The following is a 57,521-nucleotide window of genomic DNA, read 5'->3' as shown; positions in this document are numbered from 1 at the left end:
GCGTAGTGCTGTGCGTTCTCCGGGGCGGTCTCCCCCAGATGCTCGGCGAAGTCCATCACGAACTCGCTCATCCGGTCCAGGTCATACCAGATGTGCTCGTTCTCCCAGGTCCCGTCGAACTCATGGGAGTGATGGTTCTCCCCGTCGATGAGCTGATAGACCTGGTCCTCTTTGTCGGCTGATGAGGCCAGCAGGGTGATGAATGCGTCATAGCCGCCGCCGTTGGCGATGATCACATCGGCGTTCTCCACCTTGAGCCGGTCCTGGGCGGTGGCCTCATAGGAATGCGGGTCGACCGCGGTGGACGCCACCAACGGCTCGACCTCCACGGTGTCCCCGGCGATGCCCTGCACCAGGTCGGCGTAGACATCGATGGAGGTGACCACCCGCAGACCGGTCTCACCGGATTCTGTCTGGTCATCCCCGTTTCCGCAGGCAGTGAGCACGACGACGCTCGCACATGCCGCAGCAGCCCACAGGTGTCTTTGCATGGGCACCAGAGTACAGTTGTTGCAAACTATTCTCAAAATCAGGTGTTGTCCACCGAATGCTGACGCCGGCTGTCTCTGGCCTGGGTGATGTCGTGGATCTCACCGACCAGGACCTCGAGCACGTCCTCCAGGAAGAGGATCCCCACGGTGGCTCCGGCGTCGTCGATGACCCGGGCCAGGTGCGAGCCGGAGACCTGCATGGAGGCCAGGCAGTCCTCGAGCTCATCGCGCAGGCGCATATTGCCCAGCGAGCGGACCGCGGTGACCGGGATCGGCGACTCCACCGAGGAGGCAGGCAGTGCCATCACGTCTTTCAGGTGGAGGTAGCCGGTGTAGCCGTTCGACTCCGATTCGACCACGAAACGGGAGAACCCAGTGCGGCCGACGGCCTTCTCCACCTGCTTGGGAGTCACGTCCTCAGGCACCGTGACCAGCTCCTGGACAGGGACCATGTTGTCCTCGGCGACATGATCGGTGAACTCCAGGGCTCCGGCGATGATGCCTGCCTCATCGCTGACGGTGCCTCCGCGCTTGGACTCGGCCACAATGGTCTCCAGCTCCTCCAGGGTGAAGGTGGAGATGACCTCATCACGGGGTGTGACCTTGAAGGCTCGGAGCACCAGGTTGGCGAAGGTGTTCAGCAGCCAGATGATCGGCATTGAGATCTTGTAGAGCAGCACCAGCGGCGGAGCCAGCAGCAGCACGGCGCGGTCGGCCACTGAGACGGCGAAGTTCTTGGGCACCATCTCGCCGAAGGTCACATGCAGGAAGCTGACCAGCAGCAGGGCGATGACCAGGCTAACCACAGAGCTGGCCGCGGCAGGGATCCCCATCGCCTCGAAGGGCACCGCGAGCAGGTGGTGGATGGCAGGCTCTGCCACCAGCAGCAGCAGCAGTGAGCAGACGGTGATGCCCAGCTGAGCGATGGCCAGCATCTGGCTGACATGCTCCATGGCGTAGAGCGCGGTCTTGGCCCGCTTGGAGCCGGCGTCGGCCTTCGGCTCAATTTGACTGCGCCGGGCGGAGAGCACCGCGAACTCACCGGCCACGAAGAAGGCATTGCCTGCCAGCAGGACCACCAGCCAGAACAGTCCGAAGAGATCTGAGGTCATCGTCCACCTGTCTTCTGACGCTCGGCGCGCTCTGTGGCCAACCGTTGGACACGTTCGGCGTGTGCCTCCAGGACCGCACGGCGGGCCTCCGGGTCCGGGGTGAACCTGACCCGGTCGATCCTGCGGCCGTCGATGCCCGCCACGGCCAGGCGCCCGGAGCCGAACTCCAGCTCATCTCCCAGGGCCGCGACCCGGCCGAGCTCATGGAGGATGTAGCCGGCCACGGTCTCGTAGGCAGAGTCTTCGGGGATCTCCAGCTCCAGAATCTGCGCGTTGATCTCGTCGGGGCGCATGAGCCCGGAGAAGTACCAGTCCCCGGTCGCCGACTGCAGCACTCCTGGGGTCAGGGCATCGTGCTCGTCGGCGACCTCACCGACGATCTCCTCCACCAGGTCCTCCAGGGTGACCACCCCGGCGGTGCCGCCGTATTCGTCCTCCACCAGCGCGATCTGCAGCGGCGCCTGGCGCAGCTCGGCCAGCAGGGCGTCCAGATGAATCGTCTCCGGCACCCGGGCGATGTCACTCATCAGGGTGGCGGCCACCAGCGGGGCGCGCTTTCCGCGGGGAACGGCCACGGCCTTCTTCACGTGGACCACGCCACGGACTTCGTCGATTCCACCCTCGCCCAGTACCGGGAAGCGTGAATAGCCGGTGCGCCGGGCTGTGTCGATCAGCTCCTCCAGAGAAGCCTCCGCCTCCACGGTGACCATTCGCGGCCGCGGGGCCATCACATCGGCGGCTGTCTGTTCGGAGAAGCGCAGGGTGCGGTCCAGGAAGGTCGCCGCCTGCTCATCCAGGGTGCCCAGGCTGGCCGAACGGCGCACCATGGCCGAGAGCTCCTCCGGGGTGCGGGCGCCTGAGAGCTCTTCCTTGACCTCCAGGCCGAAGCGGTTGAGCACCTTGTTGGAAAACCCGTTGAGCACGATGATCAGTGGTTTGAAGATGGCGGTGAAGACCAGCTGGGGCCGCGCCAGGGCCCGGCCGATGCGGAAAGACTCCGCCACCGCCAGGTTCTTGGGCACCAGCTCACCGATGAGCATGGTGACCAGTGTGGCCACCAGCATGGCGACGAACAGCGAGAGACCAGAGACGGCCGCTGCGGGAAGGCCGAAGCCCACCAGGACCGGTTGGAGCAGCGTGCCCAGCGCCGGTTCGACGACATAGCCGATCAGCAGGGTGTTCAGGGTGATGCCCAGCTGACAGCTGGAGAGCTGGGTGGACAACGATTTCAAGCATTTCATCAGTGGCTCTGCGCGCTTGTCGCCGTTGTCGACGGCGTGTTGAACAGTCGGCTGGTCGAGAGCCACCAGAGCGAATTCGACGGCGACGAAGAACCCGTTGCCGAGGATCAGCAGCAAGCCAATGCCAAGGAGGATCCACTCCACTTAGCGGATGCACCCCCAGTGGGAGCCGATGGGAACTGAGCGAAGAAACCAGCGCGAGCCGGGTTGTCGATACTCCATAAGGATTCACATGTTAGCGCAAAGGGCCCCAGCACTGGAACTGACCCAGGAGACTCAGATGAAGTCTCCTCATCGGCAGGGCCCGGTCAAGCTGGCGACCACCCGGTCAATGTCCCAGGTCATCGAGGGATCCGGTTCGAGGTAGGACATCAGCACTGCGGTCAGTGAAGGTGATCTCCGCCCCCACTCACAACGCCGGCATGTCCAGGCCCAAAACCCGCAGGCAGGCGACGGAAGATCCCTGCCGCCCTCGCCTTCGAGCCCGGCGAACAGCGTCGGGAGCGGGTACCCGTCATCCACATCATGGGCATAGGCCTTGGCCGTGCTCGGTGAGCATCTGGACTCATCGGTGCCTCTCTGGGGTATGTGTGAGATGGAGCGCGTTGGCGGTCCTCTCGAGGCTTTCGCTGACGTCGTCGGCGTCCCACGTGGTCTTCTCGAATCCTGGGACCGCAGTGACGATAGTGTTCTTCCAGCTCCTCTGCCATTGATCGGGAAAGCACTGTCTGAGGAGATTGAGCATGATCGGAACGGCGGTCGAGGCCCCGGGCGAGGCGCCAAGGAGCCCGGAGATGGAATGGTCCGCGCTGGTGACCACTTCCGTTCCTTGGCGCAGGACGCCGATGTTCTCCTTGTCGGGTGTGACCAGTTGCGCGCGTTGGCCGGCGACGATCAGCTCCCACTGCTCGAACGCAGCCTCAGGGTAGAACCGTTGCAGCTGGGCGAATTGCTTCTTCGGGCCGGCGGCAAGCTCTTTGATCAGGTAGCGAACCAGTGGCAGGTTCTGCAGACCGGCGGCTGCGATGACGTGAAGATTGCGCCACCGCAGGGTCGTGAAGAAGTCAGTGAGCTTGCCATGCTTGAGGAGTTTCGTGCTGAACGTCGCGTATGGGCCGAATAGCAGATGGCTTTGGCCGTCAACGATTCGCTTGTCCAGATGCGGGACTGACATCGGAGGGGCACCTATCGCTGCCTGGCCGTAGACCTTTGCATCGTGCCGGGAGGCGACCTCCGGGTCTGAACACCGGTAGAACGCGGCACCGACAGGCAGCACTGCATATCCACGGACCTCGGGTAGAGACGCGCGCTGGAGCAGTCGCAGGGCAAATCCGCCGGCGCCGACGAAGACGCGCCGTCCCCGGATCGCGAACCGCCCACGGCTGGCACCGCTCCGGCCCGATACGAGCCAGCGGCCATCCGGTTGCTGACGCAGTGAACTCACGTCGTGACCGAGCAGTACCGTCCCGCCCCGGTCGGTGATGATGCTCGTGAGGGCACGGGTCAACGCGCCGAAATCAACGTCAGTGCCATGCCGGTGACGAGTCGCGGCGATCGGCCCATCGTCGCCTCTGCCCTCCATGATCAGAGGTGCCCAGGTGGCGATCCTCGCCGGATCCTCGGAGTATTCCAGTCCGGCAAAGAACGGATCGGTGATGAGCGTCTGATAACGCTGCCGCAGATAGTCCACGCCCCGCCGGTCGAACACCACGTCCATATGCGGGCTGGTGCGGATGTACGCGCGTGGATCCAGCAGGCCGGAATCTGCCAGGTATGCCCACCATTGTCTGGTGATGTGGAATTGTCGGGCGATCTCGACGGGTTTTCTCCCGTCGGTTGGGTCAGGCATGTAGTTCAGCTCGCTCAGCCCAGAGTGACCGGTTCCGGCGTTGTTCCACGGATCGCTGCTCTCAGTCGCGAGTGAGTCCGATTTCTCCACCAGGACGATGCGCCAGTCCGGCTGGAGAAACGTGATCATCGCTCCGAGAGTCGCCGACATGATCCCACCGCCGATAAGGACGATGTCGGCCTCCTCGAACTCTCCTGCTGTTCGCCACCGCTTGCTCATGGTGTTGCCCTTTCTAGAAGCCGCATCTGGTGATCCCACCGTCGCGCACAACAGAACGTTCCGTCCAATGAACTTTCAGGTCGATATAATCCTCATATGGATGAATGGGTGACAAGCCTGGCTCCACAGCTTCGTGCACTCACGGAGGTCGCGGCTCAAGGCGGTCACATGACTGGAGCCGCTTCGGCGCTCGGGATCCCGCAATCATCGATGAGCCGACGCATCCACGCACTCGAAGAGACGCTGCATATGCCACTGCTGATTCGTGATGGCAGAACGGTGCGTCTTACTCCGTCTGCTCTGCGGCTCGCACAGCTGATCCGAGGTCCGCTCCACGACATCGAGATGTCCATCGCGCAGGTCACTGAGACTGCCGATCCGGACCACGGTACGGTCCGTTTCGGGTTCCCCCTGACCATGGGGTCAGGCGCGGTGCCCGATATGCTGGCCGAGTTCAACCTGAGGCATCCCGGCGTCCGTCTTCAACTCAAACAAGCGCACGGCTCTGCCCTCATCGAAGACCTCCGGACTGGAGAGCTCGACCTGGCGATCACGATCCCGCCACCAGCAGATCTCAAGCACACCATTCTCGCGACTCAGCAGATCAACGCAGTGCTGCCCAAAGACCACCACCTTGCCGGCCGGGCATGCATCGAGCTCGAGGAACTTCAGGACGCCCGCTTCATCGCCAATCCCACCAGCTACAACCTGCGCCAACTCACCGAACGCTGGTGCCGTCGCGCCGGCTACGAACCGAACATCGGGATCGAGATCACCGAGTTCGCCACCATTCGCGAACTGATCAGTCGTGGACTCGGCGTCGCCCTCCTGCCACACAGTCATCAGCCTGTTGAGGGGACCCTCGAGGTCCCACTTACTGGCGAAGACCACACCCGCAGAATCGCCCTGACATCGGCGACGGTCACCCAGACGGCGGTGACCCAGCGCCTTAACGACTTCATCCTCGCCCAAGGCATCAACTAACCGACAGGTTCCCTAAACCTTGGTGGGAACCGCCCCATGGCAGACGACAATGACACCTCGCTCCCAAGCCATTAGTTCCGCATGGCGCACCCACAGCCCCGGCCAGTGAGCGTCTCGCCCAGACGGCTTCTACGGAGTCTCAAAGGTCGCGGGCGAGGCAATCGGATACCTGCCCGAAGACCATGCGGTCTCTTTCGGGCCTGCCGAACCCAATAGGTGCTCATTCCCCACAGGGCGGCCTCTGCCCATCGCCGGAATATTCACTCGAGCGGATGCGGGCCTCAAGACATACAGCCACACGGCACCGAGGCTAACGCTAGGTCCATCCGGCGGGCACCGGTTTGCCCTCTTCGTAGCCGGCGGCCGACTGCACACCGGCGACCGCGCGCTGCCGGAACTCCGCCTGCGAGCGCGCCCCGGCATAGGTGAAGGAGGAGCGCACCCCGGCGGTGATGGAGTCGATGAGGTCCTCAACGCCCGGGCTGGCCGGGTCCAGGAACATGCTGGAGGTCGAGATGCCTTCTTCGAACATGCCTTTGCGCGCCCTGGCAAAGGCAGACTCCGAAGAGGTGCGGTGCTGCACCGCACGGGCCGATGCCATACCGTAGCTCTCCTTGTAGCGCCGGCCGTCGGCCGCGGTCAGCAGGTCCCCGGGGGACTCAAAGGTTCCGGCGAACCAGGATCCGACCATCACCGAGGAGGCCCCTGCGGCCAGGGCAAGAGCGATGTCCCGCGGATACCGCACTCCCCCGTCGGCCCAGACGTGAGCGCCCAGGTCTCGGGCTGCCTCAGCGCACTCCAGCACCGAAGAGAACTGAGGACGCCCGACCGCGGTCATCATCCTCGTGGTGCACATGGCCCCGGGACCCACACCGACCTTGACGATATCGGCCCCGGCCGCCACCAGCTCCCGGGTGCCTTCAGCGGTGACTACGTTCCCGGCCACCACCGGCACCACCAATGAAGTGGATTCTATGGCCGCACGCACCTCGGCCAGGGCCTCGAGCATCTTCTGCTGATGCCCGTGCGCGGTGTCGACCACCAGCACATCCACTCCACCCTCCAGCAGCGCCTCAGCCTTAGCACGGACATCGCCGTTGATGCCGACGGCCGCGCCGACCTTCAGCCGGCCAGCGGCGTCGAGGTTGGGGCGGTAGATCGTGGAGCGCAGCGCGCCGGCCCGGGTGAGGACTCCCAGCAACTCACCGGAGCCGGTGGTGACCGGGGCGTAGTCGGTGCCGGCGGCTTCCATCGCGGAGAAGGCCGGCTCCAGAGACGCGGCGGGGGCGCCGTCGTGCTCAAACAGGTCATCGGCGGTGAACTGGACCTGCGGCATCCGCATCACCGAGGCCACCGAGGAGAACCTGTCCACTCCCTCACCGTCGGCAGCGGTCACCACTCCGGCCAGCTGCCCTGCCTCGTCGAGCACACAGACAGCCCCGTGGTTGCGCTTGTCCAGCAGATGGAGCACATCGAGCACGGTGTCGGCCCCGGTGACCTTCAGCGGAGTTTCCAGCACCGGGTGACGGTCCTTGACCCAGGCGGTGACCTCCCGGATGATCTCGGTGGGCACATCCTGGGGCAGGATGCCGAGCCCGCCTCGGCGGGCCAGAGTCTCCACCATCCGGCGGCCGGTCACTGCTGTCATATTGGCAGCCACCAGAGGGGTGGAGCTGCCGGTGCCGTCATCGGTGGAAAGGTCCACGTCGAAGCGAGAAGACGCCTCTGAGCGGGACGGAATGAGAAACACGTCCGCGTAGGTCAGGTCATAGCCGGGGTCACTGATCAGATGCATCATGGACACGATACCGCGAACGGTGGCAACTCGTACCAGAAAGTCACTATGCTGGAGTGGAGAATGATCCACTGACGCACAATGCCGTGCCCGGCAATCAGATCACAATGGAAGAGGCGTATCCACAGTGCCAGAGCTAACGTCCAGCCGTCTTGCGGAGGAATTTCCCGGCAACGAATGGCTGGTCGCCGACATATATGACAAGTTCCGCAATAATCCGGACTCAGTGGACCGAAAGTGGGCGGATATCTTCCGCCGCCTGGAGTCAGAGTCCACCAACGGCGCAGCGGAGAAGGCCCAGAAGGCCGAGCAGTCCGGTTCCGGCGCCAAGCAGGCGCCCCGGCGCAACGTAGACTCTGAGCCCTCTGCGGCCAACCAGAAGCCTCCCAAGGAGGAGACCACGCCGGCCACCGCCAAGCCTGCCGAGCCGGAAGCCTCCCAGAAGCCTCGCAGCGAGCAGTCGGCGAAACCTGCGGACAAGCCGCAGGCCCCGCGCCAGCCCGCGACCCGGAAAGCCGACCCGACCCGCCCGATCCCCTCCGAGCCGAGCGCGCCGGAAGCTTCCGATGACAAAGCGGAGAAGAAGGACGAGCACACCCCGCTGAAAGGCATCGCCAAGGCGATCGCCTCCAATATGGACGCCTCGCTGGAGGTGCCCACCGCCACCACAGTGCGCGCTGTCCCGGCCAAGCTGCTGATCGACAATCGCACAGTGATCAACAATCACCTCAAGCGCACCCGTGGCGGGAAGGTCTCGTTCACCCACCTGGTGGGCTTCGCCATGCTCAAGGCGCTGGGCGAACACCCCTCGATGAACGTCACCTATGACGTCATCGACGGCAAGCCCACCGCAATCCAGCCGGCACACGTGAATTTCGGACTGGCCATCGATATGCCGCGACCCGACGGCACCCGGGCGCTGATCGTGCCCAATGTCAAGGGCGCGGAGGAGCTGAGCTTCACCGAGTGGTGGTCCGCCTATGACGATCTGGTTAAGAAGGCCCGCAACAACAAGCTCACCCCCGGCGACTACGCCGGTACCACGGTCAGCCTGACCAACCCTGGAGGAATCGGCACCGTACACTCAGTGCCACGGCTGTCCAAGGGGCAGGCTGTGATCGTCGGCGTCGGAGCCTTGGAGTACCCAGCGGAGTTCCAGGGCGCCTCGGAGAAGACGCTGAACAACCTGGCGGTCTCGAAGATCATCACCCTGACCTCCACCTACGACCACCGGGTCATCCAGGGGGCCGGTTCTGGGGAGTTCCTCAAGACCATCCACGAGCTGCTGCTGGGCAGGGATGAGTTCTATGAGGAGATCTTCGAAGCCCTGCGCATCCCCTACCGGCCCATCCACTGGTCGGCGGATATCCAGGTCAACCCCGAGGAGCAGGTCAACAAGGTCGCCCGTATCCAGCAGCTGATCCACGCCTACCGGGTGCGCGGTCATCTGATGGCCTCGGTGGATCCGCTGGAGTACAAGATGCGCTCCCACCCGGACCTGGACATCGAGAACCACGGCCTCACCCTCTGGGACTTGGAACGTGAATGGCCCACCGGCGGGTTCGGCGGCCAGCAGAGTCTGCCGCTGCGCTCCATCCTGGGGGTGCTGCGCGACACCTACTGCCGCAACACCGGCATCGAATACATGCACCTGCAGTCGCCGGAGGAGCGTGACTGGTTCCAGGATGAGATCGAACACCCCTACACAAAGCCCGACCGGGATGAGCAGTTCCGGATCCTTGGCCGGCTCAACTCGGCCGAGGCCTTCGAGACCTTCCTGCAGACCAAGTTCGTCGGCCAGAAGCGGTTCTCCCTTGAGGGCGGCGAATCGCTGATCCCGCTTCTGGACACCGTCCTGTCCGGGGCCGCCGACGAAGGCCTCGACGAGGTCGCCATCGGCATGGCGCACCGTGGACGGCTCAATGTGCTGACCAACATCGCCGGTAAGACCTACGCCCAGGTCTTCCGCGAGTTCGAAGGGCGCGACGCCGGCACCGGCTCCGGCGACGTGAAATATCACCTGGGCACCCGCGGCTCCTTCACCTCGGACAAGGGCAACACCACCCGGGTCTACCTGGCGGCCAACCCCTCCCACCTGGAGGCGGTCAACCCGGTGCTCGAAGGCGTGGTCCGGGCCATGCAGGACCGGCTCGACCAGGGCGCGGACAACGTCAACAGCTTTTCGGTGATGCCGCTGCTGATCCACGGCGATGCAGCATTCGCCGGGCAGGGAGTGGTGGCCGAGACCTTCAACATGTCTCAGCTGCGCGGCTACCGCACCGGCGGCACCGTGCACGTGGTGGTCAACAACCAGGTCGGGTTCACCACCTCCCCCACCGCTGCCCGCTCCATGACCTACTGCACCGATATGGCCAAAGCCATCCAGGCCCCGGTGTTCCACGTCAACGCCGATGACCCGGAGTCCGTGGCCAGAGTGGGCCAGCTGGCCTTCCGCTACCGGCAGCGGTTCAACAAGGATGTCGTCATCGACCTGGTCTGCTACCGCCGCCGCGGCCACAACGAGGGCGATGACCCCTCGATGACCCAGCCGAAGATGTACAACCTGGTGGAGGCCAAGCGCACCACCCGCCGCCTGTACACTGAGGCGCTGGTCGGACGCGGTGACATCACTCAGGAGGAGGCCGACCAGGCACTGGCCGACTACCGGCAGCGCCTGGAGCGGGTCTTCACCGAGACCCACGCCGCCCAGACTCAGCCGGTCTCCACCGTCGAATCCGGCGGCGGCGCCGCCAGTGGCGACGTCGCTCCGACCGCCTCCGAAGAAGAGGACGAGACACCGGAGCGCTCCCCCGAGGATACGGCGATCACCGAGGACGCCCTGGCCCATATCGGGGAGGTGCACACCAACATCCCCGAAAGCTTCACCCCTCACCCGAAGTTGAAGTCGCTGCTGGAGAAGCGGGCCAAGATGTCCCGCGAGGGCGGCATCGACTGGGGCTTCGCCGAGATCGTGGCTTTCGGCTCCCTGCTCATGGAGGGCACAGAGGTGCGTCTTGCTGGGCAGGACTCACGCCGCGGCACATTCGTGCAGCGCCACGCGGTGTTCCACGACCGGGCCAACGGCGACGAGTGGTACCCGCTGAAGAATCTCACCGATGAACAGGGCAGGTTCTTCATCTACGACTCGCTGCTCTCGGAGTATGCGGCCATCGGTTTCGAGTACGGCTACTCGGTGGAGAACCCGAACTCCCTGGTGCTCTGGGAGGCCCAGTTCGGCGACTTCGTCAACGGTGGCCAGATCATCATCGACGAATTCATCTCCACCGCTGAGCAGAAGTGGGGCCAGCGCTCCTCCCTGGTCATGCTGCTGCCCCACGGCTATGAGGGACAGGGGCCTGACCACTCCTCGGGGCGGCCCGAGCGATTCCTGCAGCTCTGCGCTGAGGACAATATGACTGTGGTCATGCCCTCCACCGGTGCCAGCTACTTCCATCTGCTGCGCCGCCAGGCCGTGGCCAGACCGCGCCGTCCGCTCATCGTCTTCAGCCCCAAGCAGCTGCTGCGCCTCAAGGCGGCGGCCAACAGAGTGGAGGACTTCACCCAAGGCACCTTCCAGGAGGTGATCCCCGACGCCGAGGTGGATCCCGCCAAGGTCAAGCGGGTGCTGGTGGTCTCCGGCAGGCTGTACTACGATCTGCTGGCCACTCGCTCCAAGCATGATGACCAGACCACGGCCATCGTGCGTCTGGAGCAGCTCTACCCCATGCCGGTGGAGGCCCTGCAGGAGGAACTCGACAAGTACGGCAACGCCGAAAAGTTCCTCTACACCCAGGACGAGCCGGAGAACCAGGGGCCCTGGCCGTTCTTCGGGCTGAACTTCGCCCCGCTGCTGAACCAGGACATCTCTCTGGTGGCACGCCCGGCCTCCGCGGCGACCTCGGTGGGACAGGCCAAGCGCCACGCCAAGGAACTTGAGACTCTGCTCTCCGAAGCCTTCCCGCACCTGGACCTGTGACAGTGATGGAGGAGGGTCAGGCGCATACCCGGCGGATCCGGGTGGTGGCGCTCGGCGATGAGCTGCTCACCTCCGCCGCAGACCCGCGTGCCCTGGGGTGGTTGGGCCGGGTGCTGTCCAAAACGCCCGTGGAAGAGCTGGACCTGGAGACCTATGTGCTTGCCGTTCCCGGCGAGGGTGTGGAGGCACTGTCCAAACGCTGGGAGGCTGAGGCCGCTCTGCGGTTCGGCCCGGTCGCCGGGGAGGACGCTGTGGAGCGCCATCTGCTGGTCGCGCTCAACGATCATGACCTCCGCTCCACCTCTTCAGCCCGCGCCCGGCTGAACCTCGCCAATATCCTGGACCGAGCCTCTCAACAGGGCATCAGGTGCTTTGTGGTGGGGCCCCCACCCGGACCGGACCCTGAGCACAATCGGCGGATCTCCGAGCTCAACCGGGCCTATCAGGACGTCGCCGAACGGCGCAGCCACCCTTTTGTGGACATCTTCACTCCGTTGGTGGACCACGCCCAGTGGCGCGAGGACCTCACCGGCAATCAGGGGCGTCCCGGCCAGGCCGGCTTCGGCCTCATCGCCTGGCTGGTGCTGCACCGCGGCTGGCACCGGTGGCTGGGTATCCAGCAGTGAGAGCGCCTATGCGAAAGCCCCGCCAGAATCACCTGGCGGGGCTTTCCTGATGGCTTCTTGCGCTCTAGGCGTTGGGCCGCTTACCGTGATTGGCGTTGTTCTTGCGGCGTGCCTTGCGCTTGCGTCCACGCTTACCCATAGTGAACTCCTTTCGTCGACAACCAGGCCAAGTTTACCGGATACAGCTCAGTGCCGCGCTTCGATCTTGATCTGGCTGATTCGCTCGATGATGGTCAGCTTCAGCGCCTCCGGGGCCTGCTCGGCGCAGGAGCGCCTCACCGCTGAGCGGATGACGCACTCGAGATCGTAGTCAGAGGCGCATTCTGGGCATGCGTCCAAGTGGCTCTGGACCTCGGAGATGTCATTCCGGGAGAGCACGCCGTCGAGATACGCATAGATCCGCTCCAGCCGCTGAGCGGCCTCAGCGGTGGTCTCACAGTCCTTGCAGTTCTCGGTGCCCATCAGCCTTGACTCCCTTCGCCCCGGTTGAATCCGCGTTCCCGGGCATAGTCACTGAGCAGACCGCGCAGCAGCTTCCGGCCGCGGTGCAGGCGCGACATCACCGTCCCGATCGGGATGTTGAGAATCTCTGCGATCTCCTTATAGGCGAAGCCCTCGACATCGGAGAAGTACACCGCGAGCCGGAACTCCTCAGGAATCTGCTGCAGGGCCTGCTTGACGTCATTGTCCGGCAGGTGGTCCAGAGCCTCCGCCTCGGCGGAACGCAGTCCCGAGCTGGTGTGCTCGGCGGCCTGGGCCATCTGCCAGTCCTCCACCGTGTCGGTGTTGGCCTGCTGCGGCTGGCGCTGGCGCTTCCGGTAGATGTTGATATAGGTATTGGTCAGAATCCGGTACAGCCACGCCTTGAGATTGGTGCCGGGCTTGTACTGGTGGAATGCCGAGTAGGCCTTGGTGTAGGCCTCCTGGACCAAGTCCTCAGCGTCCTGCGGATTGCGGGTCATCCGCATCGCGGCCGAGTACAGCTGGTCCACGTACTGCATAGCATCGCGTTCGAACCGGGTCCGCCGCGCGGCCTCGGTCTCCTCATTCAGGTCAACACTCATCACGTCTGAGTCTACGCCCACCCCCGGATACCGGGTGGGACGGTCCAATACTGCCGTCGTCATGATCAGAAGAACGACGGCGAACGCCCCCACATTCCTGCCCTCTTGATAGATTGGTGGAGGACAACGTTTTTCAGCCGCGGAATTCCCGGCGCAAGGAGGAATGAAGCATGACCCTGATCCGCAAGATCGCCCGACCGCTGCTGGGTGCCAGCTTCATCTACGGCGGCGTGAACAGCCTGCGCCACCCCGAGGAGGCAGCTGAGGAGCTCTCACCGGCCCTGAAAGATATCGCCAGCTACTTTCCGCAGGCTGAGGCCGTGGCGGCCAAGCCCAGGCTCACCGCCCAGGTTCTCGGCGGGGTCCAGGTTGCCGCAGGTGCGGCACTGGCCATCGGGAAGTTTCCCCGCCTTGCCGCACTCACTCTGTGCGGAGTGCACAAGGTCAATTCCTACGCGGAGTTCCGCTCCGCTCCGCTGGAGGCGGAGGGCGATGAGGTCTCCCAGCGCAAGACGCTGCTGAAGAACCTCTCCATCGCCGGAGGCCTGAGCCTGGCGGTGGTGGATCTGGCTGGTAAGCCCTCCCTGTCCTGGCGTGCCGAGCACATCTCCAAGCAGGCCAAGAAGAAGGGCACCAAGTTCGGAGAAAAGACCGTCAAATGGGCCGAAGACCTTGGTGATGATGCCTCCAGCACCCTCAGGGCATGGGAGCGCGACGCCAAGAAGAGCTTCAAGAAGGCGGAGAAGCAGGCCAAGAAGGCCGTCAAGGCTGCTGCCGCTGAGGCCGAGAAGGCCAAGGGCAAAGTCTCCTGACTGTTCCAGAGACTGCGGTGACCCCGGGTGGTGGATGGAATGCTCCGCACCCGGGGTCTGCTGTGCGCGGGGTGGTGCACGTCCCGGCCTCGAAGTCATTGACCAACCGCTATCTGCTGCTTGCGGCATTGGCCGAAGGTCCCAGCGTCGTCGTCAACCCCCTTGACTCCCGGGACTCTCAGCTGATGCTCACAGCGCTGGAGACCCTGGGCGCTGAGGTCGAACGCCTTCAGGACTTCTCCGGCAGCGGCGAGCATGCCCTGAGGATCACCCCGCCGAACCTCGCCGGGACAGCACCTGTCTCCATTGACTGCGGTCTAGCCGGAACAGTGATGCGTTTCCTTCCCGCTGTGGCTGCGCTGACTGGACGCACCGTGCGCTTCGACGGTGACCCCGAGGCCAGAGTCCGGCCCATGGGCGCAGTACTGAACGGACTGCGGGCGCTCGGGGTGCAGATCAGCCAGGAGGGCGCCCCGGGTTTTCTGCCCTTCACCCTCCAGTCCTCCGCGGCGGTCCAGGGCGGCGAGGTCACCATTGACGCCTCGGCCTCCAGCCAGTTCGTCTCCGGACTGCTGCTTGCCGCTGCCGGCATGCCACAGGGACTGACCCTGCACCATTCAGGCACGCAGGTGCCCTCCCTGGAGCATGTGGAGATGACGTTGCAGGTCCTGGAGGAACTCGGCGTACAGGTGAGCTCACCGGCTCCCTACACCTGGCGGGTCGAGCCCGGCCCGATCGCCGCCTTCACCGCCCGGGTGGAGCCGGATCTCTCCAATGCGGGCCCCTTCCTCTGTGCCGCAGCAGTCACCGGCGGGGAGGTCGCCATGCCGGGCTGGCCCCTTCGCTCCACCCAGATCGGACGCCGCTGGCCCCAACTGCTGTCCGACTTCGGCTGCCAAGTGAATCTCTCGGCCACCACCGAGTCCACAGCGACGCTGAAAGTGCGGGGTCCTCAGCGCCTGAGCACTCCCGGGGTGGTGGACGGGACCGCTGAGCTGACCCCCACGGTGGCCGCCCTGGCAGCGCTGTGCTCCGGTGAGACGAAGTTCACCTCCGTGGGACACCTGCGCGGTCATGAGACGGACCGGATTTCGGCCCTGGTGGCCGAGATCCGCAGGCTCGGCGGCCAGGCCCGGGAGACCGACGACGGTTTCCGCGTGCTGTCCCCCATTACCCGCGGGGCACAGGTGCGCAGCTATGCCGACCACAGGATGGCGACCTTCGGCGCGGTGCTGGGCCTGGCACAGTCTGGTGTCGCGGTGGAGGATATCAGCTGCACGGCTAAGACGATGCCCGATTTCCCCGAGCGTTGGGCCGGGCTGGTGGACCCATGAGCAAATGGGACTCCTGGGACGAATCCCGGGTGCGCATCAGGCCCAACAAAAAGGGATCACGGCCGCGGACCAAGGAGACTCCTGATTATTCGGAGGCCCAGCTGGCGCGTGTGGTGCAGGTGGACCGCGGCCGCTACACCTGCTTCCTGGATGAGGATGGCGCGGTGGTCACCGCCATGCGGGCCAAAGCACTGCGGCGGATCCCGGTGGCACCCGGGGATGTGGTCAGGCTGGTCGGTGACACCTCCGGAGCCCAAGGCACCCTGGCCCGGCTGGTGCTGGTCGAGGAGCGGGCCACGCTGCTGCGCCGCTCCGCCGATGACACCGACGATGCCGAGCGGGTGGTGGTCGCCAATGCCGACCAGCTGCTGATCGTGGTGGCCTCGGCTGATCCCGAGCCCCGCACCGGCTTCATCGACCGTGCCCTAGTCGCTGCCTTCGACGCAGGCATCGAGCCGATCCTGCTGATCACCAAGGCTGACCTCGCCGGAAACCCGGCTGATCCTGCAGGTCTAGTTTCGCATTACCGGGAACTGGATCTGACCACCGTCATTTCCGGCCGCCAAGACGCACAGACCCTTTCGGCTGCAGCGGTGGCGCAGCTGCGCGAGCTGCTGAGCGGACATGTCACGGCACTGATCGGCCACTCGGGGGTGGGCAAGTCCACTATGGTCAATGCGCTCACCGGTGCCGACCGTGCCACCGGCGGGGTCAACGCTGTCACCGGGCGGGGACGGCACACCTCATCGTCGGCTGTGGCGCTGCGGATGGAACCTCAGGGATGGGTCATCGATACCCCGGGGGTGCGCAGCTTCGGGCTGGCACATGTGCACCCCGATGATGTCCTCGCCGCCTTCGAGGATCTGGTGGACGGCTCAGCCGAGTGCGAGCCGGGTTGCCTGCATGAGTCGCCTGAGGGCGGGTGCGCGCTGGACGCCTACGTGGCGGCGGGACATGCCGGATCCCACGGCGCCGCCAGGTTGACATCACTGCGCAGCCTGCTGAAGTCACTCAGCGGCGGCGAGGATGAGCGTCAGGAGAAGTCACTGGGCGTAGGCTGATCGCATGAGCCTTGCCTCCAGCCCCTATACCGAAGATCTGCGCTTGGCGCATATGATCGCCGATGCGGTCGATGCCAAGACCATGGCCCATTTCACCCGTATGGACTTCGAGGTGGAGACCAAGCCGGACCTCACCCCGGTGACCGTAGCCGACCGGGAGGCGGAGGAGCTGATTCGCTCGCAGCTTTCCCGTGCCAGGGGGCGAGACGCCGTCTACGGCGAGGAGTTCGGCGAATCAGGCTCGGGTCCGCGCCGCTGGGTGCTGGATCCCATCGACGGCACCAAGAACTTCATCCGCGGAGTCCCGGTCTGGGCCACCCTGATCGCACTGATCGACCACGGGGAGCCGGTGGTCGGCCTGGTCTCCGCCCCTGCCCTGGGCCGGCGGTGGTGGGCGGCCAAGGACGGCGGCGCCTACACCGGCAAGTCACTCTCAGCAGCCAAACAGCTGAACGTCTCCAAGGTCTCCTCACTCACCGATGCCAGCTTCTCCTATTCATCGTTGGGCGGCTGGCGGGAGATCGGTCGCATCGACCAATTCCTCACACTGACCCAAGAGGTCTGGCGCACCCGCGCCTACGGCGACTTCTGGTCCTACTGCATGGTGGCTGAGGGCAGCGTGGACATCGCGGCTGAGCCGGAGTTGGAACTCTACGATATGGCCGCCCTGGTGCCGATCGTCACCGAAGCTGGGGGCATATTCACCTCCCTGGACAATGACCCCGGATGCACAGGCCCCAACGGCCTGGCCACCAATGGCCTGCTCCACAGGACCGCGCTGAACGCCCTGCAGCCGGTGGTGAACGAGCCCACATTGGACTTTTAGCCACACCTAATACTAATCTGTAGTCATGCCTAAACATCGTCTGGCAGCAATGATGCTGCCCTTCCCGCTTCTGCTGGCAGCCTGCTCCCCCACCGGAGAAGATCCCGACGACGCCAACAGCCTGCCCCTGGTGGTCACCACCTTCTCCATCCTGGCCGATATCACTGAAGAGATCGGCGGCGAGCGCATCGAGGTCCGCTCCATCACTCCGGTCGGCGCGGAGGTCCACGAGTACGACCCCACGCCCTCAGATGTCCAGGCCGCCGCCGATGCTGATCTGGTCATCGAGAACGGCTTGTGGCTGGAGGCATGGTTCGGGCAGTTCATCGCCCATTCCGAGGCCCCTACGGCCATCGCCTCCGAGGGGATCGACGCCCGGCCCATCACCCGTCTTCCCAATCACCCCGACGACCCCGGCGAAGCAGAGGATCTTCCTCTCGATCCGCACGGCTGGATCTCCCCGGTCCAGTCCCAGACCTATGTGGACAATATCGAGGCGGCCCTGGCCGAGCTCTCCCCCGACGACGCCGAGTACTTCGCACAGAACGCGGACGCCTACCGGACCGAACTGGAACAGATTGCCGAAAGCGCCAAGGAACGCGCGGCCGAACACTCTGCCGCGATCCTGGTCACCTGCGAAGGCGCCTTCGGGTACCTCGCCGATGATCTCGGACTCGATGAGCACTACCTCTGGCCGCTCAATGCCGAAAGTGAGGGCACACCCCAACAGGCTGAGGCGCAGATCCGGTTCGTCGAAGAGCACGGCGTGGAGACGATCTTCTGTGAGTCCACCGTCAACGATTCCGCCCAGCGTCAGGTGGCAGAGACCACCGGCGCCGAACTGGCCGGGCCGCTCTACGTTGACTCGCTGACCGACTCCGACGGCCCTGCGCCCACCCACCTGGAGCTGCTGGAGCACACCATCGACACCATCCTCGGCGCCCATGAGTGACCGAAGCGACACCGTCGTCGTCGACTCCCTCACCGCCGGGTATCCCGGCGTCACCGCACTCGAGGACGTCAGCCTGAGCCTGGAACCCGGCCGGGTCACCGCGCTGCTGGGGGCCAACGGCTCCGGGAAATCCACTCTGTTCTCCGCGCTGCTGGGTCTGGCCCCTGTGGCCAGCGGCAGGGTGCGGCTGTTCGGGCGCCCCCCAGCCGAGGCGCGGCGTCGAAATCAGGTCAGTTTCGTCCCGCAGCATGAGCAGATCGACTCCACCTTTCCGATCACCGTGGAACAGGTGGTGATGATGGGCCGGTACCCGCATACCGGGTTCCTCCGCATTCCCCGCGCCAAGGACCGCAGCGCCGTCGACCAGGCGCTGGAGCAGACCCAGCTGACCGAGTACCGCAGGCGGGCCATCGGAGAGCTCTCAGGGGGCCAGCGCAAGCGGACCTTCGTGGCCCGCGCCCTGGCACAGGGCGCCCCTCTGATGCTGCTGGATGAGCCCTTCGCCGGAGTTGACCGCAGCAGTGAGGCACTGATCACCACGGTGCTCCATAACTTGCGCAGCCAAGGCAGCACCGTGCTGATCTCCACCCATCACCTGGAGGGCGTGCAGCAGCTGGCCGATCAGGTCATTCTGCTGCACCGGCGCGTGTTGGCCTCAGGACCCCCTACCGAGGTGCTCACCGAGGAAAACCTCGCCAGTGCCTTCGAAGCACAGCTGGGAGGCACGAATGCTTGACCTGATCCTCACCCCGCTGCAGTACCCGTTCATGCAGAACGCCTTGGCGGTGGCCGTGATCTCCGCCGCGGTCTGTGGGATGCTCTCGGCCTGGCTGGTGCTGATGGGATGGTCCCTGATGGGCGAGGCGGTGGCCAACTCCATCCTGCCCGGCGTGGTGCTGGCCTTCGTCCTGGGCATCCCTCTGGGCTTTGGCGCCTTTGTGTTCGGCATGGCCGCGGTGGCGCTCATCGGGGCGCTGGGCCAGACCACCACGCTGAAGCGCGACACGACCATCGGAGTGGTCTTCACCTCGCTGTTCGCACTGGGACTGGTCCTGATGTCCACGGTCACCACCCAGACCCATCTGCAGCACATCCTCTTCGGCAACGTCCTGGGCACCTCCCGGGCTGACCTGTACCAGGTGGCCGCACTCGGGACGCTGACTGCGGCAGTGCTGTTCATCAAGCGCCGCGACTTCACCCTGGTGGCCTTCGACCGCATCTACGCCCGGGCCATCGGGCTGCCGGTCGGGGTGCTCACCACGGTGCTGCTGATGCTGCTGGCGCTGACCACGATCACTGCGCTGCAGACCCTCGGGGTGATCCTTGTGGTGGCGATTCTGGTGATTCCCGGGGCCACGGCGTTTATGCTGGTGCGCAGTTTCGGAACGATGCTGGCCGTCTCGGCCGCGGTGGGTGGGCTGTCCGCAGTGCTCGGGGTCTACACCAGTTACTGGCTGGATGTGTCCACCGGTGGATCCATCGTGCTGGCCGCCTCGGCCCAATTCATCCTGGCCTACCTCTTCTCCCCCCGGCGGGGACTGCTGCCGCAGCTGTGGCAACGGGCGCGAGCTCAGGCACAATAGGTATATGCCACGCACTTCAGCCCAAGGCCGTTCGACCCTCCCTTCGACCGGAGGGGCAGCTGGGGCGACCACCTCCATCGAGGACTACGCCAAGACCATCTACGGTCTGGCTGAATGGGAGGGCGCCGATGTCACCGCCAGTGCCCTGGCCAAGACGCTGGGAGTCTCCAATCCGTCGGTCTCACTGATGATCCGCAAGATGGCGGAGCAGGGCCTGGTGGAGCACCGGCCCTATGCTCCGGTCAGGCTGACGGAGGAGGGACGCCGGCTGGCCCTGGCCATGGTGCGCCGGCATCGGCTGATCGAGACCTGGCTGGTCCGGGATCTCGGATACTCCTGGGATGAGGTGCATGATGAGGCCGAGCGGCTGGAGCATGCGGTGTCTGAGACCTTCATCGCTCGGCTGGACGCCAAGCTGGGGCACCCCAGCACCGATCCTCACGGCGATCCGATACCCGCACAGGACCTGAGCCTGAACTATCCGGACACCACGTTGCTGTGCCAGGCCCCCGCCCAGGCCGAGGTCCGGGTGGAGCAGGTCGATGACGCTGTCCCCAGCGCGCTGCGGGTGCTAGCCGAGCAGCGCGTGCCGATCGGCGCGATGGTCACTGTGGTGGCCTCAGCAGACGGAAACGTGGTGATCAGCGGACCGGACCGCCAGGCCACGGTTCCCATTGAGCACGAGGTGGCCCACGCTGTGCGCGTCAGCGTCCGTACGGACTGACTGAGGGTCTATTCTGTACCCCGTGCCCACCACCGAAGAGTATGCGGCTTCGCCGCAGAGGAACGACGACGCCGGGCCTTCGCTCCCTGCCCTGATCATCTGGGTCGCCGCCGCCGGTGCCTGCGGCGCTGTGCTGCGCCTGCTGCTGGTGGTGGTCTCCGAGGAGCAGTACATGCGGTTCCCGTGGGCGACCCTGGTGGTGAATCTCTCCGGTTCGGCAGCACTCGGGGTGCTGATCGGGGTTTCTCATGCCTGGTCGAGGCTCCCCCGGTGGGCGGTTCCGGTGCTGGGCACAGGCTTCCTGGGCTCCTTCACCACGTTTTCGGCAGTCATCCTGGCCGGGGCGGCTGCCCAGCAGCGTGACCTCTTTGCCCAGATGGCGTCCTCGCTGGTGATACCTCCCGAACTCTGGGAGGTCGGGGCCTACCTGGTGATCTCCATGCTGTTCTGCACAGCGGCGGCCGCTGCGGGGATCACCGTGGGCCGAGCGGTGTTCGGGGGTGCGTCCCGTGATGACGCTTGAGCTGACAGCAGGGGTGGTTGCTGCAGTGGCCGTGGGCGGAGCGGCGGGTGCTGTCATCCGGTTTGTCCTGGACCGCTGTCTGCGGGCGGGGATTCTCTATGCCAACACGTTGGGCTGTCTGCTGCTGGGCGTGCTGATCGGCGCCGGCGGCGCAGGGGAAGCGATCTGGCAGCCTTGGGCGGCGGGATTGTTGACCATGGGGCTGGTGGGAGCGTTAAGCACCTTCGCCACCGTCGCACTGCGTGCCGCGCAGCTGTGGCTTGGCGGGTCCCGCTGGAAGGCCGTGGGCCTGTGGTCTGTCCACGCCGGCTGCGGTATCGCGGCCGCGGCGGCGGGGCTGGCGCTGGGCTGGAGCCTGGCCGGGAATGTTGCCGGGGCCGTGGTGGTTGATATATTCTAAGTGGTCCGCCTTCGTGGCGGGTGACGAGTTTGATAACTCCATACGGGGACGATCGGTTTCGACGATCTGAGGTGATCGTGGGGAAGCGTGTCGTGGACGCCAAGTGACCACGTTAATACCCCTTGCGCAACCCAATAAGTGCCGAATCTAAGCGCACTGACTTCGCCCTCGCTGCCTGAAATACAGCGACCGCGAGTCTGTCAGCCTGAGTACGCCATCGGCTCAGTGACTGGCATCAGCTAGATGGCCACTGGAGAGTCCTTCTCGCCGCAGGGAGGATTCTCAACAATTAATGCGGCTGGGTCTGTCAGGTGCTTGTCCGTGAGACACCTGGGACCGAGTAACACGCCAAGCGGACTACACACGTAGAAGTCCACGAAAGTCCAGATCGGACGCGGGTTCAATTCCCGCCGTCTCCACCCTATGGGGCTTATGCCAAAAAATGGCCCAATCTGGACCATTTTCGTTGAGCTGTATGAGCCTCCCACAGAAGGCGTCGCCCATCCGGGCGGCGCCTTTCTTGGTTCCTGGAGACGTACCCGGATGGTGCTTCCCCCAGGTGTCGATAGCCTTCTCACGGGTACGCTCCAATCTCTCTCCTGCCTTGCCCGATCTGTAAATGGTCTGCATAGTCAGCAGATCACCGAATGGCTCATCGAGTTCGTGCCCGGTGACCTCATCTCGGTTTATGAAGATCCTGGTGAAGACCGCCTGGTTGAGCCTGCGCCGAATCTCGTCGTCGGCCTGCACATAGAGCGTGTGGGCATCCTGGAGCAGGTCCAGGCTGACATCAACGAACTCCGCCACATTGGTCAAAGTATCGACCACGTTGGACAGTTCTTCCTGGAGACGGCCTTTGTCTCGTTCGATCTCATGCAGCTTGGCTTTGACCTTCAGCTTCGGCATATCACCATCGGCCAACATGTCTATCAGGCGGCTCTCTTGCTCCTCGAGCTGAACGAGCCGCTTTTCTAGCTGGGAGTGCCTTTCTCGTTGACTGACTTCATCCTCTAGCAGCGCCTTCTCCAGCACTTCGCGCATGCTGTTGGCAAAGCCCTGGTCGACTTGCACCGTGCGGTAATGCTCAGCGACAGCCGCTTCTACGCGCAAAACATTGGAGTACTTGGCACTGCAACGGAAGGGCTCGCGCTTGGTCTCCGGGCAGAAGAAGTACAGGTACTCATCCCCGTGGCGGTTCCTTGCTCGCTGGATAACTAATCTCTGGACTCGTTTCTCACGGTGCCAGCACTCGCCACAATGAACACTTCCCTTGAGGTAGTGCTGGATGACCCGCCGTCGCTCTCGTGAATAACCACGCGCACGCATCAGTTCCTGAGTCTTGTCCCACCGCTGCTGGTCGATCAGCGGCTCATGTCTTCCCGGATACAACTCCTCTCGGTACTTCACGTATCCGCGATAGAACGGGTTCTGGAGTATCCTCTGGAGCGTACTGACATTGATTGGGCCAGCTGGACGTGTCGGCGTTGGGCGTGTGGTCAACCCACGATGAGTAATCTCATCCAGTACATCCCGGAGTGTGGCATCAGGATCACCATAGAGCTCAAACGCCAGGCGGATTAATGGGGCACGCTCTTCATCCACCGTCACGTCACGCACCTCACGGCCGTCCACCCGCTGCAGCGTATTGATGTAGCCGATGGGAGCTCGACCCAGGGCTCCTCCGCTCTGCGCTTTCTGGCCCATTTTGTATGAGATGTCCGCTCCGTCTTCTGCGCTGCGGTACTCATTGAATGCTGCCAGCAAGCCGTGCATAAGCTGACCAACCGGAGTCTCATCAATGGACTCGGTGGCCGAGATGAGCTTGACGTGCCGCTGTTTGAGTTCGGCAGCGACCACGGCGTCGTCCAGACGGTTGCGGCTGAATCGGCTGAGCTTGTAGACGATGACGGCATCGACGTCTTTGACCTCGCGGATCCGTTCAAGCATCTTCTGGAACTCAACCCGCTTGGTGATTTCTCTGGCTGACCGACCCGGCTCGATGTATTCGTCCACGATGGTCAGGCCGTGCTTCTCCGCTGCCCGGTAACACTCCTGGCGCTGAGCGGGCACGGAGATGCCCTCTGGGCCGAAGTCTTGGCGCATCTGCTTGGGTGTGGAGACCCGCAGGTAGGCCACAGCCCGCTTGCCCTTGGGAATACCGTCAGGGTACTGCGGCTCCTGCCCATTGCCGGAATAGATACCGTCCAGCTCTAGCTGGTCGGGATGTATTGGTATGGAATCAAGCTCGGTCATAGCAACTCCTCCTGGTGGGTGATCAGGTTGTACGGGAACGAGAGGTGCTTGAGTTTCTCAGCTTGGCGATGGCGGCTGATATCGGCCAGAATCTGCCCATGGTGAGCGATGCGGTCACTGACCGCAGGCTCGTCGAAGATGTGGGTCTTTTTGACGGCAACCGCTGCCAGAAACTGCCGTCGTGTGGCACTGTGCAGCGACGTGATAACAGGGGTCGCTACACAATCAAAAGTGTCTTTTGTCAAGCTCATAAGCCTGAGGTCACAGGTTCGATCCCTGTCGGTGCTACCAGGTTTTATTTCGCTTCTGACCCCCGTTATGCGGGGGTCTTTTGCGTCCTTGACGACTTCAGCTTCTTGTGGCGTCGCCCGGTCTTGTGGGTAGTTTTGACGGTAACCGCTGCCCAGCACCTCTATGTCGGGCTTCTGTGTGCCAATGAGATCACCGATTCTCTCCAACGCTGCGCGGCGGATATGGAGGTTCGCGTGGGTGTAGATCTGCTGGGTTGTCGCGATGTTGGAGTGCCCGAGGATCAGCTGCGTTTCACGCTCCGGTACACCCATAGAGGCCAGAAGTGTCGCAGCCGTGTGGCGAGCATGGTGAATCTTGATTGCAGGCAGCCCCGCTCGCTCGATATCCCGATACCAGGATCGGCGGAGGTTCGATGCCTCCACCGGTGTTCCGCTCTGTGTCTGAACGACGGTGTCATCCGTACTGTGAGGCGGACTGCCGGGAACAAACTCTGGTATCTCCACCTCCCGCACAGCCGCGTAGTCCGTGAGGACTGTTCGTACGACGTCGATCATCGGCAGCACGCGTCGGCCGGACTCGGTTTTGACCTCTGATGCCTCAAACTGCCGGTTCCGGTGATGTACCTGTTGGCGGACGTGGATCTCGCCGTTGTCGAAGTCGATGTCGCGCCAACGCAGACCGAGGACTTCACCCTCCCGCATGCCGTAGACCAGCAGGAGTACGTACGCCGCATGGAGCCTGGCTTTTCTCGATGATTCGAGGAAGTGCTTTGCCTGCCCTGCTGTCCAGGGCTGAATCGGTGCGCGCCGGTAGGACGGCACCTCCACCGCCATCGCGACATTGCGGAAGACGAGTTCCCGGCGCATCGCATGGGTGAGCGCAGATGAGAGCACCTGGCGTGATTTGCCGATGGTGCGGGTACCGATGCCATCTCGCATCATCTGGTCAATGGCCGACTGGACTGTCAGAACGGAGAGCGTCTCCAACTTCTTCCGACCCAGCCTTGGCTTGAGGTGCAGTTCGATGATGTCCCGATAATTATTCAAAGTCGAAGATCGCACGCGCTGGGGCATAATCTCTCGCAGCCAGAGATCCAGCCAATCGCCGACTGTGAAGTGACGGTCACTGCGTGGAATGTTCCGGCGCGCCTGCCGCAGCGCCTCCTGGAGTTTCGCGGCCACCTGCTCACGGGACTTTGCGACGAAGCGGATACGCTTACGACCGCCGTTGATGACCGGGACGAATGCACTGGCTTCCCAGCGTCCGTCTTTTCGATGGTAGATGCTGCCCTCACCGTTGGCTCGTCGTTTAGCCATGGTGTGCCTCCTGAGCTGATGAAGGCGAGGCGACACCGCGAAGTGACTGGACGTAGTCCTCCAGGTCCTCCTGGGCAATTAGCCTGCGGGCTCCGATCTTCACTGACCGGATTTCCTGTTCTCGGATGAGCTTGGCTATTGTCCACTGGCTGAGGTGCAGAAGATGAGCAACTTCTGCGACAGTGTAGAGCCTCGGCTCATCTGGTGGGTTGTACTTCTGGGGGTGCATGGTAGTTCTCCTTTGCGCCGCTAGATGACTTCCTCCATATCGGCAGTGTCAGTATCTAGTGATTATTTACCTATTACTATTTTACCTCCGTTGGCCTTGGATTGGGAGTCCAATGTGCGCCTGACCTGGGGTTTTATCCAGCCGAGCGCGAACGGCCCAGATCCTGAGGACCAGCAGTCAAGAAGAGGTAGATCTGCCCGTCTGCGTAGTGGATGACCTCGTAGTAGCTCTCCACGCGTTCCCAGAGCTCATCGATGTCGTGGTCGTAGTCCTCCAGATCATCGGTGCCGATGACGGACTGTATGGCTTCCCGTTTGGATGGGAAGCAACCGTGGTAACGGCGGACGAAGCCCGTGGCCATTTCATCGACCACATCTTCAGGGGCGATGGAGTCCAGGTATGCCTGGAAGGCGTTCCCCTTCTCTGAGATGACGCCCCCGAGCAGGTACCGGGTGGTGTGGAGATAGTCATCCAGGGCATCGTCTGGGCGCTCGTGGTCGTAGTGTTCGCTAGCGTCCTGGTTACGCTCCATGGTGGTGCTCCTGGGTCGTGTCTTCTGCTGAGAATCTCAGTTTCGCGAATGCATGCACTCGGCCATCCAGGGGCACCAGGTCGGTGACGGCCATCAGGTCGGCCTTGACCGCCTCCCAATTGATGACTATCCAATTTTCGGGGAGCCGAAGTTCGTCAGTGAGATTTCTCAGGTGACCTTCGATGCGGTCGGCCTGTAGCCGTTTCTCCACAAAGTGCTCGACATCTTCGAAGGAGCCTTCGTAGGTCGCGAGGTATTCGTCTTCCCAGTCCGCAGGATCGTCGCTGGATTCGCGGTGAAGAATCCAGGCGATCATCGGGGTGCCGTAGCGACGGTGTAACTCGCGAACGTGGTGGTTCTTCTGCGGGTAGATGCCATGAAGAAACGCTTCGGGAAGTCGGCTGGAATCGACGAGCTCGGCACGGTCCTTCTCGGTGAGGTGTTGATTGCAGTTGAGTTTTTCATACATGTTCTTGGTTCCTCCCTTCGAGGTCATTTACTGAATTGATGCAGCCAGCCGTCGAGCTCGACGATGTCCCAGGCTTCGGTGATGAGTTTGATGACGACCTTGTAGTCCCAAGTGAAGAAGCCTGGTGGGATGGCTTCAGTTCGTATGAGTTTGTCGATTTCTTCTTGCCAGCCCAGGGCTCGGATGTGTGACTGGGCCAGCTCTTCGTAGGTATTGAAGCTGCCCAGGTAGCAGGAGTGGAACTGCTGCGCGAGACTATGGCCGCCACCGCTGAGGTCGATGTCCTCCAGGTTCAGGAACGCGGCGAAGGGTGTGCCGTACCTGCTGTGAAGCTTCGCGATGTCGTTCTGGATTTGGGAGTTGTAGGTCGACTGGGTGTGGTGTTCGACGATTTCTGAGGTGCGGGACCCATCTAAGAGTTCCTGGACATCGCCGTTCCCCAGCTCGGGGTTGAATTGTTCGAGCCGCAGGAGGGCGTCGGTGTCGATGCTTGCGTCGAACTGCTCTTGCTCGGTGTGTGGGCCGGGGTCTGCGCCTTCCATCTAGGCCATCTCTCCGAGTGGGTTGGATGAGGTGAGGACGCTTTCGCGGCGCTGGAGGGTGACGATGCGCTCGAGGTAGTCCCAGAGTGCGGATATCCATGGGATGTAGTCGTTGGCGTTGAACCGGCATTCCAGTTCTGCCAGGGCGCATTCGGCATCCAGGTGTCCGGTCTGGGCGAAGTGCCACAAGGCACTGTCAGCCTTGAGTCGCATGGTTTGGCAGATCTTCCGGGCGATGGCGTGGTCTACGCCTCCGGTGCGCACAGCGGCGTCTATCGCATGATCTCTCTGGGGGTCGAGAGGTTGTTCTGGTTTATCTTCGGCTGTTGGTGGTTCCAGCGTTGGTGCGGGAGTTTTCATCTGTGGTCCTCCTTTCGAGGATTAGTTATTGCATTGGGCACATGAGGGCTCCCTGGTCAGGGGATCTAGGCGGCTTGGAGCTATGGCGGTCGCGATGGAGCTGGACCTGTCATGTCCTACCGTCCTTCGGCCGCTTAATCGAGTCGGAGAACGAGGAAGCCTCGATTACGCTCATGAAGCCAGCTGGAAGCGCCTCGTGGGTAGCGATAGCAGACTGAAGAGCCTCGGTTCGGGCCTTATCGGGAGCTAGCCAGGTGACTGCGGGATGAACACCCCAGCGCCGCCCTTCAACACCTGCATGCAGGTGCTGGAGGTAGACCTGGATCTTTCGGCGGATTTTGGTCAGGTCTTCGGTGCCCTTATCGACTTCCAGGAACTGGTATTCCTCCCAGTCACCGACCCTGTAGGCGAAGAACAGATCGGGTTTCAGCGTGACTGGTTGCCCGTGAGGGCCGAGAAAGTCACGCCAGCACTCAGGCTCCAGTTGCAGATACTTCTGATCGATTTCGCCACCGCGGTGTAGTTCGCGGAGGGTGACCGCGACTTCAGAGACCGCGTGCTGGTGCGCCATGAAAGCAGTACTGGGCGCGAGGTATTGTTTTCGTTTGGTCCGTCCGGTGCGGTGGCGCTGCAGTGTGTCTCCGGCGTAGCTCAGATGCCAGACGTAGCCGCTGGAACCTGCCCGGACCCCACCGATGCACCGGTCATGCCGGTCCACCAGACCGTGACTTTTCAGGCGGTCTAGGACGCGTATGCAAGCCTTGGTAGCAGCAGTCTGGGTGGCGTGACCATCTGGCCAAACAGGAAAATGCAATCGCTGGATGTGCCTGGTGGTCAGCATCTTGTGAGCTTCGAGGTCTGCGATGATGCGCAAATCTCTATCTGAGAGTCGACCCATCAGATCAATGGTTCGTTGTGACATGAACGAAAGTCCCTTCTAGTTACACGTAGATATTTCTGGTTGCCCCGGAGAGCTCTGGCACAGCTTGGGAGATCGGTCGACCACTGGTGAGCGGTATGGTGGCCGGGGACGACTCACCTGTCCAAACAGGGGTAAGAGTCGTTTGCTGCAGTGGGCGAAGATGCCTATGGTTCCGGGGAACTGGCTGCCCTGACCCCAACGCGAAGTCTCTGTCGATGACCCGTCCGATGACCCCATCTGGCAAGGAGGTCAGATGGGGTCATCGGTGGTTTTCTTCCCGCCGAATCCGACCTCCCCGCTGCTCTCGGGCCCTTTGACGAGTGGTTCTTCTGCTCCGTCAGAGTTCGGCGGGGGGTCTTCTTCGCGCAGATGGGTAGCACGGGAAGAAGCCAGCACGATGCTGGGGGCGTGCTCGGGCGGAACAGGTGGCAGGGTCTGAATCAGCGCCCAAGGTGTTGAGACCCCACCGACGCTGAGTCGGGTATAGGCCTGGAACCGGTCCAAGGCCATCCAGTCCTCTGCCTCAAGCTCCGGTGCAAGCTTGGCGACTGCTTGAGCCTCGGCATAGTCTTCTGCCTTCCAGACCACCATCGACCGAGCGTTGGTTTTCAACGCCGCCTGGATGTCCTTCGGCGCTTGGGAGAAGGCCTGCATGGCAAGCACCCAGCCAACGCCGTAGCTGCGGGATCGCTGCAACGCGTCGGCGAGGTTCAATGGCAGGCTCATCAGCCGGTCAGCCTCATCAATGTAAACCACGGCTGGAGGCCGTTTACCGGCGGGCAATGCGCCGCGTTCCTGCACCGCCATCCAGATTTCATTAATGACTAGGGCGGAGATCGCCGCAACGGTCAGCTCACCGGCGGTGGCGGGGTTGGTGGAGAGCAGGACGATCCGCCCATCCCGGAAGACATCGCGTAGCGCCGACCCACTGTGCCGTTGCCCAAGGATTCGCGCTGCTGCGGGTTTCAGCAAAGCGCGTAGCTTATTGCTGGGTGCGGCAATAACGTTGGCTGCCTGACCCGGGCTCAGACTCTCGTACCAGGCCCAGAAGGAGACCAGCGCCGGATCCTCCTGGATGACAGGCTGGCGAATGAGACGCCTGCGCCACGTGTGGTCAAGCCACAGGCGCTGGATATCTGGAATCGTGTGCGGGTGCTCCGGGGTACCAGTCCTGCTCAAGGTTCTGGCTGAACAGAGGAGCAGGTCTGCGGTCCGGGGTCCCCAGCCGTCTGAGAAGATTCGGGCAAACACGGCGAGCACGTTGTCGGCGACGACGTCGGGGTCTCTCCCGGTGGCATCCAGTGGATTGAACCCCAACGGCTCGGGGTCTGAGGGGTCTATTTCGTAGACGTCCTTCCACCGGCTCCTGGGGATGCAGGCACGGATTCTGGCGCTAGCTCCGTCACCCTTGGGGTCCGCGTAGACCACTGCTCGACCCGCTCGGATGTCTTCAATGGCCAGGCGTTCCATGGTGGAGGATTTCCCAGCACCGGTGGGCGCAATCAAGGCCATATGCCTCATGGCACCACCGTCGTCGGCAGCTAGGCCGACGGGGCGCTGATCACCGGAGAATAGCGAGCTGGCGAACACGCGCTCCTTGCCGTTGACTCTGAAGTCCAGCCGCGTCATCTTCGGATGCGCCGGTGGCATACCCGGCAGCGCGGTGTCGCTGCGGGGATCTGCGACAGGTAGACCACTCAGCCCAGCCAGCTCCGAGACCGACAGTCGCCAGGGACGCCTGATCTGGGCGTGGTGAAACCACTTCGGGTTCTCCACTCGCAGCGAGACATCCACACCTGGAGCTTCCATCACTGCCAGGGCGGAGATCACGCTGGTGGCCAGGCGCTCTCGACGTTCTGGTGTCGCTGCGGTGACTCCCACCCGAATATTGGCCTCGAGGCCGTAGTCGGCTCGGCGGTCTGCGATGCGCTTGCGCACCTCATGGGGAGCCTGCCCGACCCCGTGGCCGAGTACTCCCAGGAGGCTCTGTGGTCGCGGATCCGGGAGCTTGCCCGGCGTGCTGGCAGGGTGCAGACCGCGCCCAAGGACCACTTGGAATGTGAGCCGCTCACCAGGTTCTAGCCGGGTTTGTAGCGCCTCGTAGAGGGCGAAGGTGGTTGCCTCAGCTCGGTCAGCGTTCAGGGGCAAGCTGGCGGGCTTGAGCACCATCCGGGCAGCACTGGTCGGCTTCTGCCGGACAACATCTGCTGCGGAGTGGATCACCACTCCAGGCAGCAGGTCTGCCAGCAGGCGGCGCACTTTGGCGGTGTTCTGTGGGGTGGTGCCGAGCAAGTGCTCGGGTGCTGTCTCACCAGTACGGGAAGCCTCCAGCAGAATGCGACCAGGTTGACTCTCGGCGGCAAACTGCCGCAGCACCTGCACCAGTTTGTCGCTGGGGATCGTGCGCGGGAAGATCATCCGGGACAGCACCAGAGCGCTGGCATCCCTCATCGTCGGAGTCAGCCGGGCCGGGTCCTTCGGTGAGGCAGTCATGACGACGCCTCACCGTCGTTATCTGCTCGGTCACTGACGGTACCGTTACCGAGCAGGTAGTCCCGGGGATCTGACGCGGTGCCCGAGATGTTGCGGTAGTGAGCCAGCAGCGCACTGGCTAGAAGCTCCGAATCCGAGCGTTTCGGGCGCTGGCTGGTCACATAGATGGGTGACTGATCAGCCGGTCGCCCACGAGAGCGTGTTCGTTGAACTGTGTGTTTTCGCTGGGGACTCATAGGACGGTCCTCCAGGCCACAGAAGACGGCTCAAGCGCTATCTGTGGTGTGAGACGTTCGCAGTGGAACGCTATATGAAATTTTTCATAGTTTTTCATTTTTGTCAATAGCAAGATTCGTTTATATGCCGTCGTAACAGAGGTAAAAAATACACCCATGACTACCACCTCCCACGGCGTGCATTGTGTGCCCGGATCAGCCAATAGATTCCGCCACAGATGACTGCTGCGCCGATGATCCACGGGGCCAAGGCGATGGCGATTTCCACCGCCCAGGCCAGAGCCACCAGGCCCAGAAGGATGAGCAGGCAGGCGGTGAAGAATTTCTTGGCCATGGATCCGTCCTCTTTCTTGGTGTTCTTGGTGTCGGGTTCTAGCCAGGTCATGAGGAGGTGTCTCCGACTCTCCTGAGTTCCCCGCCCCGAGTGAGCATCTGACCGTGGACGTAGCCGTGCCCCTCTGGCTTGATGACGTAGCTGGGCTGGTATTCATAGCCACTGCGAATGACTCCATCTGGCCACTGTGGGTCACCGGAACTCGGGTTGTAGGCACGGTCGGAATATTCAGGTACAGGAAATCCGGGCACATAAACATCCGAGCCGCCGGGAGCTTCCCATCCCCAGCTGTCGAATCCAGGAAAGCGACGTCGGGCAAACATTTCCAAGAATGGGCCCTTCGCTAAGCGTTGAATCGCTATTAAACTTTCTTCTGGTTTGCGGCTGTGATTCTGTACCGGCCATCTCTCTACGGTGCGCTGAGAATGAAAGAGCGTAGGTGCTTTGCCGCGTGCGAAGTACAGCAAATCCTCATGGCTGTTACGCAGATGAGGTCCGGTACTCATGCGTGGGCTCTTGTCCCAGACGACTCCCCCTCGATCATGCTTCAGACCCCATGCCTGCATGGCGATGTCCTCTGCCATGCGGCGGGTAGCGCGGTAACACCAGATGAAGACGTAGCCATCCTCATCCAGTAGATCCGGGATAGGCAGCTCCGCGATTTTCTCGGGCGAAAGAAGGTCGTAGTGAGCGCCGGCCCCTATACCACCGCCTCCACGCTGCTGAGTGGACCACGGCGGATCTAAGACGATGGTCTTGTACTTCTTCTTGGGGAACTTAGAGACATCCAAGTTCTTGTGGGCTGCATCGATAGCGGCCCGTGAGAGGTGTGCTGACATGGGGACTCCTTTTCATGCTGCGCCTATCCCCGGGCATAGAGGCCCAAGGGAGAATCGGCGCTTAGTGGTGATATTCAGAGGTTGCCGCAGATGCCAGGACCGCGAGGCGAAGGCTCGGGCTGGTCGGCCGCCTCCTGATTAATAGCGGCAATATTCTATTTTTCAAGTGTCCGTTCGCCTTTTCTGTCAGCGAAAAGACACCACCGGAACAGTGGCCAGATGACCTGTCCAGCTATGATGTGGAATTGTCAACGTTCGGTCAGGACCACGTCAGAGACATCCACCGGCTCGGCGTTGGGTCGATTCGCCGTCAGTGCAGCGCTCAGGCTGCGGGCCACTGCGCCGGGCTTGGCATCGGTGGCAATGTAGTAGGTAGCATCCACGGCCTCCTGCACTTGCCGTGAGGGCGGTTGGCCGAGGCAGACGGCGTGTACTTCGCCGGGGAACTCACCCAGCCGCTGGTAGAGGCCGTCGAGGTCTGGGTCGGTCAGCAGGAAGTCGGAGAAGACGATCAGCTGTGGCCAGTATCCCGATTCCGTGCCCCGCTGGGCATCTTGTTCCAGTGAGCCCAGTACCGGTCCGAGGCTGGATGAGCCTCGCACATCTGGTGGTACCCGCAGGTTGCCGTAGACCTGGGCCATGTGGCCCCTGTCCTTCATGAACCCGGGACTGGTGACGTACCGGCTGGGTACATCGAAGTGACGCACCTGAATCCGCGTTCGGCTTCGGCTGCGCCCGCGTGTCCGGGTTTGTAGATTCCGGATGGCAGCGGCCGCCTCATCGAACCTCTGCCCAATCGGGTCGCCTCCACCTTGGGCGGCGCAGATGCTGGCAGAGTTGTCGAATACCATCTGGATCAGGTGCGGAATATCCGGTTCACCTCCGGGGTGCCCGAGGTCGTAGTCAAGCTCCGCCTCCACTGGAGACGAAGTCACCGTGGCAAGGATGGGAGCCGGGCCGAACACCCGAGAGGGCTGTAGGCGGGATTGGGCAAGCCGTGTCATTTCCGGACGCCTCCCCGACGCTCCGCACTCCCGGAAACCTTGCCAGTGGGCCTGGCCGCACCGGTCGGGTGTGTGGCCCGCTGTCGGCCCAATGGCTCCCGGCCCGGACCGTGCCCGGCGGTGGCGGGATTGCGGGCAAGCAGCCGGTACTTCGCCCCCTCTACCACCAGCCGGGCGGCCTCACCCTGGTGGGCATGCTCCTCCCGGATAGAGGCAGCACGCGCGTGATTCGTCGTCTCGGAAGATACTGCTCGCGAGGCGGCGTAGCGGCGCAGGCGCTTGGTCTCCCGCGAGTAATCGGCCTCGTAGATGGCCAGGGTATCGGCGACGTCATCCCCGAACATCCAGCCCGAGATGACCGAGGCCGCCGCCAGCATCAGCGCCAGAGCGGCGAACAGTAATCCAGCAGTCCCTCCGTCAACCACACTTCTCAGTCCGTAGACGGCCACGGCCAGGCAGACGAACCCGAACCCGGCTAAGCCCACCACGCCGGTGAGCGTCTTCTGCCCCGTAGTCGGTGCGGTGAACAGTTCTCGGTAATTGTGCAGCGACTCTGGCAGCTCGCCCTCGGCGTAGATGGCTGCCCGGCGCTGACGCCGCCACTGCACAGCGAGTGACTTTCCGACCATTCCCAGGATGACCGCGCTAACTCCGGCCACCCCACCGATGGCGTAGGAGTTCAGGGGCGTCTCGCCGAGCATGAGGGCGGCACCAGAGACAGCAGCCACCTCCCCGCAGGCCAGCGCCGCCATCCGCGCGCCGTAGAAGTACTTGCCCTTGGGTGAACGGGTGCGGAAAGGCTGCAGGGCCTTCTGCGTGTCCATGTGTGCCTCACGTGCCTGGTCTGCGACCTGCTGCTGGCCAGCGGCAACGTGGCGGTCAGTGTCGGCGGGGAGCAGCAGGCCGGCGGCGTCGACCTCGGAGTCCCGGGCGGCTTCGGCGGCTTCGGCGGAGAAGGACTCCGTCTGCTCGGCAGCGCGCCGATCCCACTCTTCCTCCCGGTAGGTCGTAGCCACTGTGTCGGGCCGGGGCACCATTTCAGCACTCTCGGACAGCGGGATGCCGGTGTTGTCGGCATCTTCGCGAAGCTGGGCAGCAAGGTCATCGCGGCCTCGAGGCGAGGACAACGAGCCGGGATCACTGACGAGATGGTGCGGCCGGGGCTTCCTGTTGGGCATGAGGCCGTTCATGGAGATCACCGCAGTCCCTGATGCTCGGTAACGACCAGTACTTCGTCAGCGCCGGTTCGCTCGCCCATGAGCTGGTAGAAGGCCGTCAAAGCCTCAATGTGCGCGGTGGACGGGTTCTCACCGCTGGCCACCTGGCCGATGCCGACGATCCGCAGATTGGCACCCGAGAGATCAGGGACGTCGATGTTGTCCGCCAACTCGAGAGCCTCTTCGACGGTGGCCTCAGCAGGCACTCTGCCGGATCCCTGGGTGTTGAGCCCGTCGGTGACCAGCACGATGTTGGCCTCCGCCTCCGGGCTGGCGGCGCGGGCCTGGGCGAGGAACTCCTGGCCACCGCGGAACTGGGCCACCACGTCGGTGGAGACATCCAGCTCCTCTGCCACCTGCGGATACGCCGCGTCGATGGCCTCCATGGAGGTCTCCACCAGCTCTGGCACCGCGTTACGCAGGTGCGAGTTACGGGTCGCTCCCACCCTGGTGATGGTCTCCTCCAAGATGGGAGCCGTGTCTGCAGCCCCGGCTGAGAACGCCACCAGCGAGAACCGGCCACCGCAAGCGGCGGTGTAAGTCAGGTACTCTTCGACGACCGTGCGAGGCGTGCCGGCCAGATTGGCGGATCGGGCGCTGCCAGATTCATCGATGCGGAGCTGAGTGTAGACGGGGTTCTCGTCGGCAGGACAGGCCTGGGCGACCTCCCGGAGTTCATGGAACTGCTCCGGAGAGACCGCTGAGTCCCCGCAGGCGCTGAGGAACGTGATTCCTGCGGTGATGGTCGCCGCCAGGTAGACCGGGCGGCGTAGATTGGTATGCGTCGTCATGATGTCCTTCTTCTGATTCGCGTTGGATGTAAGGGACTTGCGTAATGGCGATGGCCTCGCCGGGAGCGGCAACTCCCGGCGAGGCACCACTGTGGATTACAGGTTCTTGTAGGCCTCGAGCTCCATCTGCTCGGCCTTCTCCAGAAGCTCAACGGCTTGTTCTGCCTTATTGAGCATGTGCGTCCTGGTCAGCCGCATGGTCTCGATATCCATAACGTGCTCGCCGGTCCGGTCGGGCTTGAACAGATACGCTTCACAGACGACCTGCTCGATGGCGTAGACAGCGTTTCCGAGCAGCTCGTGCAGCTCAGTGGCGTTACTCGGGCGGTCGGGGGTTGAACGGCTCGTATGCAAGCTCGTGGTCATGATTCTTCTCCTGTGTTTGATAGTGATGACGGATTGGAAGGTCCGGTGCCGCCCCTGAGCGGGGCGGCACCGACGGATAGTAATCAGTGGTGAATGGCGGTCTTTTCGATGCGATCGAAAACCTCTCGAGTGTGATCAAGGATGCCCAAGAAGTCGCCAGTGTTGAGATGGACATCCTCATGGCGGTCCAGTTCATCGCGGACGTAGTGCAGCGCATTCTGTGCCGCAGCCTCAACATCCAGTAGGTACTGGCCGACCCGGCTGCTGAGCTGCCTGGAACGATGGAGCCGGTCATTCGTTGTGGCCGGTGTGTTGTTCTTCGGTGGGACCCCGGCGATGGGGCTGATGGGGATGGTCATGACTTCTCCTGGTTCTCAATGGTGGTGAAGTGGTGTTCAGTGATGAGCTGCCTCTGCCGCTCCAACAGTTCCTCAACGACATCGATCCGGCTGAGGAGCTTGGTGGCGTCAATGCGCGACTGCTCTTTCTTTCTCAAGAAAGTGCGCATCGCAGAGGTGTCGAATCCGATGCTGGTGATGGTCGCTCTCAGCACGTTCAGAAGCGTCGTAGTGAGTTCTTCTGTTTGTTCTTAGGTGGTCGTCAAACCTCCTGCCATATGTTGTGGTTTCGGGTGTATGCGACCAGATAGGCCGTCAGCGCCGTCGGTGGCTCACCGGCAGCCATCCAGACCTCATCGAAGTGGGTCCAAATGTCTTGGGGTGCATCACCGAGGGGTCTCTCAAATAGCCCTCGGCGATACAGGTCTTCATGTCCTCTATGACTTGGGGCCACTGGCCCTCATACACGGCCTGCTTGAAGATGCCCACGGCAACGAGGATGTCCTTCTGCTCGACGGCGGTCTGAACCTGGTGTGAATAGTCAGTTCTCATATCGGCGCCAGGGGCCTCAGGCCGGGATTGATCTACGTGTCCTGGTGTCCCGATCATGCCGGCGTTGAGCCAGCGACCCTTCGAATGCGCTAGAGCGGATCCGTCTAGACCCACTGTTACGTTGGTGGGATGTCATGGTGAACCTCTTTCTACGACTCGATACGGGATGAGTTTGGGAGACGAAGCCGTGGCATCGGCCCTCGGTGCGCCAACACCGAGGGCCACACGACTAGTCAGAAAACTGAAGAAGTGAGTGGACTGTTGGGGGCGGAGCCCGAAGGCTCCGCCCCCAACAGTCGTTGAGGTACTCACTCGTGGAACCGGCGCTCGAGATCCGCGATGGTTTGGATCTCTGTGATGTGGCGACTGAACTCCTGCATAAGTCGCATCACGCCTGTGACCGGCTTGAGCAATTCGTCTAGATCCGTCTCGATACCGGAACGTTGCTGAATCTCAAGAAACAGCTTGCGTCCAGCGACTGAAGCGACGATGGCCTCGCTAATGGACTTGTTGAGTCCATAGGCGAGCTGGTCGTTACTGAGCTGATCCAGACCCATGTCAACGGCCATCAACTCCTGTTCCAGGGATTCATGCCTGCGCTCCATCTCTGCTTCCTCTCTTCAGTTCTCAATCTGCTGCTCGGAGTGCCACCCCTACTGAGGTGAAAAATACTCCGATGCATTCGACAGTAAAGCGTGATGAATCGCTCTGACCAGCAGGTTTGGGAAGCTAAGATGGAATACGGATTGGAATCCTGGAATGGAGAATGGAACTTTCCAGGTGAGCGCGGCAAAGCGAGCATCAACTCTTCTGGCGATCTTTGTGGCATGAAAATGCCCCGCAGATGAAGTGCGAGCTACGACCGCGGACTTCTGTCATTGCGGGAGCATCTTCACTTCAGCCTTGCGGGGCTGTCCTGTTAGTACTGAACTACGTAATTCGCCACCTTCTCTGCCAACTCCTGTGGTGAGTATCCGTCGAAATGACCACCGGTCAAATAGCTATGGAGCTGACTACGTAACTCTGGAAGGGCCGCTTCGGAGTCCCCGGGTGCCACCTCCCAGAAAATGTGCTCAAGTTCGGCATGTCCACGCCCCAACAGCTCGAAGTCGAGAATGTAGCTGTAGACCTCTGTGCGGATGTAAGGGTTCTCATCCGCGGCCAAAAGAACCAAAAGATCAATTACCCACTGCGGATCCCTTGGATATATCTCATATCTCAAAGTCTCCCAGAGGGCCGAGGGCCACTCGCTAGTACTTCTGTTCATACTTATGCCAAGGAAGTGGTTGCTTGCGAGGATAAGGCCCACCAAGAATTCTGCATCCTTGATTGCCAGACCCTCGAGAAGTTGCTCGATCTTCTTGCGGTGACCGGTCCACGGCCCACGGCGCTGATAGTCAATCATGTGCTGTCCTTTCTGCGAGGAGGTGTGGGTAGAACCGCAACTCAACACAGAATGTGAAGAGGGCGGCGTCCCGGAGCCATCAGCTCAAGGACGCCACCCTCCACGGGGGACTTATCGTTATTTATAACAGAAACTCTATGATAAGTAAATGACATTTTTTATTTCTGAGGGGGCTAACATATTTCTCCGGAATCCTCTGTCCGTTAGGTAGCCTGTAAGGCATGATCAGAGACGCCTCAGAGCTTTCTGCCGACAAGCAAGAGTGGGTTCGTGTTCTCCGGCGCTTCATCCAAGAAAGTGAGCACTCCGAGGACATCTTCGAACGACTGAAGATCGCCATCACTGATACTTTCGGTGAAACTGAATTTGACGCTGAATCTTGGAAGTACATTCTCAACCGGTCCTGGATCTACAACCGCCAACTGGATAAGCAATTGGGACTCGGGGAGGACGAACGCGACGTGCGCCAGGGGCGCAGAGAGGCAGCGCGCGCCTACTTACTCGTCAAAAAAAGTCCGCGAGATCCCGATAGCAGCGTCGAGCCGACCGGCAAAGACCGGGTCATCGTCTTCCCCGAAGGACGAGTCGCGTGGAAGCTGCGAGCCCGGCAAGCATGGGCGTGGGTGAACTACTGCAAGCACGCCAAAACAAACACCGTCACTACCTTCGGCACCGCCCAGAAAAATGGACTACTCAATAGACCTGATTTTGCAACGCAGCTAGTTGAGGATATTTTCAGGTTCTTAGAACATCAGGAAACTGACCCTGATGGAGCCTCAGAAAGCTCCGACACGACAGTCGGTCGGGGTTTCAGCGAAGACTTCGGCACAGAACGTAAACCGTCCCAGATCTTAGCAGAAGGCTTGCATGAGTCTTCTGAAAACAGCTTGGAGGCCCCCGCGGTTGTCCCAAACTCAGGGCCTGCGGCGAGCGACGTTCAAAGACTTCTGGCTTACTCCCGATCATACGTCGGTGTCCTCGAGCAGAATGTTCTCGGCGGCCACGACCGGAACCTGCGTGAGGACAACCCGGCTGATGCCTACATTGTCAGGGACATCGAAGCCGACCTGCTGGCAAAGATACGCTCCGGGGACGTTCATCATGTGCTCATTGATGGCGAAGCCGGGCACGGGAAGTCAAGCCTGCTATGGCATATCAGCTCAATACTGGAAAGCGGAGGCCACCCCGCTTTGGTCGTGTCCGCCACATGGCTTCTAGCGGCGGGCGATCAGCCGCCGCTTCTGAGCCCTGAAGACATCGTCGAGGCTCTGAGCGCGCTAAGCAATGGACCCAGAACACCTATCCTGCTATTCGACACAGCAGATGTTCTGCTACACACCCAGAACCTGATCATGCAGACACAAGACTTGATCAGAAAGGTCATCGGCATTGGCGCTCAGATCATTGCCACCGTGCGGCCAAGGGAAAAATCGCGGCTGAGAGAACTCTTCTCGACCCACATCACCCTGACTCATTATTCCGACGGTGAGATGGAGAAAGCCGTTCTTGCGCTGATGAGGCGTAACCTCCCTCAGCTTGAACCCAGTCTTGGAATAGAACTGATCCGGCAGGCGCATACCCGAGGGTTGCCGATGCTTGACATCTTGAGGTCACCACTTCTCTCCGGCATCTTATTCGAGCTGAGCAACGGAGACCTTCCGGGCCTGGACTTAGACGTGACCGGCTTGTACCAGCGCTACTGGAACCACCGGGTCAGAGACGACATGCGCAACAACAGCCTTCCCTCACATGCCCAAGACCTGAGACCTATCGCGGGCTATCTTGGATTAGCGATGCTGATCGAAGCCATCCCTGAACTCGACCGGGACGTAGCAGAGAACCTCATCGAAGAGATCAAGGATCCTCAGAAGCTGCCACACGGCACCCCCGGGCAGCTCAGTACTCTCAGCTCTCGAGGAGTGGTGGTCCTGACCGATTCCCGCTACCGTTTTCCGCATCAGACGCTCTTCGAGTTCGCAGCCGCACAGGGACTGAGAAGTCGCGGCGGAGCCAAAGAGATCCGACGGCTGACCAAAATCATGATCGACGAGCGTCCCCACGACTTATTCACAGGTGCGGTGCTGGAGCAGTTGCTCATCCTCTCGGCGAAAGAGCGCCACCTCCAGCCAGTGGTCGGGCAGGCGATCGCAGCGCTGCTGGCTTCAGACAATCACGGTCTGCGCACGGTCGCAGTCATCGGATGGGTCCACCTGCCAGGTGCAGACATTGACAGTGACCGGTTCATCACCGGACTCGACGAAGACTCGGTAAATCGCCTGGTCAATCACCTGCCGCAAGTCCAACACAGGGACCCCTGGTATGTCACAGACCTACTGCGTAAGACATGGCGATATCACCGCGAGACCAACCATAGGAAAATAATCGAGTGTATTCACCGTTTTTCTCTCCGCTTCCCAGCCCAGATAGTAGAACTATGCCGAGACGAGGAAATTGTTGGATATACGATGACCTATCAGAGGCGATCGCTGCATAAACCCCGCTATCTCATCGACCTCATTCTTGCACTCACCGATGAGGACCCAGCCTACGTCAAACGTCAGATCATGACGCTTATGAAGATACTTCCGCAAATATCCGATTGCGCGAAACTCTACGAGCTGATGACGACTCTCCCATCACTGATCCAAGACGCAGAATTCTCAACAGCCCTTGAGCGCACGGGCACCGAGATTGAACACCGATTCTCCAGAAGCAGTCACACTGAGCTACGACTCTCAGCCGCAAGATTCTTCCATGCACACATTGCCCACGCCTTCGCCGAAGACCCAGTTAATTCATGGTATGAATACGCCCAGAAAACCCTCAACCTCGTAGGACCCAGATACCCGAACTTCCCGTTGGGCGTGCGTCTTTTCAGCATCGTCATCTACTGTAGTCAACAGACCGACACCGCCTACCTCAGGCGTCTTCTCACCCCATTATTCAACGCAGAACCGATCAATGGTCCGCTCTACATTGATGGGCCATTCCTCAGGCCCATCCTATGCTTCGATGCACAGGCCGCCCTCGTAGTTCATCAGTTCTTGGAAGAAAAGCTCCGAAACGGACTACCAACAAGCCAGAACACAGAGGTAACCGGCGCGCAATCCTGGGCTATGACCGCTCGCACTACCTTGTCCCATCCTGATATTCCCGCCCATCTCAATTCTCGTATCCATACCCAGATCCCCGGCTATGAGCCAAGCTGGTGGACTCACCCGCACTACCTTATGTCTCTACTGCCATCGGCGGCGCGGGGCGGTAACACTGACGCCAAAAGGGCACTACGCTCCCTGGTGCAGAAACCCGAAAGCCTAGACCCCTCCAAGAGGCGAGCACTACTCAAAGCCGCAGCTTTACATCATGAGTTGGACGAAGAGGTAGCAGAAGCCACCGTGAGCCTGATGATCCAGGCACAAGCCCTCGGTTCCCTAAAGACTCTGTCCAATAGCTATTCGGGAAGGGTGGCCATCTGTCGGCATCTGGATACTATTTTGGACCTAATCAGTCGTCGCATCTACAACACGTCCAGCTCAGAGACCGCCATCGATCTCTGGCAGACACTGCTGTCCTCAGGCATCGTCACCTGCACGAATAAACAAGTTACCGACGCTCTGAGCGTGGTCCGAAGCCCAAAGGCCAAATCTGCGCTAGTGCGCATACTCCCTGAAGCTGTCACGGGAGACACTGCGGCTATGACTTCTGCCCTGGCCCAACTCGTTAAAGAAGTTCCACAACTTCTCCCGGACGCCACTGAGCCCACAGTCACGCAGAACAGCCATGTAGTCAACGAACTCATCGATAGCGCGCGCATTTCCTACCGGGGAATCTTAGCAATGCGGGCAGACCCAACCGACTGGGACGTCTTCTTCAGCCTGGTAAAAACCCCAAGAAAAGCAGGAAGCACGGCACATCAATTCGATACCAATCGATATATCGATGTGAGAGTTTACCTGGCAAGTCTTCTGACCAACAAAGAAACTCCGCGTACAGAAGTGCTGCAACACCTGGTCGTCGCTGCATCGTTCCTCGCGTCCGACGCATTCACCCCACAACAGCAAAAGTCAGCGTCGAAGTACCTTTCACCCCCCGCAAAAACCCTATTGAACTACCTCTCACCCACCGAGAGTTTCCACGCGCTCAAGAACCTCAACAGCTTCCCGTCAGTGCTAGCAGAAACGCTGATATCCCACCAGATCACAGGCAGCGGAGCACCAGACGTCGAACGGCTGCTGGCCAATGGCGAACTTAAAGACAACCTGGTGAGATTCGCAACCAAGCGCTTACGCACACGCCGAGAGGCCGGATTCCATCCGTTGACTGAACTGCGGGAACCACCCCAGTAGCCACTCCGTGGACTCACGTCGGGAAAACACGTATCCGCGCAGCGTAGAGCATTGGCCGGAATGAAAAACGGGAGCCTGTACCCCGGCGGAGAACCATCAGGTTCTCAACACCGGGGCAGGCTCCCAGGGGGGTGTCGCTGGCCGTCAGCGTGTGGACCTGGCCGGCGACTTCTTGGAGGTGGCGGCACGGGTCGAAGCTGTCGCGGATGCTCCCCCACTCACAGACGTCCCTGACGCTTTGTTCCCGTCCGCAGCAGCCGGTTTTCCGCCACGTGCAGTTCCAGGCTTTGCGGGAGTGGGCGTCACGCCTATATCACCGAGGACAGCTGCAATAGCTTTGCGCTTCTCCTCGGCTTCTCGCTCGATTCGCTTACGCTCCACTTCAGCAGAGCTGTTAAGCCGGTTCTGCACTCCCGCAGCTCGCTTCTTCAGCTCCGGGTCATCCTTTGCTCTGGTGACCCAATCAGCCAACGCGATACGCGACTCTTCTGTAGCGCTGCGGCCGTTGATCTCGGCCAGCACCTCCAGCTGGGCGCGCACCTCATCGGACTGTCGGATGGTGAACGGGCGAACAACCTCGCCGCTGGTGTGGATGGATACTTGCTCGCTCATGGCGAGACCTCCTTGGTTGTGTGCGACGGAGGACTCCGAATGAGTCCTCTGAACCTAACGCCGCAGTGAACCAACGAGGCCACGTGTCGGGATGCAACTGCTGCGAGACCTTGGGGCAACACGCAAATCACCGACCCGTGTAAATGGTTATACGCAGATGTTGCAGGATTTTCAATCGTCTCTTCGCTGATGTTGTTAAAACGACTCGATCACGACCGGGGTTAAATCAAAACAGTATTGACTTATTTGTGAGTTGTAAGATAATCATAAACATAGTGTTGAAAGACGAATCACAGCAATCGCGGCCCAAGTACAGTCGCCTTAAGCGACCACTCAGAATGACTCGAAGAGTGGTTTTTGCACAGCTTGCTTTCTTGGCTTTCGGCGCACCCGCTGTACTTCTCTCTCTCATTGCAGCAGAAATAGTGATCGGGTTCAGCATCACCCAGCGCTTGAATCCTGTAGCACGGGTAGTGAACTGGCCAAGCGAGTACATACTCAACTCGTGTAATTACGTATCAGCTGAGGAAGGCGGGTACCTAAAGGGTGCTCCTCCTAACGATAGCCCGTACTGGGATGGCGCAGAACACAAATGCCGCGCACGCGGAGATGGGCACTTACTGCGACCCTGATGGACTTGGGTCTCCTGATGGTCTCCCAACGAAGTGAGCCGGCTCATCTTGGGCGCGCATGGGCTTTCTGATGCGGATTACGCGGACCGTCGCCGTTTACCAACCAGCATTGCTGTTCCAGCACCTATAAGCGCCAGAGCAACCAAAAGCGATACGGCCATAGCAGTGCCCGTGACCGGCAGTCCGCCATCTGCATCATCACTGTCATTTTCGTCCTCTGCTCTGGGTGAGGCTGTGGACGGTGTATCCTCGCTAGGAACAGTTTCGGTCGGCAAGCGCAGAGAGGGATGGCTAACCTCCGCTGTAGGTGCGGCTTCGGCTGTTTCGCTGACGCGTGGCGGAACTGTCGTAGTTGCTTCTTCTACTGAGCTCGACGTGGAAACTGATTCAGTTGCACTTGGAGCCGGGCTTGAAGTACTCGCATCGGAGGGTGTCGGAGTTTCCTCCGGGGTTGATGCTGTGGTTTCGCTAGGCTCCGGGACTGGTGGGGTCTTTATGCTGACATACGTCCAGCCAAGCAAACTTCCGGAATCTACGTCATAGGCGGCAAGTTGATGCTCGCCAATTTCGACATCAGCCCCAAGTGTTGCCGTGATTGAACCGTCTACAACTTGATAGTCACCCAGGTGCTGCGGTTCAGCGAAGAGCCACAGACCCACTTCGGAACTAAGTGACGAGTCTACGAAGTGCACGGTGAAGTCTTCTCCCGGCGTCAAGGAACCAACATCCAAGAGGATCTCACCCTCTAATTCCTCAACCAAGTCCTCCTCGCTAGGCTCAAAGTGTGTGGGGTCCTCTGTGACAGTGGGCTCTTCAGCTGGCGTAGGGGCCTCACTTGGTGAGGGCTCCGAGGTTTCGATAGGAGCAGGACTGCCCGTGTCGCTATCCGAAGGAGAAGGAATAGGTGAGGCAGAAGGCGACTCTGTTGGTGTGGGCTCCACGGTGCCACTCTGTGTAGGTGAGGGTTCAGGAGTTGGACTCGTCGTAGGCGATGGGCTGGGAGATGCTGTCGGAGTGGGGACATGCTCTGTTTCAACCATGGCCTCAGCAATTCCAACAAGCTCCGGATTTAGACCGTTTTCCACAGCCTGACCCACTAGTTCATCCAGAGTCTCAACCATGATTTCGTCCGATAGGTCAATTGCATAGACGTCAAATTCCAGGGCGGAAACGACATCCTCATGCGAAGAAGACCATAGGGTTATGTTCAGGACGTGATCACCTGGAGCGAGACCGGAAGCGTCGAAGTTCACGGCCACTTGGGTGGCTCCGAAGCCATCAAGCGACACGGGAATCTCGCCTAAAGTGTCACCTTCTGAGCTTGCCACGTTCAAAACGAACTCTTCAGCATGTTCACTCCGGCTCTGCACATCGACTAGGACCTGTTGCTCCTCAGTATGTGCCGCGAAGAAAGCTGGCCCCTCAGCTTCGATGTCTCCCACGCCGTCGAAACTGGTAACTGGTTCAGCTGGAGGTTCTGGAGCATTTTCCGAGCGTGGGGCACCGAATCCGCCAATTCCACCACCGTTGTAAATCAGGTTCTCCCAGTCGTTGAACGGGTGGTGCCGAGAGAAATCGAGCGGGAACGGAGAATATGCCGGACGAGGAAGTTGGTAAATCCTGTTCATGACACTACGATAATTTTCGTCCTCATGATACTCGCCGTGACCCTCTCCAGGACCGCCATGTCCTAACCCCAGGTTGTGTCCAAGCTCATGCATGAATGTGCCGGCCTCGGCCCGGCGTGCATCGGTATAAGTCGATGTCGATCCTCGGAAGAAGCTACCGTTCATCATCACGTCAGCGCCTGGAGCACCACGCGCTTCCCCACTGTGGGTTCCGCCTGCGATTTGGTTTACATACACGAAGTAATGAAACGAGTCGCGCCGGACGTCGTCGAAATGATCATCCATAATGTCGTAGAACTCATGCCATGCAGTCTCGCTCTTCCAAGGCACCGCATTCCCCCCGGTGCGCCATCCGCCTTGATCACTCCATACAAAGGGAGATGAAAGTGACGGCGAGTATGGTCCCGCATCTATATGAAGGTTTATTCCCACACCCGCTGTCCCATCAGGGCGCGTATATGGCGCTACGGCGAAGGCATCCACAACGTCTTGGAGTGCGTCAGGGTTCGGAGTACGAGAAATCCGAGGCTCTAGACACCACAGCTCCTGGGGTATTCCATGATCCCAACCTTGGAGCTCTGGGCGCTCGCTCACCACATTGTCAATGGCATCAGCCAGACAGGCCCCTGCCGGTCGTTCCATCCAGTCAACTTCCACGAAGATATCCGGACGATTGGGATCAGCACCCATTTCATGCAGTGGAAGATCCGCAGTGCCATCACCGGAGTAGTCAATCCCGTTTCGCTCCCACTCATCAGGCAGCGAGTCACCGTCCGAGTCGGTCAACAGGTCAACGGTCTGATGACAGCCGCCGCTGTAGATCCACCGAAAATTGTCGACCAGTGCGGCCGAGTCATAGATGGAGTCGCCGATGTCCTGAACGCTGAGAATGACCGCAACCTGTTCCGCTGACTCATCTTGCGCGATCGGGGTGACAGCCACCAGTGGCTCTGTTGCCCCATTCATGCCAGTGCCACCGGAGGTTTCGGTAAGACCCAGGACAGTGTTGATGGATATATAGTTACCCTCGTCGTCGTAAGCGAAGTTGTGAGGGGCAATCACTTGATTGTCCTCCATGTAGAACTCGCTCTCGAACGGTTCAGCGCTGATGAGCTCGGCTGTGAAAATGTCGTTGAAACTAGAACCGACGTAGTCAGGGTATTCCTCGGAAAGAAACTGAAAGTCAAACGCTAGGCACTGAGCTGCTTCTGGTGGGTCCAGGAGCAAGGTCACGGCAGTCAGGTCGTTTCCGTCAGCCCCCGTTGGCGCGCCATCCAGTTCCGTAGAGAGGAAATCTTCTGGTTCACCGCCAATTACCTCGCCTGCAATGCCAGTCGACAAAATGAGATACTCGGACCCCGCATGAGGGAAGATCCCAAACGGGGTACTGCTCGTTACGATCGCATCAGGGTGTGCATTGACCCGTACGTCGTCCAACCCCTCAAGGTTTAATGCTTGCTTGATCTCACTGTCAGAGACACTGACTGCTCCTGAGCCCTCGGTAGAACTGTCCTCGTCCTCTTCGTAGGCCCCTTGCGCTGTCGCGGGGACAAGGCCCAACGTCAGACAGGCAACGGCGGCAGACATAGTGGTAAGCAGACGGGTGGCCCGAGCCATAGGATCCCCTTCAAGATGTGAGCAAGCAGCGCTGTCGAAAGTGCTTCGTGACAGCTTCCTTTAGCACGCGTGATCCGAATATCCGATTCACTATAGGACAGGGGCACCCATCAAAACGCTCGTTTCTGCACAATCCGGAAAATCCGAACAATTTCCGAACCCATGTCGAAACCCGGAACTCGAGCTTGCCAATCGTTACAGGACCTCACCTCGACGCGACTAACCACTTGTCGTCGCGTTTCGCCATCACCGCCGCAGCCCAAGACAATGGAGGTGTATTCCCTCAACAGATCCGAACCGAGGACTCACCCTCGTCATAGCGACCCGTAGACCAACCAGATGGTGGAGTCCCTCCCTGGGTGCAGGACACTCGTCGTACCCGAACACACACTGTCATAGTAGCGAGAGGCGCCTCCGATGAGCCACAAACATGGATCAATCACCCGTTGCCGTCCGCAAGAGTCGGCGCGCGGGTAACTCTCTTCGTAGTCGGCAGCGGCCTCAGCCAAGAAGACGTTGCCTCTGCCGCAGGGTTTGCGCAGTACACCTTCCAGAAATTCGAGAAGGGCGAGTCCAAACCGGGCACAGCCGCCAATCCCTCACTTCTCAATGTGCTGGCCATCGCCCAGGCTCTGGACACCAGCATCGAGGATCTCCTGCCGAATGGCGGGCCAAATCCGCTCCAGGGCAGGCATTAGATCACGGTCGAGTTCAAGCAGAAGACCGAGGAATAGAAAGAGCCCGCCACACGGGGAGCTGCAAGTCGCGGTATGCAACGAGCTCTTTCGTAGACCGTATAAACTAGGAAAATTGGGTTCCATCGCCTCGAAAGCATATTAGCCTTCGTGAACTTCTTGTCGCACAGGCATCCAGCTTACTACGGTCAGGTCTCCCGGACGGACGACTCGTATATCTAAAAGTGTTTTAGAGCCCTATGCGGGATTCTTCATAAAGCCGGCTTTAATGAGTTCTACGTCCGAAAACATAGGCTTGGTTGGGAACGCTACCTCAACAGGATTCGCCCCGTCCTTATCGTACATCTTGTAGATTGCAACTTCGCCTACTCGCCGCACGAAAACACTTTTATTCTCTAAAGCTGGGTTAGCAAAGATCTCCTTGTTCTCTCGGTTTTGCGGGGTCTCATGCTGTTCTGTGAGTTTTTTCATTAATTTTCTCCTATTAAGGAATAATATATCACGAATGACCTAATTCGTATACTCGGGACAGCGCATCTGCCACCAACCAGCCGACAGCCACGTCTCGCTTCTCATCAAAAGCATTGACCTCTTCTGAATCAAGACAAAGAAAAGCTCGAATAGGTATTCGCGCCGAGCCTTTTCCCTTTGTTGGCATTCTAGGGCGAGGGGTAACTGGCCAAACAATCACTGATTCGTATTTTGGGTTCACGCTGGTTGTGTTGTAGTCAGGGTAGGTTGACCGACTGCCCGTAAACCACACCTTCTTCTCTCCGCGGTAAAGTTGGCGGAAGTCTGTGTTCTCGTCAATGAGGTGGGGCTGAGGAAATGAACGATCAATGACTTCATTTGTGCGATACGCATCTGTAACGAAGGGAGGTTCGACGCCCTCGCTCCCCACCTGTTTGACGCAGACCCTTACTTCTATTCCAAGCAAATTCACATAGGCATCCCGTATCCCGTCGCAAGCTTGTTTGATAAAGGACAAGATCTCTGTCGTCGTGTCCTGATTGCCAAGCGAGGCAATCTCTTCATTCAGTCTTCGGACTGCGGCAAGCGTGAAGTCAATCGCCTGCCTTTCAGATACGGCCTTCTCCACTTGTGCCTTGAGGGACTCAGTCTCTGTCGTGAAATTGCGAAACAGCCGATCGAAGTGGTGAGCCATCAGCCATGTGAGGAATCCAAAGAGAACAAACAGCATTCCAAAAACGAGTGCAAGCCATGCCCCCGATAAGCTACTTCCCAGGAGAACAATCAGCGTTACCGTAACACCAGTGACCGCTGTAAGTGCACCAACGACATAGATCACCCATCGGACTGCCACAGAGAGATGATCGAGTCGGCTAGCAACCGGACTCGATGGCGGCAAGGCCCCGTTCAATGATTCCTCCAAGTAGTCGCAATACTGGGTACATCCAATGTTGTCATTCACCACTGCTTCAATACGGCAACACCACGCGAACACGCTCGTGACGCATGCATGGAAGTTTAGTCGGGACGGGCGATATCTCAACCCTCCCCCTGGTTCCACCGCTGGTGACGCTGCGCCGTAAAGGCCTCGACTACGCGCCGCCAGGCACTAAACCCACCCCTGGCCAATGTATACGGGGTGCGCACAGCTCACCCGAAACCAACCACCTACATCAGAGGTGAATCATGAGCTAGGCGCTACCAGTCTCAAGCTTACGAGTCCGACCATTGTAGTCTTCCAGCGTTTCTTCGTGGTGCCTGACTTGGTGTTTCCAGGCTGCACCTTCAAGCTCGCCTGTAGAGTCGCGGTCAAGAATCTCGTCCAAACGGTTGTGCACCTGATCCATAGCTTTGCTGAGCCGCTCCGCTGATCGCTCTTCATTAGCCTCAATCTCCCCCAGCAAGCGAATCTCCAAGAGGTTCATGCGCTTGTCCATAGACTCGAACCGCTGATCCATAGTCTTATAGCATTGACCGATCGAGCCGAAACGCTCATGCATATCGTCAGCCTGAATTTCCATCTCACCCAGTAGTTTAGAAAATATTATATCTTTTAATGTATATATTTTTTATAAGTCATCTTGCAAACCATTGTAAGCACACTCCTGAAAGATATTAAATATACTCTTTCAGTAAGAAGTAGCTGTCAACGACCTGAGCGTTTGAGGTGGCGACTGAGCACGCCTAATATCCCAGCAGGAGTTATCTCGTATTGAAATCATGATAAGGACTAGCGTCAAAGCCTGATCGGTCCCACGCCTAGTCCTTGAGCGGCGTATTAGCAGCATCCTTGAAGATGAGGCGCAAGCTCTTCCGCTCCTCGTACGGCTGCTCATACCAATCGTCGCGTTCCTTCAACCATTCTAGCACCCATAGCTCTGCTTCGTCGTCCATCAGGCGTCGGCATCGGCGCAGGTACTCCGGCGTTCGAGGCTCGCGGAGCGTTGAAGTACCACTGACCCGTGCGAGTAGCCGATGCTCATCAAGCAATAGCGTCCTCAGCAACCCGTTATCCTTCTGGACGATTGTGTATGCGCGTCTAAGCGGGTCATCAGACATCTGCTCCCGCCAGACTGTCACTGTATTCACTTGTATCCCCCATATATTAATTTATATACATCTAGAATAACTCGGATGGCGCGAAGAGTCGATAATGATTATGACGTTGCATTTGAATCACTTTATTTCAGCTAGTCATCACACTGGGTCCACGGGAATTGCCGCAGCTCCCAGCCGTCAATGACACGGCTCATCATGTGCGTCGCCACCAGCTCCGGTGTCGTGAGGAACGTCTAGTCGGCGGGTTCTCCGCACGTACACAGTGCGCTTGGCCTAAGGTTCAGGTCTTGGATAGATGCCTCTCACGGCGAAAGCACACGGCTCAGGCACACCAAGGCCCCTATTGCCGCTGTGTGATCGTTTCTGATTTTTCCGTTCGGGCCCGGAACTCGCCCCAGCGGAGCCTACTTAGACTAATCTGGAACCCGACACTCTTTCTTATGGCTCGCGTCGACAGAGAGGAACTGCGGGATGGCATCAAGCAACTCAATCATGCTTGAGGAACAAGGCAATATTTCCGTAACTAAATGCACCGTCGAGCCACTTCTGGACCTCATAGGCTTGAATATTTGCAGAAAATACTCATCGTCGCACTCTACAGGATATATTACTTATGTGCTCACTTAAAAAGTCTTAATACCTTACAATATAATGCGTACATATTATTGCTAATTTAATTTTATCTAAACGTCGCGAACAGCGCGAACAAGGAGAAGCACTCACCATGAAAACCCAATCAGAATCACTACCATCAATCGAGAACGAGACGCAAGAGCGCCTTACTGGCTTGCGTAAAATCATTGCCATCGGGTCGCTCGCACCGTTTGCCTTGAGCGCTTGTGGCGACAATACCGAAGCAAAAGGGCCGGAGCCTACTGTCGTGCAAGAGACAGTTGACGAGACAGAGCCAGAAGATACTGATACCGTAGAGACAGAAGCACCTACAGAAGAGGTTGTTGAGTATGACGAGGATGAACTAGAGTGGCGTGCTACAGCATTCGACAAGGAAGCAGCAGTAGAATTCATCGACTATCTAGGAGGGGATCTTGAGGAGTGCGATGACCCTGAGGCTGCAACTGAGCCATGTATCGGTGAGCCGATATTTACAACCGAGGGTTCAGAGATATATGCCGTCGAGGGCGCGAACGAACAGGCACTCGAGTGGATACAGAACCGATACCCACAGGAGACCATCGTAACAGTGCAGCATGTAGACTATCATGGCTATAATGATTCTATTACCATCAACACTGGACGAGTCCCACAAGACTAAAATTTCGCTGAGTACTCGCGAAGTTACAAAAAACTCCATACGCACAACAGACCTCCGAGCAATAGAGGTCTGTTTTTTATTTTAGCTCATATTGGGATGTATTGCAGGTGAGTCGGCCGCTTTAAACGTATTCACTGAAAAGTCATATACCCTGATGGAAAACAGTGAAGAGTCGTGGCACAGCTCGCGATCTCTTAATGTTTATTATTTTCGGAATTTTATAGATTCCACTGCATCAGAAACTTCGGGCGAAGACCCGGGGCTTTTCGGCTTAAGGACCACTTTACAAGGTCGCTCAAAGTCCCGATATGTCCCGGGGGGTTGTTGCGAAAAGTGTGGTCGTCACTGCTGTCCCTCAACCCAGTCCACCAGCTCGTGGAGCCAGTACCGCACCGAGCCGCCTACCTTCCTATGTGGAGGGCCCTCACCGCGTACCCTCCAGTTGCGCGGTGTTTTGGGTCCCAACGTCCAACACTGCGGAGGCGGAGTCCTCACGGAGCATCTTTACGGGGAGTTCTGATTCAGTCTTCTCACTCATTCTCTCTCGGTGTCCTGCATACGCAGTAGTGAGTGCTTCGCAGTGAGTGCGTGTCCGTGTCTGGGCCTGAATGTAGGCTGAATGCATGGAGAAGGCGCGCAGCTTTGAAGAGATCTACCGGCAGGCCGATAGGTTCGTGTTGGACTGGAAGGAGGCCGCAGGCGACGAGCGGCAGGAAGCCCAGATGTTCGTCCGCGATCTGCTGACCATCTACGGGCTCACCCACTCCCGCGCGGCTCTCTACGAGCGGCGGGCCAAGCGCACCTCCACCGGCAGACAGGGCTACATCGATGCCCTGGTTCCCGGCATCCTCGCCATAGAGATGAAGTCCGATGGCGAAGACCTCGCCAAGGCCGAAACCCAAGCCCTGGACTACCTCAACGACCTTCCCGACGCCGAGTTCCCGGACTGGGTGCTCACCAGCGACTTCAAGACCTTCCGACTGCTGAACCTGAAGGACGGCTCCGAGACCGAGGCCGCCAAATGGACCATCGAGGACTTTCGCGACCACGCCGATAAACTCGCGTTCCTGGCCGGATACGGCCAACGCGTCCTCTCCTTCGAGGAACGCGAAGCCGCCTCCATCAAAGCCGCCCAGCTCATGGCCTCCCTCTACGAAGGCTTGGCTGAGTCCGGTTACGACGAGCACGCCTCTTCGGTGTTCATGGTGCGTTGCCTGTTCATGCTCTACGCCGATGACACCGCACTGTGGGGAGAGCGCGACCTCTTCCTGGAGTTCCTGGAGAACCGCACCGAGGAATCCGGCAATGACCTGGGGCCGATGCTCGCCCAGCTCTTCCAGATGCTGAAGACCCCACCGGAGCGGCGGCCGAAGAACCTCACTGGTTTGCTGGCCCGCTTCCCTTACGTCAATGGCGGACTCTTTGAAGAAGACGTCTCCATTCCTTTCTTCGACGCGGATATGCGCCGTCGGCTCATTGAGGCCTGTTACTTCAACTGGAGCGCGATCAGTCCGGCAATCTTCGGCTCACTGTTCCAGGCGGTGAAGGACAAGGCCGCCCGCCGGTCGCTGGGTGCGCACTACACCACCGAGCGCAATATCCTGCGGGTCATCAAGCCGATGTTCCTTGATGAACTCACCGCTGAGTTCGAGACCAAGAAGGACTCTGTGCGGGGACTGCGCAACCTGCGTGAACGGCTCGGGAAGATGCAGTTCTTCGACCCCGCCTGTGGATGCGGAAACTTCCTGATCATCGCCTACCGAGAGATGCGCGCCCTGGAGCTGCGCATCATCGAACGCATCCAAGAGATGGAAGCCGGACGGAAGTCCGTGTCGGCCTTGGATGAGGGGCTGTTCTTCATGGGCGAGCAGGTCAGTGTGCGGGTGCGGAACTTCCACGGGATTGAGATTGAGGACTGGCCCGCACGTATTGCCGCCACTGCCCTGCATTTGGTGGAGCACCAGGCCAACCAGGAGATGCAGGCCCGCCTCGGCGCAGCCCCTGAACTCCTACCCCTGGACAAGGTTGAGACCATCCACACTGGCAACGCCCTGCGCATGGACTGGACCGAGGTCGAACCCAGCGAGAACGTCCACATTCTCGGCAACCCGCCCTTCCTTGGCGACAACACCCGAGAGGCCGACCAGCTCGAAGACCTCAAGGATGTCTGGGGTCGGGATTACACCGTCTCACGCATGGACTATGTCACCGGATGGTACAAGAAAGCAACGGACTACTTCGGTGCCCGCAACGGGACCTGGAGCTTCGTCTCCACTAACTCCATTGTCCAGGGAGACCAGCCAGCACGTCTGTTCAAGCCGATCTTCGCGGCTGGGTGGCAGATCAAGTTCGCCCACCGCACCTTTGCTTGGACCTCGGAAGCGCCAGGGGCAGCCGCCGTGCACTGCACCATCATCGGATTCACACGCCACCCCCGAGAGCGTCGCCTGTTCACCTACGAGGAACTGCGGGGAGAACCTTCTGAGGAGACGGCGACCAACATCAACGCTTACCTCGTTGATGGGCCGGATGTTTTGGTGGAGAAGGCCTCCAAGCCGATCTCTCCACACATCGAGAAAACTGCCTACGGCTCCAAGCCTACTGACGACGGCAATCTCATCATCGAACCCGAAAACTATGACGAGGTCGCCGCAGACCCCATCGCGGCGAAGTACCTTCATCCCTACGTCGGCGCGCGGGAGCTGATCCACAACGAGGACCGCTGGTGCCTCTGGCTCGATGGCCTCGACCCCAAGGACTTAGCGAAGTCTCCCATCCTGAAAACGCGAGTCGAAGCCGTCCGAGACTTCCGCGCGGCCTCCAAAGCCGCCTCCACCCGTGAGTTCGCCCGCTACCCCCATCTCTTCCGGCAACGTGCGAAACAGGAAACGCCCTATGTATGCGTGCCCAGACACGTCTCGGAGACGAGGCACTACTTCACCGTGGCGCTCTACGAACCAGAGGTCATCGCCAGTGACGCTAACTTCACCATTCCGGACCCCACCGGGTTCCAGTTCGCCCTCATGTCCTCCTCGATGTTCATCACGTGGCAGAAGACCGTCGGCGGACGCATCAAGTCTGACCTGCGGTTCGGGTCCACACTCTCTTGGTACACCTTCCCGCTCCCCGAAGTCCCCGACGACCTCCGCGAGAAGATCATCGCCGCCGGACAGGGCGTGCTCGAGGCTCGGGAGCGGCACTCCGACCGCTCGCTCGCCAACCACTACAACCCCCTGGCGATGGACCCCGCCCTGATCAAGGCGCACGACAGGCTGGACGCCGTCGTCGACCGTGCTTTCGGCGCCAACCGAACCTGCCAGTCTGAGAAGGAACGTCAGGAAATCCTCTTTGCCCGCTACGCCGAGATGACCGCCGAAAACTAAGGAGCCGTACTGTGCCTGTCTCGATCTACGCTTACCGCACTCTGATTTGGGTCCACCGCCAGAACCGGGACGACGTACCTGCCTCGATCATTCCCGAGGACGTCCTACCCACCGAAGAGCGGCTGGGGGCACGTGATGAAATGAACAGCTGCGGGTGGCTAGCCCAAGCCGATGAAGCTCTCGCAGGGGGCCCGGACTTCACTCTGTCCAACAACGGAAAACGGCGTGCCCGGAGGTGGAAAGGCGATTACACTCTCCGAAGTGCTCAATACACGATTCTGCACGCAATTCCTACTGAGCCGAACACCGCCCTGACAAGCGCTGAAGACGCATTCTGGCCCCAGTACCAGGACCCGGTTACCGGCGAATCCCCCTCAACGGATCTCATCGAACAAGCCGCCGAAATGCTCTACCAGGACCAGCTTGTCACAGGTTCTCGTACTTCGGGACCTGCTCCATTCTACCTCGAACTGACGCAAAATGGCCGCGCAGTAAGGCGAGAGCACTACGTGCCCAGCCTCAGCGCCCCGGAGTTAAGCCCCGCAGCAGGAGCATCTACGACGAATCAGTTCAACGCCAATATCAGCGGTGGAACCTTCGGGGCCGCCCAGTTCGGACAGAACAACCAGGCCACTGTCGGCGATGTGCACTCCGAACTCAACCAGCAGTTCCAAACCCTGCGAGAGCTCGCGAACTCTCAGACTGCCGGCGATGATCGCCAAGAAGTGCTGGAACAGATTAATCAGCTTGAAGCCGCAGCTCGGCAGGGCTCTGAAACGTTCGAGACCATGAAGAACAGCTTGCTCAGCGGGTTCGCGTCGAAACTTGGGGACCGCGCCGTTTCGGTCCTGCTGGCGATTCCGCCGCTCCTTGCTCAGCTCAATGGATGAACCGTTCCGCCACACTGCCCGGCGGTTCCGAGCGTAGGGCTATTCACAAGATCAAGCGGCCGCTATGACGGCCTCGCGGAACCTGCTCAGAACCCGCTCGCGCTTCCCAATTCGCTGGACCGGGTGGGCCCCTTATGTCGGACCTGCCGACGTCCAGGCGAACGCTACCGCTTGCCCCGGATTCAAGCGGCTCGCGATGTGAGCTCCTAGAGGAGCTGGACTATCCGTTCGAGGATTGTGAGGGCACCGAATCTAGTGAGGTCTACTATTCAGCGGGTCTGAATGTATATTCTGGAGGAGAACTAGCTAATTCGAAAGATGCTATTATTGAGCGCCTTAGAGTTTCCGCCAATAGGTGTCATGGGCGTCGGGCTGGTCGGGTGCCCCACCGGTGAGTTAGCCAGGCTTGTGAAATCAGTCGGCGGATGATGATCACGCAATTGGCCAGGCACATCAACGCGTCGATCACCCGCAGACGGCGTTCAGTGCAAATAGCGAGTTTGCGAAATCCGCGGTTATGCCAGGAGTTGGTGCGCTCCACTGCCCAACGGGCACCTGCCTGCAGCGGCTGGCCCTTGGTGCTGATCACCCCGACATAGCCGAGATCGGTCAGCAGGGCCTGGTTTTCTTGGAGTCATATCCGGCATCCAGGTGCACAGTAATGCGGTCGGGAAGATGCCCAGCGAAGCGGTCCAGCTTCGCCAAGGTCGGTGCCAGCAGCGGAGAATCATGAGCACTGGCCGCCGCGGTGACACACCCCAGAGGGATCCCGGCAGAGTCGGTGAGTAGGGAGCGTTTGGTTCCTTGTTTGCCGCGGTCTACCGGGGATCTCCCGGCGGCTTCGCCACCGCAAGGAGCCTTGGTGATGCACCCATCGACCACGATGTTTTCGAAGTCGAGTCCGATGATCTTGTCATAGGCCTCTAAGCAGATCTGTTCCAGGATGCCGAACACTCCGGCGGTGATCCACTCGTCCCGGCGGCGCCGGATCGTGGTGGCAGAACAACTCGCATCTGCGATGCGTTCATAGGCAGCACCAAGCACCAGGGACTGGATGAGTTTGTCGAAGACGACACGGTCTGGGATCCGGGGCCGGTGACAGCCCAGCGGGTGAGTGTCTTCAATGGGCGGCAGTACGGTGTGGAACTGTTCCCAGAAGGGTTCGGTGATAGATGATGGCAATGCAGGCACGGGCGCTGCCGGGGAAGAGAAGAGCTTTGGTTGACACCCTCTGATCTACCCGGGCCCGTGCCTGCCCTACCTGATCAACACGCTGCTGGCGTCCCTACCGGCGGAAACTCTAAGACAATCTATTAGGTTAGATGTTCCTAAGGTTGTTGAACTTCATCTTGAAAAGATAACATTGGTCGTCATGCTTTCACAATCGGTCGCTCCGACTTTGACTAAGTATATTTACTCACCTTATCAATTCATATATAATCGTAACCATCATGGTTGCGATCATATTATTACAAGGTAGCGGGTGGTGCCGCGGCTAGACGAACAGACCGATAGCCGCGAAGACAGCCGTATTGCGGACAATTACAAGCGTCACGATGGTCGCTATGACGCAGGTGAACTTAGTGACGCCGAGAATACCGATGCCGGTGCGGGTCAGCAGGAGACAAACGACGCCTCGGCGTAGACTGCTTCTCATCAGCAGCCAGGACGGACGTCAGTGCCCGCAGAATACTCGCCGCGCTGACCCCGAACCTCTCAGCCAGCTCTTTGCGCGGCACACCATCGAAAGCAAGTCAGCGAACATCAGCTTTGGCCTGATCGCTCAGACCACCTCGCCCGTCCCTCGCCTGGATGCCATGACGATTCAACACTTGTCGCACCGTGGCTCTGCGGACGTTGACCTTCCGGGAGATCGAGGTGATCGACGTTCCGG

52 protein-coding genes, 1 tRNA gene, 1 other RNA gene and 3 pseudogenes (1 of these 57 running past the window's edge) are annotated in these 57,521 nt (G+C 60.4%); 22 read left to right on the top strand and 35 right to left on the bottom strand.

Features of this window, described 5'->3' with window-relative positions; genetic code table 11:
* The 3 genes in view from DVO78_RS03215 to DVO78_RS03205 are tightly spaced (at most 38 nt apart) and all read right to left on the bottom strand, a layout consistent with a single transcriptional unit that may run on beyond the window.
* Positions 1-491, bottom strand: the 5' portion of a protein-coding gene (locus DVO78_RS03215) for a metal ABC transporter solute-binding protein, Zn/Mn family (protein ID WP_120003377.1). Its footprint begins 415 nt before the window's first position; 491 of the gene's 906 nt are visible here — the first part of the coding sequence; its start codon is at positions 489-491; the stop codon falls past the left edge of the window.
* A gap of 38 nt (positions 492-529) precedes the next feature.
* Entirely contained in the window at positions 530-1,603 is a 1,074-nt protein-coding gene (locus DVO78_RS03210; protein WP_120003376.1) for a hemolysin family protein, read from the bottom strand.
* Positions 1,600-2,988 (bottom strand): hemolysin family protein, encoded by a 1,389-nt coding sequence (locus DVO78_RS03205; RefSeq protein ID WP_120003375.1) that lies wholly within the window; start codon positions 2,986-2,988, stop codon positions 1,600-1,602. Before DVO78_RS03205 ends, DVO78_RS03210 begins: the two co-directional genes overlap by 4 nt.
* Positions 2,989-3,076: 88 nt before the next feature.
* On the opposite strand from DVO78_RS03205, the gene DVO78_RS18125 reads away from it, so the two are divergent.
* Complete coding sequence (locus DVO78_RS18125; RefSeq protein ID WP_274380730.1) at positions 3,077-3,211, top strand: hypothetical protein; 135 nt, start codon at positions 3,077-3,079, stop codon at positions 3,209-3,211.
* 198 nt (positions 3,212-3,409) lie between these two features.
* Here DVO78_RS18125 and DVO78_RS03195 read toward each other — a convergent pair whose 3' ends face one another.
* Positions 3,410-4,912, bottom strand: coding sequence for a malate:quinone oxidoreductase (locus tag DVO78_RS03195; protein WP_120003373.1), 1,503 nt, complete (start codon positions 4,910-4,912; stop codon positions 3,410-3,412).
* 96 nt (positions 4,913-5,008) lie between these two features.
* Here DVO78_RS03195 and DVO78_RS03190 point away from each other — a divergent pair, with 96 nt between their 5' ends.
* Positions 5,009-5,896 carry a LysR family transcriptional regulator gene (locus DVO78_RS03190; RefSeq protein WP_120003372.1) on the top strand — a complete coding sequence of 296 codons (888 nt, stop codon included), beginning with the start codon at positions 5,009-5,011 and terminating at the stop codon, positions 5,894-5,896.
* 316 nt (positions 5,897-6,212) lie between these two features.
* Here the strand turns inward: DVO78_RS03190 and guaB1 are convergent, their stop codons facing one another.
* Positions 6,213-7,691 carry a GMP reductase gene (guaB1, locus tag DVO78_RS03185; protein WP_120003388.1) on the bottom strand — a complete coding sequence of 493 codons (1,479 nt, stop codon included), beginning with the start codon at positions 7,689-7,691 and terminating at the stop codon, positions 6,213-6,215.
* A gap of 127 nt (positions 7,692-7,818) precedes the next feature.
* Here guaB1 and DVO78_RS03180 point away from each other — a divergent pair, with 127 nt between their 5' ends.
* Both DVO78_RS03180 and DVO78_RS03175 read left to right on the top strand, forming a co-directional pair.
* The gene (locus tag DVO78_RS03180; protein WP_120003371.1) at positions 7,819-11,667 is read left to right on the top strand and encodes a multifunctional oxoglutarate decarboxylase/oxoglutarate dehydrogenase thiamine pyrophosphate-binding subunit/dihydrolipoyllysine-residue succinyltransferase subunit; all 3,849 of its coding nucleotides are present in this window, start codon (positions 7,819-7,821) and stop codon (positions 11,665-11,667) included.
* Positions 11,668-11,672: 5 nt separating this feature from the next.
* Entirely contained in the window at positions 11,673-12,293 is a 621-nt protein-coding gene (locus DVO78_RS03175; RefSeq protein WP_120003387.1) for a GDSL-type esterase/lipase family protein, read from the top strand.
* A gap of 64 nt (positions 12,294-12,357) precedes the next feature.
* Here DVO78_RS03175 and DVO78_RS18305 read toward each other — a convergent pair whose 3' ends face one another.
* From DVO78_RS18305 to DVO78_RS03165, 3 genes are read right to left on the bottom strand one after another with little or no spacing between them, the layout of a single operon-like run.
* Positions 12,358-12,432, bottom strand: coding sequence for a 50S ribosomal protein bL37 (locus tag DVO78_RS18305; RefSeq protein ID WP_420799048.1), 75 nt, complete (start codon positions 12,430-12,432; stop codon positions 12,358-12,360).
* A 47-nt stretch (positions 12,433-12,479) separates the two neighbouring features.
* Positions 12,480-12,755: a mycothiol system anti-sigma-R factor gene (gene rsrA, locus DVO78_RS03170; RefSeq protein ID WP_120003370.1), complete on the bottom strand. Its 276-nt coding sequence runs from the start codon at positions 12,753-12,755 to the stop codon at positions 12,480-12,482.
* Positions 12,755-13,357 (bottom strand): sigma-70 family RNA polymerase sigma factor, encoded by a 603-nt coding sequence (locus tag DVO78_RS03165; RefSeq protein WP_120003386.1) that lies wholly within the window; start codon positions 13,355-13,357, stop codon positions 12,755-12,757. Before DVO78_RS03165 ends, rsrA begins: the two co-directional genes overlap by 1 nt.
* Positions 13,358-13,527: 170 nt before the next feature.
* Between DVO78_RS03165 and DVO78_RS03160 the strand changes: the two genes are divergently transcribed.
* The 12 genes from DVO78_RS03160 to DVO78_RS03105 all read left to right on the top strand — a co-directional run bounded on the left by DVO78_RS03160 (position 13,528) and on the right by DVO78_RS03105 (position 22,547).
* Positions 13,528-14,169 (top strand): DoxX family protein, encoded by a 642-nt coding sequence (locus tag DVO78_RS03160; protein WP_120003369.1) that lies wholly within the window; start codon positions 13,528-13,530, stop codon positions 14,167-14,169.
* 17 nt (positions 14,170-14,186) lie between these two features.
* Positions 14,187-15,503, top strand: coding sequence for a 3-phosphoshikimate 1-carboxyvinyltransferase (gene aroA / locus DVO78_RS03155; protein ID WP_202912074.1), 1,317 nt, complete (start codon positions 14,187-14,189; stop codon positions 15,501-15,503).
* Entirely contained in the window at positions 15,500-16,564 is a 1,065-nt protein-coding gene (rsgA, locus tag DVO78_RS03150) for a ribosome small subunit-dependent GTPase A (RefSeq protein ID WP_120003367.1), read from the top strand. Before aroA ends, rsgA begins: the two co-directional genes overlap by 4 nt.
* Before the next feature lie 4 nt (positions 16,565-16,568).
* On the top strand, positions 16,569-17,390 hold the full coding sequence (hisN, locus tag DVO78_RS03145; RefSeq protein ID WP_120003366.1) for a histidinol-phosphatase: 822 nt from the start codon (positions 16,569-16,571) through the stop codon (positions 17,388-17,390).
* A 25-nt stretch (positions 17,391-17,415) separates the two neighbouring features.
* Entirely contained in the window at positions 17,416-18,342 is a 927-nt protein-coding gene (locus DVO78_RS03140; RefSeq protein ID WP_202912073.1) for a metal ABC transporter solute-binding protein, Zn/Mn family, read from the top strand.
* A complete protein-coding gene (locus DVO78_RS03135; protein WP_120003364.1) occupies positions 18,335-19,078 on the top strand; it encodes a metal ABC transporter ATP-binding protein in 744 nt (247 codons plus the stop codon). Before DVO78_RS03140 ends, DVO78_RS03135 begins: the two co-directional genes overlap by 8 nt.
* Entirely contained in the window at positions 19,071-19,925 is an 855-nt protein-coding gene (locus DVO78_RS03130; RefSeq protein WP_120003363.1) for a metal ABC transporter permease, read from the top strand. Before DVO78_RS03135 ends, DVO78_RS03130 begins: the two co-directional genes overlap by 8 nt.
* Positions 19,926-19,929: 4 nt before the next feature.
* The gene (locus tag DVO78_RS03125) at positions 19,930-20,649 is read left to right on the top strand and encodes a metal-dependent transcriptional regulator (protein ID WP_120003362.1); all 720 of its coding nucleotides are present in this window, start codon (positions 19,930-19,932) and stop codon (positions 20,647-20,649) included.
* A gap of 22 nt (positions 20,650-20,671) precedes the next feature.
* On the top strand, positions 20,672-21,172 hold the full coding sequence (locus DVO78_RS03120) for a fluoride efflux transporter FluC (RefSeq protein ID WP_157983837.1): 501 nt from the start codon (positions 20,672-20,674) through the stop codon (positions 21,170-21,172).
* Positions 21,162-21,572, top strand: a complete 411-nt coding sequence (locus DVO78_RS03115; RefSeq protein WP_120003360.1) for a FluC/FEX family fluoride channel — start codon at positions 21,162-21,164, stop codon at positions 21,570-21,572. The genes DVO78_RS03120 and DVO78_RS03115 overlap by 11 nt, the downstream gene beginning before the upstream one ends.
* Before the next feature lie 44 nt (positions 21,573-21,616).
* Positions 21,617-21,994, top strand: a transfer-messenger RNA (tmRNA) gene (gene ssrA / locus DVO78_RS03110).
* A 1-nt stretch (position 21,995) separates the two neighbouring features.
* A complete protein-coding gene (locus tag DVO78_RS03105; RefSeq protein WP_157983835.1) occupies positions 21,996-22,547 on the top strand; it encodes a hypothetical protein in 552 nt (183 codons plus the stop codon).
* Between the two features lie 354 nt (positions 22,548-22,901).
* On the opposite strand, the pseudogene DVO78_RS18300 reads toward DVO78_RS03105, so the two are convergent.
* A pseudogene (locus DVO78_RS18300) lies at positions 22,902-23,675 on the bottom strand (recombinase family protein); the annotation flags it as partial.
* Positions 23,676-24,010: 335 nt separating this feature from the next.
* Here DVO78_RS18300 and DVO78_RS17430 point away from each other — a divergent pair.
* A tRNA-OTHER gene (locus DVO78_RS17430) sits at positions 24,011-24,116 on the top strand.
* Between the two features lie 200 nt (positions 24,117-24,316).
* On the opposite strand, the pseudogene DVO78_RS18295 reads toward DVO78_RS17430, so the two are convergent.
* The 19 genes and pseudogenes from DVO78_RS18295 to DVO78_RS03000 all read right to left on the bottom strand — a co-directional run.
* A pseudogene (locus DVO78_RS18295) lies at positions 24,317-25,393 on the bottom strand (site-specific integrase); the annotation flags it as partial.
* Positions 25,386-25,622, bottom strand: a complete 237-nt coding sequence (locus DVO78_RS03085; RefSeq protein WP_120003356.1) for a helix-turn-helix domain-containing protein — start codon at positions 25,620-25,622, stop codon at positions 25,386-25,388. The gene DVO78_RS03085 and the pseudogene DVO78_RS18295, both read right to left, overlap by 8 nt.
* A 133-nt stretch (positions 25,623-25,755) precedes the next feature.
* Entirely contained in the window at positions 25,756-26,154 is a 399-nt protein-coding gene (locus DVO78_RS03080) for a hypothetical protein (RefSeq protein WP_120003355.1), read from the bottom strand.
* Entirely contained in the window at positions 26,144-26,650 is a 507-nt protein-coding gene (locus DVO78_RS03075) for a hypothetical protein (RefSeq protein ID WP_120003354.1), read from the bottom strand. Before DVO78_RS03075 ends, DVO78_RS03080 begins: the two co-directional genes overlap by 11 nt.
* On the bottom strand, positions 26,647-27,165 hold the full coding sequence (locus DVO78_RS03070; RefSeq protein ID WP_120003353.1) for a hypothetical protein: 519 nt from the start codon (positions 27,163-27,165) through the stop codon (positions 26,647-26,649). The genes DVO78_RS03075 and DVO78_RS03070 overlap by 4 nt, the downstream gene beginning before the upstream one ends.
* Positions 27,166-27,525 (bottom strand): hypothetical protein, encoded by a 360-nt coding sequence (locus DVO78_RS03065; protein ID WP_157983833.1) that lies wholly within the window; start codon positions 27,523-27,525, stop codon positions 27,166-27,168.
* A gap of 109 nt (positions 27,526-27,634) precedes the next feature.
* Entirely contained in the window at positions 27,635-28,399 is a 765-nt protein-coding gene (locus DVO78_RS03060; protein WP_162301555.1) for a replication-relaxation family protein, read from the bottom strand.
* Positions 28,400-28,696: 297 nt separating this feature from the next.
* Positions 28,697-30,940: a type IV secretory system conjugative DNA transfer family protein gene (locus DVO78_RS03055; protein ID WP_120003350.1), complete on the bottom strand. Its 2,244-nt coding sequence runs from the start codon at positions 30,938-30,940 to the stop codon at positions 28,697-28,699.
* Between the two features lie 396 nt (positions 30,941-31,336).
* The gene (locus tag DVO78_RS03050) at positions 31,337-31,561 is read right to left on the bottom strand and encodes a DUF308 domain-containing protein (protein WP_120003349.1); all 225 of its coding nucleotides are present in this window, start codon (positions 31,559-31,561) and stop codon (positions 31,337-31,339) included.
* Positions 31,558-32,349, bottom strand: coding sequence for an MT-A70 family methyltransferase (locus DVO78_RS03045; RefSeq protein ID WP_120003348.1), 792 nt, complete (start codon positions 32,347-32,349; stop codon positions 31,558-31,560). The genes DVO78_RS03050 and DVO78_RS03045 overlap by 4 nt, the downstream gene beginning before the upstream one ends.
* Before the next feature lie 248 nt (positions 32,350-32,597).
* Positions 32,598-33,284: a hypothetical protein gene (locus tag DVO78_RS03040; RefSeq protein ID WP_157983832.1), complete on the bottom strand. Its 687-nt coding sequence runs from the start codon at positions 33,282-33,284 to the stop codon at positions 32,598-32,600.
* A gap of 65 nt (positions 33,285-33,349) precedes the next feature.
* Positions 33,350-34,531 carry a hypothetical protein gene (locus tag DVO78_RS03035; protein ID WP_157983831.1) on the bottom strand — a complete coding sequence of 394 codons (1,182 nt, stop codon included), beginning with the start codon at positions 34,529-34,531 and terminating at the stop codon, positions 33,350-33,352.
* Positions 34,532-34,548: 17 nt separating this feature from the next.
* Positions 34,549-35,361, bottom strand: coding sequence for a hypothetical protein (locus DVO78_RS03030; RefSeq protein ID WP_120003345.1), 813 nt, complete (start codon positions 35,359-35,361; stop codon positions 34,549-34,551).
* 96 nt (positions 35,362-35,457) lie between these two features.
* Positions 35,458-35,727 (bottom strand): hypothetical protein, encoded by a 270-nt coding sequence (locus tag DVO78_RS03025; protein ID WP_120003344.1) that lies wholly within the window; start codon positions 35,725-35,727, stop codon positions 35,458-35,460.
* Positions 35,728-35,810: 83 nt separating this feature from the next.
* Positions 35,811-36,086 carry a hypothetical protein gene (locus DVO78_RS03020; RefSeq protein WP_120003343.1) on the bottom strand — a complete coding sequence of 92 codons (276 nt, stop codon included), beginning with the start codon at positions 36,084-36,086 and terminating at the stop codon, positions 35,811-35,813.
* Entirely contained in the window at positions 36,083-36,280 is a 198-nt protein-coding gene (locus DVO78_RS03015; RefSeq protein ID WP_120003342.1) for a hypothetical protein, read from the bottom strand. Before DVO78_RS03015 ends, DVO78_RS03020 begins: the two co-directional genes overlap by 4 nt.
* 100 nt (positions 36,281-36,380) lie before the next feature.
* On the bottom strand, positions 36,381-36,617 hold the full coding sequence (locus DVO78_RS03010; protein WP_120003341.1) for a hypothetical protein: 237 nt from the start codon (positions 36,615-36,617) through the stop codon (positions 36,381-36,383).
* 308 nt (positions 36,618-36,925) lie between these two features.
* Positions 36,926-37,222, bottom strand: a complete 297-nt coding sequence (locus DVO78_RS03005; RefSeq protein ID WP_120003340.1) for a hypothetical protein — start codon at positions 37,220-37,222, stop codon at positions 36,926-36,928.
* A 314-nt stretch (positions 37,223-37,536) separates the two neighbouring features.
* Entirely contained in the window at positions 37,537-38,022 is a 486-nt protein-coding gene (locus DVO78_RS03000; RefSeq protein WP_120003339.1) for a hypothetical protein, read from the bottom strand.
* A gap of 221 nt (positions 38,023-38,243) precedes the next feature.
* Between DVO78_RS03000 and DVO78_RS02995 the strand changes: the two genes are divergently transcribed.
* Positions 38,244-42,368, top strand: coding sequence for an NACHT domain-containing protein (locus DVO78_RS02995; RefSeq protein WP_120003338.1), 4,125 nt, complete (start codon positions 38,244-38,246; stop codon positions 42,366-42,368).
* Between the two features lie 144 nt (positions 42,369-42,512).
* Here DVO78_RS02995 and DVO78_RS02990 read toward each other — a convergent pair whose 3' ends face one another.
* Both DVO78_RS02990 and DVO78_RS17420 read right to left on the bottom strand, forming a co-directional pair.
* Positions 42,513-42,980 (bottom strand): hypothetical protein, encoded by a 468-nt coding sequence (locus DVO78_RS02990; protein ID WP_120003337.1) that lies wholly within the window; start codon positions 42,978-42,980, stop codon positions 42,513-42,515.
* 709 nt (positions 42,981-43,689) lie between these two features.
* Positions 43,690-46,581, bottom strand: a complete 2,892-nt coding sequence (locus DVO78_RS17420; RefSeq protein ID WP_157983830.1) for a choice-of-anchor L domain-containing protein — start codon at positions 46,579-46,581, stop codon at positions 43,690-43,692.
* A 722-nt stretch (positions 46,582-47,303) separates the two neighbouring features.
* Between DVO78_RS17420 and DVO78_RS02975 the strand changes: the two genes are divergently transcribed.
* Positions 47,304-47,555, top strand: coding sequence for a helix-turn-helix domain-containing protein (locus DVO78_RS02975; RefSeq protein WP_120003334.1), 252 nt, complete (start codon positions 47,304-47,306; stop codon positions 47,553-47,555).
* 234 nt (positions 47,556-47,789) lie between these two features.
* On the opposite strand, the gene DVO78_RS02970 is transcribed toward DVO78_RS02975, so the two are convergent.
* The 4 genes from DVO78_RS02970 to DVO78_RS02960 all read right to left on the bottom strand — a co-directional run bounded on the left by DVO78_RS02970 (position 47,790) and on the right by DVO78_RS02960 (position 50,081).
* On the bottom strand, positions 47,790-48,023 hold the full coding sequence (locus DVO78_RS02970) for a hypothetical protein (RefSeq protein ID WP_120003333.1): 234 nt from the start codon (positions 48,021-48,023) through the stop codon (positions 47,790-47,792).
* Positions 48,024-48,051: 28 nt separating this feature from the next.
* A complete protein-coding gene (locus tag DVO78_RS17415; RefSeq protein WP_157983829.1) occupies positions 48,052-48,861 on the bottom strand; it encodes a hypothetical protein in 810 nt (269 codons plus the stop codon).
* 352 nt (positions 48,862-49,213) lie between these two features.
* Positions 49,214-49,543, bottom strand: a complete 330-nt coding sequence (locus tag DVO78_RS02965) for a hypothetical protein (RefSeq protein WP_120003332.1) — start codon at positions 49,541-49,543, stop codon at positions 49,214-49,216.
* 238 nt (positions 49,544-49,781) lie between these two features.
* On the bottom strand, positions 49,782-50,081 hold the full coding sequence (locus DVO78_RS02960) for a hypothetical protein (RefSeq protein WP_157983828.1): 300 nt from the start codon (positions 50,079-50,081) through the stop codon (positions 49,782-49,784).
* Positions 50,082-50,805: 724 nt separating this feature from the next.
* Here DVO78_RS02960 and DVO78_RS02955 point away from each other — a divergent pair.
* From DVO78_RS02955 to DVO78_RS02945, 3 genes are all read left to right on the top strand, one after another.
* Positions 50,806-51,354 (top strand): hypothetical protein, encoded by a 549-nt coding sequence (locus tag DVO78_RS02955; RefSeq protein WP_120003330.1) that lies wholly within the window; start codon positions 50,806-50,808, stop codon positions 51,352-51,354.
* A gap of 623 nt (positions 51,355-51,977) precedes the next feature.
* On the top strand, positions 51,978-54,737 hold the full coding sequence (locus DVO78_RS02950) for a class I SAM-dependent DNA methyltransferase (protein ID WP_120003329.1): 2,760 nt from the start codon (positions 51,978-51,980) through the stop codon (positions 54,735-54,737).
* A gap of 11 nt (positions 54,738-54,748) precedes the next feature.
* Positions 54,749-55,627 carry a hypothetical protein gene (locus DVO78_RS02945; protein WP_120003328.1) on the top strand — a complete coding sequence of 293 codons (879 nt, stop codon included), beginning with the start codon at positions 54,749-54,751 and terminating at the stop codon, positions 55,625-55,627.
* Between the two features lie 358 nt (positions 55,628-55,985).
* Here DVO78_RS02945 and DVO78_RS02940 read toward each other — a convergent pair.
* Positions 55,986-56,818: pseudogene (locus DVO78_RS02940) on the bottom strand (IS5 family transposase).
* Positions 56,819-57,521: the final 703 nt, after the last annotated feature.

The organism is Nesterenkonia muleiensis, assembly GCF_003600155.1.
Taxonomy (GTDB): Bacteria; Actinomycetota; Actinomycetes; order Actinomycetales; family Micrococcaceae; genus Nesterenkonia; species Nesterenkonia muleiensis.
The sequence above is the reverse complement of the archived record's forward strand: the minus strand, read 5'-3'. Positions and strand labels throughout refer to the sequence as shown.

Bases quoted from the DNA above. Each gene is read 5' to 3' on its own strand.
- DVO78_RS02995 (WP_120003338.1), top strand. From the start codon at position 38,244: ATGATCAGAGACGCCTCAGAGCTTTCTGCCGACAAGCAAGAGTGGGTT.
- DVO78_RS03160 (WP_120003369.1), top strand. From the start codon at position 13,528: ATGACCCTGATCCGCAAGATCGCCCGACCGCTGCTGGGTGCCAGCTTC.
- DVO78_RS18125 (WP_274380730.1), top strand. From the start codon at position 3,077: ATGTTAGCGCAAAGGGCCCCAGCACTGGAACTGACCCAGGAGACTCAG.
- DVO78_RS03075 (WP_120003354.1), bottom strand. From the start codon at position 26,650: ATGACCTCGAAGGGAGGAACCAAGAACATGTATGAAAAACTCAACTGC.
- DVO78_RS03210 (WP_120003376.1), bottom strand. From the start codon at position 1,603: ATGACCTCAGATCTCTTCGGACTGTTCTGGCTGGTGGTCCTGCTGGCA.
- DVO78_RS03125 (WP_120003362.1), top strand. From the start codon at position 19,930: ATGCCACGCACTTCAGCCCAAGGCCGTTCGACCCTCCCTTCGACCGGA.
- DVO78_RS03030 (WP_120003345.1), bottom strand. From the start codon at position 35,361: ATGACGACGCATACCAATCTACGCCGCCCGGTCTACCTGGCGGCGACC.
- hisN (WP_120003366.1), top strand. From the start codon at position 16,569: ATGAGCCTTGCCTCCAGCCCCTATACCGAAGATCTGCGCTTGGCGCAT.
- rsrA (WP_120003370.1), bottom strand. From the start codon at position 12,755: ATGGGCACCGAGAACTGCAAGGACTGTGAGACCACCGCTGAGGCCGCT.
- DVO78_RS03140 (WP_202912073.1), top strand. From the start codon at position 17,416: ATGCCTAAACATCGTCTGGCAGCAATGATGCTGCCCTTCCCGCTTCTG.
- DVO78_RS03050 (WP_120003349.1), bottom strand. From the start codon at position 31,561: ATGACCTGGCTAGAACCCGACACCAAGAACACCAAGAAAGAGGACGGA.
- DVO78_RS03190 (WP_120003372.1), top strand. From the start codon at position 5,009: ATGGATGAATGGGTGACAAGCCTGGCTCCACAGCTTCGTGCACTCACG.
- DVO78_RS03085 (WP_120003356.1), bottom strand. From the start codon at position 25,622: ATGCACCCCCAGAAGTACAACCCACCAGATGAGCCGAGGCTCTACACT.
- DVO78_RS03070 (WP_120003353.1), bottom strand. From the start codon at position 27,165: ATGGAAGGCGCAGACCCCGGCCCACACACCGAGCAAGAGCAGTTCGAC.
- DVO78_RS03175 (WP_120003387.1), top strand. From the start codon at position 11,673: ATGGAGGAGGGTCAGGCGCATACCCGGCGGATCCGGGTGGTGGCGCTC.
- DVO78_RS03045 (WP_120003348.1), bottom strand. From the start codon at position 32,349: ATGTCAGCACACCTCTCACGGGCCGCTATCGATGCAGCCCACAAGAAC.
- DVO78_RS03105 (WP_157983835.1), top strand. From the start codon at position 21,996: ATGGGGCTTATGCCAAAAAATGGCCCAATCTGGACCATTTTCGTTGAG.
- DVO78_RS03020 (WP_120003343.1), bottom strand. From the start codon at position 36,086: ATGACCATCCCCATCAGCCCCATCGCCGGGGTCCCACCGAAGAACAAC.
- DVO78_RS03135 (WP_120003364.1), top strand. From the start codon at position 18,335: ATGAGTGACCGAAGCGACACCGTCGTCGTCGACTCCCTCACCGCCGGG.
- DVO78_RS03000 (WP_120003339.1), bottom strand. From the start codon at position 38,022: ATGATTGACTATCAGCGCCGTGGGCCGTGGACCGGTCACCGCAAGAAG.
- DVO78_RS03115 (WP_120003360.1), top strand. From the start codon at position 21,162: ATGACGCTTGAGCTGACAGCAGGGGTGGTTGCTGCAGTGGCCGTGGGC.
- DVO78_RS02950 (WP_120003329.1), top strand. From the start codon at position 51,978: ATGGAGAAGGCGCGCAGCTTTGAAGAGATCTACCGGCAGGCCGATAGG.
- DVO78_RS02960 (WP_157983828.1), bottom strand. From the start codon at position 50,081: ATGTCTGATGACCCGCTTAGACGCGCATACACAATCGTCCAGAAGGAT.
- DVO78_RS03005 (WP_120003340.1), bottom strand. From the start codon at position 37,222: ATGGAGCGCAGGCATGAATCCCTGGAACAGGAGTTGATGGCCGTTGAC.
- DVO78_RS03010 (WP_120003341.1), bottom strand. From the start codon at position 36,617: ATGAGAACTGACTATTCACACCAGGTTCAGACCGCCGTCGAGCAGAAG.
- guaB1 (WP_120003388.1), bottom strand. From the start codon at position 7,691: ATGCATCTGATCAGTGACCCCGGCTATGACCTGACCTACGCGGACGTG.
- DVO78_RS03165 (WP_120003386.1), bottom strand. From the start codon at position 13,357: ATGAGTGTTGACCTGAATGAGGAGACCGAGGCCGCGCGGCGGACCCGG.
- DVO78_RS03035 (WP_157983831.1), bottom strand. From the start codon at position 34,531: ATGCCCAACAGGAAGCCCCGGCCGCACCATCTCGTCAGTGATCCCGGC.
- DVO78_RS02955 (WP_120003330.1), top strand. From the start codon at position 50,806: ATGAAAACCCAATCAGAATCACTACCATCAATCGAGAACGAGACGCAA.
- DVO78_RS02970 (WP_120003333.1), bottom strand. From the start codon at position 48,023: ATGAAAAAACTCACAGAACAGCATGAGACCCCGCAAAACCGAGAGAAC.
- DVO78_RS03065 (WP_157983833.1), bottom strand. From the start codon at position 27,525: ATGAAAACTCCCGCACCAACGCTGGAACCACCAACAGCCGAAGATAAA.
- DVO78_RS02990 (WP_120003337.1), bottom strand. From the start codon at position 42,980: ATGAGCGAGCAAGTATCCATCCACACCAGCGGCGAGGTTGTTCGCCCG.
- DVO78_RS03055 (WP_120003350.1), bottom strand. From the start codon at position 30,940: ATGACTGCCTCACCGAAGGACCCGGCCCGGCTGACTCCGACGATGAGG.
- rsgA (WP_120003367.1), top strand. From the start codon at position 15,500: ATGAGCAAATGGGACTCCTGGGACGAATCCCGGGTGCGCATCAGGCCC.
- DVO78_RS03025 (WP_120003344.1), bottom strand. From the start codon at position 35,727: ATGACCACGAGCTTGCATACGAGCCGTTCAACCCCCGACCGCCCGAGT.
- DVO78_RS03080 (WP_120003355.1), bottom strand. From the start codon at position 26,154: ATGGAGCGTAACCAGGACGCTAGCGAACACTACGACCACGAGCGCCCA.
- DVO78_RS02965 (WP_120003332.1), bottom strand. From the start codon at position 49,543: ATGGAAATTCAGGCTGACGATATGCATGAGCGTTTCGGCTCGATCGGT.
- DVO78_RS03130 (WP_120003363.1), top strand. From the start codon at position 19,071: ATGCTTGACCTGATCCTCACCCCGCTGCAGTACCCGTTCATGCAGAAC.
- DVO78_RS03195 (WP_120003373.1), bottom strand. From the start codon at position 4,912: ATGAGCAAGCGGTGGCGAACAGCAGGAGAGTTCGAGGAGGCCGACATC.